This window comes from Roseofilum sp. Guam (assembly GCF_017746735.1).
Taxonomy (GTDB): domain Bacteria; phylum Cyanobacteriota; class Cyanobacteriia; order Cyanobacteriales; family Desertifilaceae; genus Roseofilum; species Roseofilum reptotaenium.
The window spans coordinates 57,672-100,494 of the sequence record NZ_JAGHZN010000014.1; the positions used below are offsets into that span (position 1 = coordinate 57,672).

The 42,823-nt window shown below is 44.1% G+C and carries 33 protein-coding genes (1 of these 33 running past the window's edge); 16 read left to right on the forward strand and 17 right to left on the reverse strand.

Going from position 1 to position 42,823, the window contains the following annotated elements; all coding sequences use genetic code 11:
• Positions 1 to 10 carry the 3' end of an ATP-dependent helicase gene (locus tag J7529_RS06900; RefSeq protein ID WP_318728376.1) on the forward strand. It extends 2,405 nt beyond the left edge of the window, so only the last 10 of its 2,415 coding nucleotides appear in the window; its start codon lies off the left edge, out of view; it ends in the stop codon at positions 8 to 10.
• Positions 11 to 40: 30 nt separating this feature from the next.
• On the opposite strand, the gene J7529_RS06905 is transcribed toward J7529_RS06900, so the two are convergent.
• Together J7529_RS06905 and J7529_RS06910 are read right to left on the reverse strand one after the other, a co-directional pair.
• Complete coding sequence (locus J7529_RS06905; RefSeq protein ID WP_318728377.1) at positions 41 to 640, reverse strand: RloB family protein; 600 nt, start codon at positions 638 to 640, stop codon at positions 41 to 43.
• Positions 633 to 1,940, reverse strand: coding sequence for an ATP-binding protein (locus J7529_RS06910; RefSeq protein ID WP_318728378.1), 1,308 nt, complete (start codon positions 1,938 to 1,940; stop codon positions 633 to 635). Before J7529_RS06910 ends, J7529_RS06905 begins: the two co-directional genes overlap by 8 nt.
• A gap of 187 nt (positions 1,941 to 2,127) precedes the next feature.
• Here J7529_RS06910 and J7529_RS06915 point away from each other — a divergent pair, with 187 nt between their 5' ends.
• The gene (locus J7529_RS06915; RefSeq protein ID WP_318728379.1) at positions 2,128 to 2,550 is read left to right on the forward strand and encodes a heavy metal-responsive transcriptional regulator; all 423 of its coding nucleotides are present in this window, start codon (positions 2,128 to 2,130) and stop codon (positions 2,548 to 2,550) included.
• Positions 2,551 to 2,851: 301 nt separating this feature from the next.
• On the opposite strand, the gene J7529_RS06920 is transcribed toward J7529_RS06915, so the two are convergent.
• The 3 genes from J7529_RS06920 to pcrA form a co-directional block, all read right to left on the reverse strand.
• Positions 2,852 to 5,557, reverse strand: coding sequence for an SMC family ATPase (locus J7529_RS06920; RefSeq protein ID WP_318728380.1), 2,706 nt, complete (start codon positions 5,555 to 5,557; stop codon positions 2,852 to 2,854).
• Positions 5,558 to 5,627: 70 nt separating this feature from the next.
• Positions 5,628 to 6,509: a hypothetical protein gene (locus J7529_RS06925; RefSeq protein ID WP_318728381.1), complete on the reverse strand. Its 882-nt coding sequence runs from the start codon at positions 6,507 to 6,509 to the stop codon at positions 5,628 to 5,630.
• A 104-nt stretch (positions 6,510 to 6,613) separates the two neighbouring features.
• Complete coding sequence (gene pcrA, locus J7529_RS06930; RefSeq protein ID WP_318728382.1) at positions 6,614 to 8,992, reverse strand: DNA helicase PcrA; 2,379 nt, start codon at positions 8,990 to 8,992, stop codon at positions 6,614 to 6,616.
• Between the two features lie 302 nt (positions 8,993 to 9,294).
• On the opposite strand from pcrA, the gene J7529_RS06935 reads away from it, so the two are divergent.
• Both J7529_RS06935 and J7529_RS06940 read left to right on the forward strand, forming a co-directional pair.
• Positions 9,295 to 10,125, forward strand: coding sequence for an ATP-grasp domain-containing protein (locus J7529_RS06935; protein ID WP_318728383.1), 831 nt, complete (start codon positions 9,295 to 9,297; stop codon positions 10,123 to 10,125).
• A 12-nt stretch (positions 10,126 to 10,137) separates the two neighbouring features.
• Positions 10,138 to 10,542: an acyl-CoA thioesterase gene (locus tag J7529_RS06940; RefSeq protein WP_413038827.1), complete on the forward strand. Its 405-nt coding sequence runs from the start codon at positions 10,138 to 10,140 to the stop codon at positions 10,540 to 10,542.
• Positions 10,543 to 10,799: 257 nt separating this feature from the next.
• Here J7529_RS06940 and opcA read toward each other — a convergent pair whose 3' ends face one another.
• From opcA to fbp, 3 genes are all read right to left on the reverse strand, one after another.
• Positions 10,800 to 12,134: a glucose-6-phosphate dehydrogenase assembly protein OpcA gene (gene opcA / locus J7529_RS06945; protein ID WP_318728385.1), complete on the reverse strand. Its 1,335-nt coding sequence runs from the start codon at positions 12,132 to 12,134 to the stop codon at positions 10,800 to 10,802.
• Positions 12,135 to 12,218: 84 nt separating this feature from the next.
• Entirely contained in the window at positions 12,219 to 13,748 is a 1,530-nt protein-coding gene (zwf, locus tag J7529_RS06950) for a glucose-6-phosphate dehydrogenase (RefSeq protein WP_271943997.1), read from the reverse strand.
• Positions 13,749 to 13,807: 59 nt separating this feature from the next.
• A complete protein-coding gene (gene fbp / locus J7529_RS06955) occupies positions 13,808 to 14,848 on the reverse strand; it encodes a class 1 fructose-bisphosphatase (protein WP_271943998.1) in 1,041 nt (346 codons plus the stop codon).
• 409 nt (positions 14,849 to 15,257) lie between these two features.
• On the opposite strand from fbp, the gene J7529_RS06960 reads away from it, so the two are divergent.
• Positions 15,258 to 16,109, forward strand: coding sequence for an Npun_R2479 family HD domain-containing metalloprotein (locus J7529_RS06960; RefSeq protein WP_318728386.1), 852 nt, complete (start codon positions 15,258 to 15,260; stop codon positions 16,107 to 16,109).
• Between the two features lie 100 nt (positions 16,110 to 16,209).
• Positions 16,210 to 16,983 carry a 1-(5-phosphoribosyl)-5-[(5-phosphoribosylamino)methylideneamino]imidazole-4-carboxamide isomerase gene (gene hisA / locus J7529_RS06965; protein ID WP_318728387.1) on the forward strand — a complete coding sequence of 258 codons (774 nt, stop codon included), beginning with the start codon at positions 16,210 to 16,212 and terminating at the stop codon, positions 16,981 to 16,983.
• Between the two features lie 237 nt (positions 16,984 to 17,220).
• Here hisA and J7529_RS06970 read toward each other — a convergent pair whose 3' ends face one another.
• Together J7529_RS06970 and gnd are read right to left on the reverse strand one after the other, a co-directional pair.
• Positions 17,221 to 22,608, reverse strand: a complete 5,388-nt coding sequence (locus tag J7529_RS06970) for an AAA family ATPase (protein ID WP_318728388.1) — start codon at positions 22,606 to 22,608, stop codon at positions 17,221 to 17,223.
• A 295-nt stretch (positions 22,609 to 22,903) separates the two neighbouring features.
• Positions 22,904 to 24,322, reverse strand: a complete 1,419-nt coding sequence (gene gnd, locus J7529_RS06975; RefSeq protein ID WP_318728389.1) for a decarboxylating NADP(+)-dependent phosphogluconate dehydrogenase — start codon at positions 24,320 to 24,322, stop codon at positions 22,904 to 22,906.
• Between the two features lie 172 nt (positions 24,323 to 24,494).
• Here gnd and J7529_RS06980 point away from each other — a divergent pair, with 172 nt between their 5' ends.
• On the forward strand, positions 24,495 to 25,952 hold the full coding sequence (locus J7529_RS06980; RefSeq protein WP_318728390.1) for a Ycf66 family protein: 1,458 nt from the start codon (positions 24,495 to 24,497) through the stop codon (positions 25,950 to 25,952).
• A gap of 118 nt (positions 25,953 to 26,070) precedes the next feature.
• Entirely contained in the window at positions 26,071 to 29,616 is a 3,546-nt protein-coding gene (gene ileS, locus J7529_RS06985; RefSeq protein WP_318728391.1) for an isoleucine--tRNA ligase, read from the forward strand.
• Positions 29,617 to 29,992: 376 nt separating this feature from the next.
• On the opposite strand, the gene J7529_RS06990 is transcribed toward ileS, so the two are convergent.
• Positions 29,993 to 30,997, reverse strand: coding sequence for a sll0787 family AIR synthase-like protein (locus J7529_RS06990; RefSeq protein WP_318728392.1), 1,005 nt, complete (start codon positions 30,995 to 30,997; stop codon positions 29,993 to 29,995).
• Positions 30,998 to 31,000: 3 nt separating this feature from the next.
• Positions 31,001 to 31,537 (reverse strand): MSMEG_0567/Sll0786 family nitrogen starvation N-acetyltransferase, encoded by a 537-nt coding sequence (locus tag J7529_RS06995; protein WP_318728393.1) that lies wholly within the window; start codon positions 31,535 to 31,537, stop codon positions 31,001 to 31,003.
• Positions 31,538 to 31,801: 264 nt separating this feature from the next.
• Between J7529_RS06995 and J7529_RS07000 the strand changes: the two genes are divergently transcribed.
• From J7529_RS07000 to J7529_RS07010, 3 genes are all read left to right on the forward strand, one after another.
• Complete coding sequence (locus J7529_RS07000; RefSeq protein WP_318728394.1) at positions 31,802 to 32,929, forward strand: actin, cytoplasmic 2; 1,128 nt, start codon at positions 31,802 to 31,804, stop codon at positions 32,927 to 32,929.
• 61 nt (positions 32,930 to 32,990) lie between these two features.
• Positions 32,991 to 33,128 (forward strand): thymosin beta, encoded by a 138-nt coding sequence (locus J7529_RS07005; RefSeq protein ID WP_271944019.1) that lies wholly within the window; start codon positions 32,991 to 32,993, stop codon positions 33,126 to 33,128.
• A 94-nt stretch (positions 33,129 to 33,222) separates the two neighbouring features.
• Entirely contained in the window at positions 33,223 to 33,348 is a 126-nt protein-coding gene (locus tag J7529_RS07010) for a hypothetical protein (protein WP_318728395.1), read from the forward strand.
• Here the strand turns inward: J7529_RS07010 and J7529_RS07015 are convergent.
• Genes J7529_RS07015 through J7529_RS07025 form a run of 3 tightly spaced genes read right to left on the reverse strand, consistent with a single transcriptional unit; the run spans position 33,345 to position 35,996 of the window.
• The gene (locus J7529_RS07015) at positions 33,345 to 34,436 is read right to left on the reverse strand and encodes an MSMEG_0568 family radical SAM protein (RefSeq protein WP_271944023.1); all 1,092 of its coding nucleotides are present in this window, start codon (positions 34,434 to 34,436) and stop codon (positions 33,345 to 33,347) included. The two genes, J7529_RS07010 and J7529_RS07015, sit on opposite strands and share 4 nt — an antisense overlap.
• A complete protein-coding gene (locus J7529_RS07020; protein ID WP_413038828.1) occupies positions 34,433 to 35,464 on the reverse strand; it encodes a Nit6803 family nitrilase in 1,032 nt (343 codons plus the stop codon). Before J7529_RS07020 ends, J7529_RS07015 begins: the two co-directional genes overlap by 4 nt.
• 49 nt (positions 35,465 to 35,513) lie before the next feature.
• The gene (locus tag J7529_RS07025) at positions 35,514 to 35,996 is read right to left on the reverse strand and encodes an MSMEG_0572/Sll0783 family nitrogen starvation response protein (RefSeq protein WP_318728397.1); all 483 of its coding nucleotides are present in this window, start codon (positions 35,994 to 35,996) and stop codon (positions 35,514 to 35,516) included.
• A gap of 304 nt (positions 35,997 to 36,300) precedes the next feature.
• Here J7529_RS07025 and J7529_RS07030 point away from each other — a divergent pair, with 304 nt between their 5' ends.
• Together J7529_RS07030 and J7529_RS07035 are read left to right on the forward strand one after the other, a co-directional pair.
• Positions 36,301 to 36,582, forward strand: coding sequence for an MSMEG_0570 family nitrogen starvation response protein (locus J7529_RS07030; protein ID WP_271944027.1), 282 nt, complete (start codon positions 36,301 to 36,303; stop codon positions 36,580 to 36,582).
• Between the two features lie 671 nt (positions 36,583 to 37,253).
• The gene (locus tag J7529_RS07035; protein ID WP_271944029.1) at positions 37,254 to 37,391 is read left to right on the forward strand and encodes a hypothetical protein; all 138 of its coding nucleotides are present in this window, start codon (positions 37,254 to 37,256) and stop codon (positions 37,389 to 37,391) included.
• 171 nt (positions 37,392 to 37,562) lie between these two features.
• On the opposite strand, the gene J7529_RS07040 is transcribed toward J7529_RS07035, so the two are convergent.
• Positions 37,563 to 38,498 (reverse strand): acyl-CoA desaturase, encoded by a 936-nt coding sequence (locus J7529_RS07040; RefSeq protein ID WP_318728398.1) that lies wholly within the window; start codon positions 38,496 to 38,498, stop codon positions 37,563 to 37,565.
• A 186-nt stretch (positions 38,499 to 38,684) separates the two neighbouring features.
• Entirely contained in the window at positions 38,685 to 40,025 is a 1,341-nt protein-coding gene (locus J7529_RS07045; protein ID WP_318728399.1) for an adenylate/guanylate cyclase domain-containing protein, read from the reverse strand.
• Between the two features lie 229 nt (positions 40,026 to 40,254).
• Between J7529_RS07045 and J7529_RS07050 the strand changes: the two genes are divergently transcribed.
• The 3 genes from J7529_RS07050 to J7529_RS07060 all read left to right on the forward strand — a co-directional run.
• Positions 40,255 to 40,563, forward strand: a complete 309-nt coding sequence (locus J7529_RS07050) for a DUF3181 family protein (protein ID WP_318728400.1) — start codon at positions 40,255 to 40,257, stop codon at positions 40,561 to 40,563.
• 585 nt (positions 40,564 to 41,148) lie between these two features.
• Positions 41,149 to 41,364 carry a hypothetical protein gene (locus J7529_RS07055; RefSeq protein WP_318728401.1) on the forward strand — a complete coding sequence of 72 codons (216 nt, stop codon included), beginning with the start codon at positions 41,149 to 41,151 and terminating at the stop codon, positions 41,362 to 41,364.
• Between the two features lie 130 nt (positions 41,365 to 41,494).
• Positions 41,495 to 42,823 (forward strand): hypothetical protein (locus tag J7529_RS07060; protein WP_318728402.1); only part of this gene is annotated, 1,329 nt, incomplete at its 3' end.

Sequence of the window (42,823 nt, forward strand, 5' to 3'; positions counted from 1 at the left end):
TAAACATTAAAATACAGCATTTCCTGACTCAACAGTATAATCAAATAAACTTATTGAGCGCTTTCACCAATTGATGTACAGTTGTTGATGGATTATCTTTAGCTGGATTTGCGGGATCGTACTGTTCCAAAAGTTGTTCAGCCCGTTCAATCGCTTTCTTCTGTCTATCACGCAAGAGTTCATACATATTCTTATTGTTTTTTTCATATGTTTTACCCATATATGAAGATAGCTTAGAATCATATTTTTCTGGAGGTATCGCACTATCGCAATAATCAAAATGCAAGAGATACCATAATTCAAACTTTGGGTTAGAGTAGGCAATTTCAAAACCTTTATTTTTAGCACTAGATAGGGCAGAATGAAAATCTTGTAATTTCCAAGAATCCCGATCGAATACACACCAAACTCGATCGTAATCCCCATCTTCATCATTTAAGTGACTTGCATAATCAACCAATTGACTCGGATTTCGTCCCAAACCTTTTACTTTAACCACATCTTTAGGCACGCGAAAGCTTCTAAAATAGTTCGGTTCGGTTTTTGTTCCTTCACAAATGATTAGAAATCTTTGTTTAAGTTTTCTGATATCCTGTTTTCTCTCATATTTAGGTCTGCGGGACTTTCTATTTTTAGTCATTAGAGTTAATGAGATAACTTAGATCGCCAAGATATGGAATTGCACCATATCTTCCTTTAATATAGTCACTTTCAAATGCAGCATCATTCCTGACTTTATATTCTGCCAGAGAATATAAATCCGTAGCGCCATACCTATTCTTCTCTGTAAACCAAATTTGGTCTCTGCGAAATTTTTTATGGTTCAACAAGTGAGTATCATGGGTAATAAATATAAGTTGAGCATTATTTGGGTTATTATCTTTTGAGTTAAACAGTTCCACAATCCCCAGGCTAATCAGAGGGTGCAACCTAGCATCAAATTCATCAATAATCAACACTTGACTCTCCTTCAGAGCCATAATTAACCTTCCAGCCAGAGCAAATAACTTCTGTGTACCTTCAGATTCATGATGGTTCAAATTAAATTCTTCGATAGATGTAATATTACCATTCTGATCAAAGATTGGGTGCTCAGTACCCACATAAACTCTTCGTGTTCCTTTCACATCATCTGTCTCTATAATACTCTCTATAAGACTTCTCAGTAGTAGCTGCTTGACACTTTTTTGTTCTTCATTTCCTAAAATATCTCTGGGTTTTATTTTGATAGCACGTATCCCCAAGTCAAGTCTTTTAATCAATCCTTCAATATTATCATTCATTTCCTTATTTTCTAAGCAGCCTAATGTATATCTCATGTCTTCTGTGTCATTCAATCCAGACACAAGATTTAGTTTTTTACTTAACCATCCTAGTATTTTTTCTGCCAAATCAACATTGAATTGAGAGCAAACAGAAAGATACAAGGCATTGCTTCGAGTTAACTTTTTTAGGCTTTGTACTTGATATTTTTTAGATTGTTCTATTTTTTCTAAATCGCGAACAAACAGTTTTGTTTCTTTAACACTAGGAACATAATACAACCATTCAGATATTACTTTATCTTGAGTGACCTTAAATCCGTATCTGTATTGTGTTTCGTCCATAATGAAAACCAACTCAAACAATGATGGCTGTGTTTTCGTTTCTGTGCTGAGTCTAAACGGCTCTACCTTTATTTTTTCAGTACTCTGAGTTTCTTTTGATGAATTGATGATAAACCACTTCATAAAACCTAACGCTTTCACCAGATTACTTTTACCACTAGCGTTAGCTCCATAGATGGCTGAACTCTTCAGTAGTTTTAGATTCTGATCTACACTAAAACTATTGTCTTCATCGATTTGTGGATTTTTAGAGACGAGATTAGCCGCAACCATACTGAACGTGACAGTCTCTTTAAAAGATCTGTAGTTGCCAACACTAAACTCAATAAGCATGGGTGATTCTCGGGACTTATATCAAAGATTGGAGAAAAAATCTCAAATCTCGTGTACTCACCATATTAGCCCATAAGTGGTATTGTCCCCAAAGGAGCAAGGAACTATCACGTTGCATCTTTTGGGTTTTACCCTATACTCTACACTATAGCTAAGGAGAAGGTAATGCCTGGAGGTTTGCTCAACAATGTTGTCATCCCAATCTAAGCTATTGTTGATTGGACAAGTCAAAGCCCAAAGCGGAGTGCCTATTAAGACCATTCGCTATTATGAGCAATTGGGATTGATTGAAGCGATCGATCGCACAGAGGGAGGATTTCGCCTATTTTCGCCCCAGGTTCTATCTCGGTTGGCATTTATCCGGAGATCGCAACATTTAGGCTTTAGTCTCCAAGAAATTAAGCAGATTTTACAGATTCACGACCAAGGTGAACTCCCCTGCGAGCAGGTACGCCACAATATTAAGGTTAAAGTTGCCGAGATTGACCGCCGCATTACCGAATTAAAGCAGTTAAAACAAGAATTACTCGATTTAGTCCAAACCTCTCCCCACGTCAATCCATCAGAAGAGCCAATTATTTGCCCCATTATCCAACAATCTAAAAAATAGGGAATAGGCCTTGCCGTAGTGAATTATTTCATCTAATTTGATGCATTAAATTGTGTTTGTAGTGAGGGATTGAGCAATCTCCAGCTAGGCTTTTAATATCAAATCTATTTATTTACGCTACAGAGATCTGTAGGGGCGGGTTATACCCAAATCTTGTAGACTGACAACTATGGCAAGTAAACCCGCCCTCCTCCACGATGTCTCTACTTGTAGCAACCATTTAAGGATTTGATATAAGCACTCTTCGTGCTTACTACAAACAAAGCCCTATTTTAGGTGAAACAGTCCACTACAATCTATTTTAAGGGCGCTCAATATGGATTAAATTGGACATATTTTCAAACGTATCATCATGGCTAATCACAAACAATTGCCGGAAAGATTTCAGATTCCCAATAGCCTCCGCCAATTGTTGACGGCGTGGGCGATCCATGTTCGTCGTCGGTTCATCAAAAAAGGCAATATCTAAATCTGATAACGTCCGCAAGATTGCCAATCTCACTGCCAGAGCAGCACACATTTGCTCCCCTCCGGATAAGCTCTTAAAGTTGCGCTTATAGCCATCTTCTTGCACCACAATATCATAATCTTCGGTCCATTCTAGTGCCACATTTTGCCGGTTCATCAGTTCCCGAAAAATCGAATCTGCTTCTTGGGAAATCTCGGCTAAATAGAACTTCGTAATTCGGGGTGAAGCTTGATTAAAGAAAAATCGAGCATCTTTAATAAATTGCCCGTTTCGTTTGGCTCTTTGTAATTCGACTACGGTTTGCTCTCGTTTCTTAGCAATTTCTCCTTTTGTGACTAAGGATTGACAAATTTTGGTTAATTCTTTGCGCTGGTATGAAAGGGTCGCTTCCAGTTGTGCCAAGCGATTATTCATATTTTTTAGCTCTTGCTCGACTTGTTGGATTTCTGCTAAACTATAGGTAGAATTAAGCCGATCCAACTCAGTTTGTTGTTTCTGTTTAGAGATTTCCAGTTCTTCCAACTTTGCCCTAGTTTCCGCCAGTTTCTGTTGTCGCTCTTCTAGGGTTTGTGCTTCTTTTTGCGATTGCAGATAGAGCAAATAGCCGGCAGAATGCTCTTGTTTGAGTTGTTCGACTTGGGCGATCTCTGCTTCAAGGTTTTCAAAATTAGCCAGTTGCGCCTTGAGTCCATCAATAGCGTGCTGAATCTCTTGTTTTTGCTCTGTCAATTTCTGCCATTGCTGTTCAAAATTGGGGGAATTTGCAAGTTGTTGTTCGAGAATATGACGTTGCGCTCTAGGGTTGGCAAGCTCTTGCAGGCGATCGCCAATTTCATTGGATTCTACATTTAACGCTTCTTCCCCGTCCATTTTACCCTCTAAGGCGATTAAGCGCGATCGCAGTTCCTGCCCTTCCTCCTTCAGTTCCTCTTCCTGTTTGCGCTTATGGGGTAAATTTTTGGCTTCAGCCCGACATTGATACGCCAGTTCTAACTGCAATCTTAACTGCTCGCACATTGCCGTTAATTCCTGCTCGTTCACCTGTTGCTTTAAGTCAGCACTCATCTGATGAAGGCGCTCTAAACTCTTATCCTGGCAATGTTTCCCCGCATCAATCAGGGTTTGCACGTCTGGATCTAGGGAGGATAAAATGGGCTGAAGTTGCTGATAATACGATTGCTGTTGTTCCCCTAAATCGATTAACGTCTCAATTTCCTGGGCAAACTGCTCGGCAGCCGCCACCCTACTGAGTTGAGCTTGATACTTTTGCAACCGTGCCTCCAACTGCGGAATTTGAGCTACAGAAGGTTCTAAGGCTTCTAGGCGATCGCCTTCTTGTTTCACCTCATTTAACCGCTCTAAACACTCATATAACTGCCGCTCCGTGCCCTCTTGCTCCCGCCTCCAATCCCGTATCGCTTGCAGTTGAGTGTTCAGGTTTTCCTGTTTCTCTTCTAATCGACTTTGCTCTTCTACCGCAGGTACTAACTCTTCAATTTTCCGTTCGGCAACCTGACAACTCTCCCGTTGCATCTCCACTTTCGTTAACTGAGTCTGGACTTTGTGCAAACCTTGTCCTTGTTTCTCTCTGTCTCGCAACAGAAACTGTTGCAGTTTCTGCGTTTTAACCCGTTCCTTTAACTGAGCTTCTGCTTGTTCATAAGCGCGATAATTGGCTTGATTTTCCTCACATTTTTGGGCGCTCTCTTGGGCTTGCTGATAAGCTTTTTCTCGATGATAGCAATCTTGATTGATCCCTTGATACTCTGCCTCTAACTGTTGGAGATTCCGTGTACAGTGTTCCACCTGTTGCTGATGTTGCTTAAACTCGCGTTGTTGTTGCTCTAGAGTTTTCAGTCGCTCAATAACCGTCTGTTTCTCTGCGTCCCCTTGTTCTAGCAATTCATTGATCTCTTGATGGCGATCTTGGAGTGCTTGCCAATCTTCCAATTGCAGATCGAATCGCTCTAAATGCTGTTCGCAGGTTGTAACTTCATCCTGTGCAAATTGTTCTAAATCCCGCGAAGCTTGATAAGCCTTTTTGTACTCTTCAACTCGTAAAATAGGATCAAATACAGTTTTTCGCTCTCCTGGATTTTTGAGAAAATCACTGGTAAACGTTCCTTGGGGAATCCCAATTGCTTCTGAAAAGAGTTTTGCTAAATCCGTATCTTTCGGAACGCCCAAATGGTCCTGTAACCAGAGCAGCACATCATTCACTTTAGTCAGATCGAGCTTACAGTCAATCTGTGGATCGTAAAGCTCATATCCGCGACGGGTACAGCGTTTCACTTGATAGGTTCTGCCATCGCGATTAGAAATGAAGTGTACCGTTGCTTGGGCACTTTTAGCTCCTTTGCGAATCAACTCTTCTCGCTGATATTGACAAGAGTTAAATAGTACCCAAGCAATCGCTTCTAAAATCGACGTTTTCCCTGCGCCATTTTCTCCACAAATGGCATTACTTCCCACTTCAAACTCTAAATAGAGATCGGCGTGGGACTTAAAGTTTTTCAGACTGACAGATAGAATTTCCATGGATAATTTATTTAACTTAAGTTGGGTTAGCAATAACCCAACCACAATCATCAGTCAAAATTGGGTATATCTAAACGTCTTCAGCCGCTTGCAGGAATAATTTACGAGCAACGGTTTGAATTCCGGTATGGCGATAATAGTCTGTCGATTGGTCAAGAAAAGCCCCGACTAAATCTAAAGCATCATCCGAGAAGTCAATAAATCCTCCGATGTGGTCAAAAACGCTTTCAGGGGTTAAGCCAACGGAACCGACTAAATTACCCATCCATCCTTCAACAGCACCAAACGTTTCGTTAATAAACCCTAATTTATCATCACCCGGAATGAAGTTAGCAATGGCTCCAAAAACCGGATTCCGGGTCAAAACACTGCCACCTTGCTCATCTAAGGTTGAGTGAACTTTTTGTAAGAAATTTGGTCCCAAAGGGAGTAAACCATCGACGGAGACTAATGCTGCCATCCGCATGAGGGATGCTCCGTGATAATGCTCCGTCAGTTCGGTAACAAATTGACCTGGATTGAGAACAGGCAGTCCATTCAGCTTGCTGTACGCAATCAATTCTGTGACTAATTTTAAGCATAAATCCACCGATTGGGTCGTATCGGCTTTGGGAGTTAATCGATTTAAAAATCCTAATAAGCCAATTTTTTCGCCCACTTTATTCGCCATGGCAGCCGCACCGAGTGCTTTGTCTGCATTATCGATGGTTTTATAAAACCAAATAGCCCCTTGATAGCCATTATTGGTATCATTGTACAGCTCGATCGCCCGATTGCGGATATCCCGGATGCGATCGCCGTCTGTTTCCCCGGTTACGACTTCAATCGTGCGATCGCATCCGACCACATTTTCCCACTCTCCAGGGACGACAAAATCCAGAGCGTTGAGCATCTTTACCGTCAGATTATCCGACGGTAATTCATCAAGTAACTCAATAATTGAATCAGCCATCTTTAGTTCCTAACTTGAAGACTTTCTCTATTCTGAAGTCTATCCCTACGATGCGTCAATATAGGACTACGGGCTAGGCAAGAGGCAATTCTAACAACAAGAACTTATAACTTTTGCAAAGGAACCACTTTAGGATTCAGAATTTTGCGCCCTAAACCTGTAAATTGAACCGCTACAGATTGCTGTTCTCCCTTGCCAAAAACATGGGTCACTTGTCCAACTCCAAAACTGCGATGAAGGACGCGATCTCCAACTTGCCAACCCTTGTTTTTTCCCTTAGCGTTTTTAGCCTTCGTTGCCGCCTTAGCTTCAGATTTCTTAACCGGCTTTTTCACCGTTTTATGGGGTGCGGGACTGGGGGAAGTCACTCTTGCTTGATATTGGGTCGTCCCCTTTAATAACTCGCGGGGTAATTCGCCTAAAAACTGAGATGCAGTTGCTGGTTCCCGGTTTCCCCATAACCGTCGTTCTTGGGCATGGGTTAAAAACAATTGTTCCTGAGCGCGGGTAATACCCACATAACATAAGCGTCGCTCTTCTTCCAAGGCTGCGGGGTCATCCATACTGCGGAAATTAGGAAATAAACCCTCTTCTAATCCCACTAAAAACACAATTGGAAATTCTAAGCCTTTCGCTGCATGAAGGGTCATCAAGGTCACGGCATTTTCTCCTTCTTCTAGGTTATCTAACTCCGATTGTAAGGGGGCATAATTGAGATAACTGGATAAATGGGTATCGCCAGTTTCTTCTTCATATTGGATAATGGCACTAAATAACTCTTGCAGGTTTTGTAAGCGGTTTTCGGATTCATCAGTTCCTTGATATTTTAAATCTTTGAGATATTCAGAGTCGGTTAAAATCCCTTGGGCAATGGTAGAAGCTTTTTCCGTTTCCAGACGTTCTTGCCAACGGGTAATCAGCTTATAAAAGCCCATCACTGCTTTAGTTGAGCGTCCGGCTAATGTACGCACGGAAGTTTCATCACTGATAATTTCCCATAGGGGAATCCCCAGTTCTGAGGATGCACCTAGCAGCCGATCTAAGGTGGATTTGCCAATACCACGACGAGGAACATTAATAATGCGTAATAAACTGACGGTATCAGCCGGATTGATCAATAATCTGAGATAACAAATGGCATCTTTGATTTCCTTGCGATCGTAAAACTTTAATCCCCCAACCATCCGATATTTAATATTTTGTCTTACCAATACTTCCTCAAAGGCACGAGACTGGGCATTGGTACGATACAAAATGGAAAAGCTGCCCCAATTGACATCCGGATACTTTTGTTCCAGTTGGCGCATCTGACGGATCACAAACTCCGCCTCGTCAATTTCATTATCAGCTTGGTAACAAGTAATTGGCACTCCAGAATCACGAGTGGGGCGTAATACCTTATCAATTCGCTCTTTATTATTTTGAATCAACTCATTCGCTGCTTGTAGAATATTTTCTCGCGAGCGATAGTTTTCTTCTAATTTAATCATGGTCTCGCTTTTCTGGTCTGATAAACCATCGCCAAAATCTTGTTGAAAATCCATCAAAATGGTAAAGTCAGCCATGCGGAAGCTATAAATCGATTGATCGGCATCTCCAACGACAAAAATGGAGCGACTTTGCCAATCTTTGTAGTCACGGCTTTGGACTCCTCCCGTGGCTAACAAACGAATTAAATCATATTGGGTGCGGTTTGTATCTTGATATTCATCGACTAAGATATGATGAAAGCGGTTATGCCAATAGGCTAATACTTGCTCGTTTTTTCGTAGCAAGTTCACCGGGACTAAAATTAAGTCATCAAAATCGAGGGCATTATTTTCAGCTAACCGCTTTTGATAGAGTTCATAAACTTCGGAAATTACCCGTCCCCGATAATTCGGTTGTTCTCGCTGAAAATCTTGGGGCGATAATCCCTGATTTTTGGCATTGCTAATGGCGTAACGAACGGACTTATGATTAAACTTTTTGTCATCTAGATTTAAGTCTTTGGTGACAATTTCTTTTACTAGTCCTTGTACATCCGATTCATCAAAGATAGAAAACTGTTTATCCCATTTTCTGCCTGCTTCATCCTGATATTTATCGATGTCGTAGCGTAAAATTCGAGCACAGGACGCGTGAAATGTTCCCACCCATAGAGGCTTAATATAATCTTGATAGATGCGCGATCGCAACCGCATCTGTTCGGCATCCCCCAAATCATCCCAATCTCGACCCGTAGAACTCGGAGCTAACTGCTGGGCAAACAAGCTCTCAATGCGCTCCTTCATTTCCCGCGCCGCCTTATTCGTAAACGTGACCGCCAGAATCTGTTCTGGATTCACCCGATGCTGTAGAATCAGATTAGCAATCCGATAGGTAAGGGCACGAGTCTTCCCGGAACCTGCACCTGCAACCACCAACATCGGGCCGCACAGATGCTCCACCGCCTTTCGTTGCGAAGGGTTGAGAACACTGAGAAAATCTGAAGTTTGGGTCATGAGTTGGAACAAGGCTGAATCTACGGTGAATTAAAGAGGACATTATAACATTACCTGTGTAGCTCAGGGCAATCAGAACTAAATTAGAGGGTGACTTATTTGCAATAAGTCAGTTGAGTTTTAATGTGTTCTCTTGAAGTAGTGTGAAGTTCGCGATCGCCTGTTTCTTCGCTGTATATTGGCAAAATCTATACCTTGTGCTATCATCAATTGCGGTATTCAGAGATGAAGGGAGATCTAGACCGTCTCAGGTTATCCATATTGTTCTCTACCGCTTCACATTCACTCTTTAAACACTCCTAATGTTTACCAATATTCGTCTTTTATTGGAAGCTTGTAACTCCTTAAACCTGGATTATGAGATCGTTCATCCTAACGAAAATGTGATCCAAATTAATCTTCACAAGCCCTATTTGTTTGTTAATGGATTTACTCCGATTTTAACTGGGGCTATCCTAAAAGTGGTCAAAGATAAAGACTATACTTATCATTTGCTCAAAGATCGGGTATTAATGCCGAAAACTGTTGCCTATGTTGATCCCTATGTTTCTACTTATGAAAACTATGCTATCCATAAGAATATTCCGGAAATAGTTGCGGCAATTGAAGAGACGTTTAGCTTACCGGTAATTATCAAGAAAAATACTGGATCGGGGGGAGAAAATGTATTTCTCTGTGATAAACCCTCTCAGATTGAAGAGTCCTTACAGACTATTTTTAATCTGCATGACAAAGATTATGACTATATGGCCTTAGCCCAAGAGGTGATTGAAATTGAGAGGGAATATCGGGCTGTTTTTCTGAATCAATCTTTGGTCTTACTCTATGAAAAAAATATCCAAAATGCAACTTTTACAGGGAATTTAAGTCCTCTCCATTGGGATGGCGCGCAAGCCATTCATGTGACAGATGAAGATACGATAAGCAAACTAGAAGAGTTTATTCAACCTATCTTTGAGCGATTACCGATTGACTATGGAGGATTTGATATTGCGGTGGATAAGTCTGGACAGTTATGGTTAATAGAAATCAACTCTAATCCGAATTATAAGATTTTCATTCGCGATAATCCGGAAAGGCTTGCCGTAGAAGTTTTTGAGAAGCTTTTGCAGTCTCTGATGAAGTCGGATTAAAGGACAAAAATGATGCTATTTCACTATACTCGAACGGTTCGCTTTTCAGAAACAGATGCTGCTGGAGTGGTGTATTTTACCAATCTGTTTCAGTTTTGTCATGAAGCCTATGAAGCCTCTTTAGCTGCGGCGGGGATTGACTTAAAAGAGTTCTTTTGTCAGCCGAAAATAGCTTTTCCCATTATTCATAGTGAAGCCGATTTTTATCGACCTCTAACTTGTGGAGATTGTTTGGATATTGAGTTAGTGCCGATACTTTTATCACCCAATAAATATGAAATAAACTATCAAATTAAACTAGGAGATCTTCTTGCGGCTAAAGCTATGACTCGTCATATCTGTATCGATGCTCACCAGCGCACGAGGCAACCTCTACCAAAAGTTTTGCTGAACTGGCTTCATCAATGGTCTAACTAATCACTGCAAAGATGATTTTAGTGGGTAGGGTGGGGAGGAGAATTAAGCCATGTTTTTCAACTTCTATAGCAGTGAAAGAGGTGATTAGGACAGTGAGGTTATGGTTTGAGGCAATAGGCAATAGGCACGAATTGCAATAGAAAATGTCCTAACTCTCCCTTTCTCTGCTATAGGACTCCAGCTCAACACTGAAACCTAGCCCCCATAACCTATTCCCTATTCCCCATTCCCTATTCCCTAGTGCGTAGCGCTATAGCTTATCGCAACTTCAGAATCTGGGCAGTTACGGCCAAACTTTCCTCGTATAAAACATCTCGTCCCCAGCGTTGCAGTTGTTGACTCATCATTTCTTCTGCCTTTTGATCGGAAACCGCAGTCACCTGTTCCGTGCGACTATTACTGGCACTTCCTCCCGCTTCCATCCGCATACATCCGATAGTTTCCGAACATAAAATCGTGCAACAATTAGCCTCGGGATTGCTCGAATTCAGTAAAACCCCGACTAAATCCCCTGGAATTTCGCCCCAGTCAGCAGTCGGAATACCAGCTAATTCAGCCTGAATTGTTTTATTTTCAGGGCCAGAAAATTCAATCCGTTTAATATCATAATCTCCCCCTTCATCCTGATAACCAACCGGTTGCCAACCGAGACGACTGGCTAACCATCCCAAAAACATAAAGGCTTGAGAATCATTGCCTTTTTCATAGTCAATCGTGACCCGATCGATATCGCCTAGGGAATCTCGACGTTCTGGGGGATCGAAGGTGGCGGCAGTTAATTCTTGCCAAGGATACAAGCGATGCCAATTAAGATCGGCAATATAGGTTTCTGACTCAATGAGATCGTGAATTTTCAGAAGTTCGGAATCCGGGTCACTAAAATAGCAGGAATCGACGACAATACAATTGGCTTGTTGAGCTAAATGTTGAAACAACAATTGTTCGGGATTGGGAGTGGCTTTCCACCAAACAAACTTGGGTAAATCGGGGATTAATAGAGAAGAAATTAGGTCTTTGACTCGCTCTAGGGCTTCCTTTGTCCCTCGCAGAGTAATGTATTCACAACAGATGAGGGTGCTGTTGCTACTGCTTTTTTGAATGGGACAATAGGCAGAAACTTGGGCGCTTACCCCTCGATCTTCGCCTAAAACAGGACAAAGGGTAATCACTCTACAAGGATTTTGGGAGGCGATCGCCTCACTGACACTCGATCCCCTCAAATCTACATTACTAATATCAGCAACTTGGGAAGGCGAGATCTTCCCATAATTCTCCCGCAAACCGTGCAGCGTCTGCCCATCAATGCGTCCCGTAATCCTCAGACCATAACTCATCTGAGCCTCACGAACCGCCTCCTTCATCATCGGACCATTAATACCATCAATGCAGCCACTATAGAAGCCCAAACCAGCCAACAACTGTTGGAATTCTTCCGGCTCATAAATCACCATACTAAACGTCGCCGCTCGCGTGGCCACTGGGCTAGCCTTGCCCGTATTTTGGCTCAACCAAATCTTATTCAGTTCCGCCTCAATCTCACCTAAAGAGATATCCTTCGGCTTTTGTAATGCAACAATAGGAGTAGTAGTCATGACGAGTAATGAGTAATAGGGAATAGGGAATAGGGAATAGGGAATAGGGAATAGGGAATTTCTCCGTGTCCCCTCCTCCCCGCGTCAAAGCCTCCGCCAGCGGCGACCATCTCGATTCAGTAACAACTCTGCCTCAACCGGTTCCCAGGTTCCCGCCTCATAGAGAGGAATCACCTCCGGAGGAGCAGGGGCATCCCAAACATCCAACACTGGGGTTAATACTTGCCAAGAGGCTTCCACCTCATCCCCACGGGTAAACAGAGTTTGGTCGCCTAACATACAATCAATCAACAACCGGCTATAGGCATCCGTATTCGCTTGACCGAAGGCGCGATCGTAGCGAAAATCCATATCAACCGATCGCGTCCGCAAAGAACTCCCCGGCGTTTTCACCTCAAACCGCATCGAAATCCCCTCATTCGGCTGAATTCGCATCGCCAGCACATTCGGGTTCGCCTGTTTCGCCGCCGACTGGAACATCAAATACGGCACTTCCTTAAACTGAATCGCAATCTCCGACACCTTTTTCGGCATCCGTTTTCCCGTCCTCAAATAGAACGGAACCCCCTTCCAGCGCCAATTATCAATATTCAACTTCAGCGCCGCATAGGTCGGCGTAACCGACTCCGGACTCGCACCCTCCTCATCTCGGTATCCCGGAACCTGCTTACCCTTACTCCAGCCCGACGTATATTGACCCCGAACCGCACATCGATCCAAATTGCTCAAATCCGCCAAATGGGTCGCCTGCACCACCTTTACCTTCTCATTACGAATACTATCAGCATCCAAAGAATTCGGCGGTTCCATCGCCGTCAACGAAAACAACTGCATCAAATGGTTCTGCACCATATCTCGGAGCGCCCCAGACGTTTCATAATAGCCCGCCCGTCCTTCCAAACCCACCATTTCCGCCACTGTAATTTGCACATGGTCGATAAACTGGCGATTCCACAAGGGTTCAAAAATAGCATTAGCAAACCGAAACACCAACAGATTTTGTACCGTTTCCTTACCCAAATAATGGTCAATACGGTACACCTGCTTTTCATCACAGACTTGAGTCACCACCCGATTCAACGTCCGAGCGCTACCCAAATCTCGGCCAAACGGTTTTTCAATGACCAACCGTTGCTTAGTGGGATCGTCTAACATCCCCGCATTGCCCAACTGTTGGGTTGCTTCTCCAAAGAACCGAGGGGCAACGGACAGATAAAAGACCCGGTTACCACGAGTTCCTCGTTTTGTATCTAATTCCGCTAGAAAGCTTTTGAGTTTTTGATAACTTTCCGGATTGTCAATATCTCCAGGGCAGTAAAATAGACCTTCAGCAAACTCTTTCCACAATTGCTCAGACTGAAGTCCCCCCCCAAATTCTTCCACGCCTTCGCGCATATGTTCCCGAAAAAAGTCATGGCTCCACTGACGACGAGCAACCCCCACAATGGTTAATTCTGGGGGTAGTCGTCTCTCCAATTTCATTTGGTAGAGCGCCGGGACTAATTTGCGTTGGGTGAGGTCTCCAGATGCACCAAAAATAATTAAAATCTGGGGTTCAGGAATGCGGTCTTGTTGCAGTCCAACGCGCAGAGGATTTTCTGTGAGTGTAACCATAGAGAATTAACTAGCAATAGTTGGGTGTAAGTCTAGATCTACAAAAGGTTAGTGTGGGGTTATTTGCTCTCTGAGGCATTCTTCAGGAAAGATTCGGCCAAAGCCACATTTTCTGGAGAGCCAATAATCAGAGGCGTTCTGGCGTGTAACTCTTTGGGGATCACTTCCAAGATATCTTGAGTACCTGTACTTGCCCGGCCTCCTGCTTGTTGGGCAAGAAAACCTAAGGGCGCTGATTCATACAGTAATCGTAGTTTACCCTCTGGTTTTTTCAGCGTGCCAGGATACAAAAAGACCCCTCCCTGGAATAAAATGCGGTGAAAATCACCCACTAAGGCTCCACCATAGCGGGCGGTGTATCCTTCGTGGCGGTGAACATAACGCACATACTCGCGGATGGATTCGTCCCATTGCCAAAAATTTCCTTCATTGACGCTGTAGATGGCTCCATGGCTGGGGATTTGGATATTTTCTCGGCTGAGGATGAATTCTCCTAAGCTGGGGTCTAGATTGAAAGAATGGACTCCGTTGCCTACAGAATAGACCAGCATAGTACTAGGGCCATAGAGGATGTAGCCAGCAGCAATTTGTTTGTGTCCATTTTGGAGCAGGTCGGAGGCGCTCAAATCTAAGTCCATGCCTTCTTGTTTGCGGATGGAGAAGATAGAGCCGACGTTGAGGTTAGTATCCACATTTGATGAGCCATCGATAGGGTCGTAAATCAGGGTTTGGCGACCGATGGGACAGTTTTCGGGGATGTAGTATGGCTCTTCCATTTCCTCAGAGGCGAGGCGACAGACGAGGCCACTTTGTTTGAAGACACTGATGAATACGTCATTGGCGTAGACATCCATTTTTTTGACTGATTCACCTTGGATGTTGGTCTCTCCAGTAAAGCCTAAAACGTTCTCCATCAGTCCAGCTCTGGACAGGCGACGGGAAATGAGTTTTCCGGCTAGGGCAATGCGATTCATAATCGCACTGAGGTCTTGAGCATCTGGGGAAAAGCTTTGCAGTTGTTGGAGAACATGACGAGATAGGGTTGTACAATCCCGGTCAAGGGCATGTTCTTGGGCAACTTCGACATGGGCATCAGCCATGGATTAGGTTCCTCCTAGAGCAACGGACAGGGGTGACCGCAAGGGTCTTAATGGATTGAGATGGGCTTGTTGATCATGTTAAGGAATGCGGTTACGCAATGGCTCTAAGCTTAAGGTGAACTATAGAAATGACGGCTCCAGAAGCTGGAGAGCTAATCAACTCTAGGGAGGGTTGTCCGAGGGAAGTCGGTGTAAACTTTGGGGTAAAGATTGGGAGAATTGAGGATTAAAAAAGACGATCAATTCTAGACTCAAAAGCTTAATCGTCTCCCGATCCCTAAGAAGGGAAGATGAGGGGGCGGGGAGTTGATGGAGTTGAAAACGCTCTTACCGGTATTTGAAGTTATCCTTTATAATTTATAATTAAGAAGATCCAACACCAGATGAAGGCACCTCCTCAAAGACTCTAATGTTAAATTTGACTTCTGTTGTCATTAATGAATTTTTGGTGAAGCTCCGGGATGGTTATCGCCGAACGTATGGTGGCTATAAACCGGATTATGCGGATATTATCGTTTGGGCTGGGAGTATGGCCCTAGAGAATATTGCCAATAGTGATGCCCTTTATCATAATGTGGAACATACGATTTTTGTGACGTTGGTGGGGCAAGAAATTCTTCGTGGAAAACATATTCGTGAGGGTGGAGTTTCGGCAGAAGATTGGCTTCATTTTATGATTTCTTTGCTCTGTCATGATATTGGGTATATTAAGGGGGTTTGTCGTGATGATAAGCATTCAGAGCGCTTATATGATTCGGGGATTGACAACAGTATGGTTGAGTTGCTGCCAGGGGCAACGGATGCGGCACTTACGCCTTATCATGTAGACCGGGGTAAGCGGTTTATTGAGGAGCGCTTTGGAGGTCATAAATTAATTGATGCAGAGGAAATTAAGCGCAATATTGAGTTAACTCGTTTTCCGGTTCCTAAGGATGATGATCATGCGGATACGATGAATTATCCGGGTTTGATTCGAGGGGCAGATTTGATTGGGCAGTTGAGCGATCCGCAGTATTTACAGAAGATTCCGGCTCTGTTTTATGAGTTTGAGGAAAATGGGGCGAATAAACAGTTAGGGTATGAAAATCCTGGGGATTTACGGAATAATTATCCGGCGTTTTTCTGGAATGTGGTTTCTCATTATATTCAGCCTTCGTTGAATCATTTGAAGTTGACTCAGGAAGGAAAGCAGGTGATTGCAAATTTGTATGCGAATGTTTTTCGAGTTGAACATGAGGCGCAAACGGATCGCTTTGTTTGAGGAAAGGCAAGAGGCAGTAGGTAGTAGGGGCAAAAAGTTTTTCGCCCCTACTTGTTGGGGTAGGATAGAGGGGATTTAAGGTGTTAGGAGAATACGGGTTATGGATGTGATTCCAGCGATTGATTTGCTCCAGGGGAATTGTGTGCGCTTGTATCAGGGAGATTATGAGCAAAGTCAGGTGTTTGATGAAGACCCGGTGGCGATCGCCCAACAATGGGTTGCTCAAGGAGCGACGCGCTTGCATGTGGTGGATCTCGATGGCGCAAAGTCAGGACAGTCGGTGAATTTAGAGGTGATTCGGGCGATCGCCCAATCCATCCCCATTCCGGTACAAGTGGGGGGAGGCTTGCGCGACTATGCAGGAGTGGCAAATTTGCTCTCTACCGGTGTCCAACAGGCGATTCTAGGGACGGTGGCAGTGGAAAATCCCGAACTTGTCCAACAGCTCTGTCAGGAGTTTCCAGGGCAAATTATGGTGGGTATTGATGCCCGCGATGGCAAGGTGGCGACGCGGGGATGGTTGGAAACCTCCAAAATTTCTGGGATTGAATTGGCCCAACAGTGCGCTCAGATGGGGGTTTATGGCATTATTTATACTGATATTTATCGGGATGGAACCCTGAAGGGCCCGAATATTCCAGCCTTGCGAGAAGTTGCCGAAGCGGTGGATGTACCGGTAATTGCCTCTGGTGGAGTCAGTAGCATTACGGATTTACTCAGTTTGTTGTCCCTAGAGCGTTTGGGGGTAACTGGAGTGATTGTGGGTAAGGCGCTCTATACGGGGGATGTGGTGTTAAAAGAAGCGCTACAGGCGATCGGACCAGGTCGTTTACAGGATGTTCCCCCTGATTTTGATTCGTCAGCGATGGCGTAGTGGATTTGTTCAGCTCTTATAGCGCTTTGCGCTAGGGAATAGGGAATAGAAAATGTCCTGACTATCCTTACCACTGCTATAGTTCCCATTTTCAAGGCATTTGATAGGAATGCTCTCAAAGGAAAAATTTAGGCGATCGTACCCCATAACAGCACAAAGTGCTGTAGTCATTGATTCATATACGAGACGGTTACACTGTACTCTAATAACAGCGCAAAGCACTGTATTCCCTATTCCCTATTCCTCTTCTACCGGACGTAAGGGGATTTCCACGATAAACTTAGCTCCCTCTCCCGGTTCAGAAACACAACTGAGATTTCCGCTATGTTTTTCCACCACAATTTGATAACTGATAGATAACCCTAAACCGGTTCCAGAGCCAACGGGTTTAGTCGTATAGAAAGGATTAAAGATTTTTTGGATCGTTTCCTCACTCATCCCTGGGCCATTATCAGCGATAATAACTTCTACAGATTGGCGATCTGTTACGTGAGTCCGGACTGTAATCGAGGGTTGTTGATCTTTGGAAAGTTCAGTACTGCGCTGATCTTGCATTGCATCACACGCATTGGTTAATAAATTCATGAACACTTGATTCAGTTGGGAGGCGTAGCAATTGACCTGGGGTAAATTGCCATACTCTTTAAGAATTTTAATTTCTTTCTCATTCCCCGACTCTTTGAAACGATTTTGCAAAATCAACAGGGTACTATCTAATCCATCATGAAGATTAACTGGTTTTTTATCCGCTTCATCCAGTCGGGAGAAGTTTCGTAGAGAAAGGATGATTTTACGGATACGTTCGGCTCCCACCTGCATAGAATTGAGGAGATTCTTCAAATCTTCACTCATAAAGTCGAGATCGATATCCTCAATCATATCTTCAATTTCTTCATCTGGTTTAGGATAATGGGTTTGATAGAGATCGATCAGATCCAGTAAAGCGTCAACATATTCCGTTGCAGGGGCTAGGTTACCATAGATAAAACTAACGGGATTATTAATTTCATGGGCTACTCCAGCCACCATTTGACCTAAACCGGACATTTTTTCGGTTTGGATCAGTTGGGTTTGAGTTCGTTTTAGCTCTTCTAGTGTTTGGGATAAATCTTGATTTTTCTGGTTTAATTCTTGGGTGCGCTCTTGTACTTTTTGCTCAACAGATGCATAGAGGAGGGCGTTATCCAGGGCGATTGCTGCTTGAGAGGATAAGACTTGCAGTACTTCAATGCGATCGGCAGTGAAGGCATCAGTCGTTAGGTTGTTTTCTAAATACAGGATACTAATCAGTTGTCCTTGGTTAACGATGGGGATACACAGGAGCGATTTAACCTGACGTTTAATAATGTAAGGGTCGTTAGTAAATTGTCCATTTCGACAGGCATGGCTTAAGACCACATCGGAGAGAGAGCGTTCCACATAGTTAATGACTGTAATGGGTAATTCCTCACTGGTTTCAACGGCTGTTGATTCCTCGTTAATAATCGCTTCCTCATCTACAAAAGCAGAGGCAGAAATCAGTAACTTACCTTCTTTAGGAAGTAATAAAAATCCCGATTGCGCTCCGGCATTTTCAATCAAGCTTTTCATTAAAGTGCCCAAGAGTTTATCGAAAACAATTTCACTAGAAATGGCTTGAGATGCTTTGAGAACTGTATTTAAATCCAGACTATTGGAAATCGAATTGGTAGAGGTATGAATTGTGGTATTCACATCCAATTTATCGGTTAGTTGGTTGAATTTAGCTTCTAATTGGGGATGGGCTAATTTCAGAGATGCAACTTTGCGCTTTATTCCCCATTTCTCATAATGATAGTAAGCCTCTCGCAAATGGACTAGAGCATAGGAGAGTTTCTGTTTTTGCAGCCAAAAATCAGCCGCCCGTTCATTGGCGATCGCCTGAACAGAAATCAAGTCATGCTCTGTGGCTACGGCGATCGCCTGATCGTAGAAATCAATCGCTAATTCCAGTTTATTTTGTACACGAGCTAATTCTGCTTCTACCAGTAAATACTTAGGCAAGAAATTGGCTACACAGTTTTCAGACCAAATCTTTAATTGACTTTGATTCGCTCTCACCTTGTCTAATAAGACTTCTCTTTGAGTCTCTTCTGTCATCCCATAAGCGGATAGACAGATCAATGAGGTGTAGAAATTATACTCAGGCACAGGTGAAGTCCCCAGTATGAACTGGAGCTTATCCGCGATCGTCTCACTTAGGGCTAATGCTGCCTCTAGATTTCCATACAAATATAACGTTTGCATTTTGAAAATCTGATAAATACACAGAGCAAAAATATTCTGATTTTGCTGACAAAGCTCAACATATTCCGCTTCAGTTAAACTTGGCCCATCAAAATTCAATGGCTCATTCGTTTGATCGTCTAAATTCAATAGAACTAACTGTAAACCCAGTAAAACATAAGTTACCAATTGATTCTCCGTTTTCTGAGCAAACGGTAAATATTTAAGAATCTCTTCTAAAATCTGTTCAATCGGTTTTCCTTGGACAAAGAAATTAACCGATTGATTATTCAGCACATAACCCGCATAGAGCAAATCTCCCGAATCCAGAGCCGATTGATACGCCTCATTTCCTAGCCATGTTGAATCTTTCATGGGATTAAACCAATAATTCAAAGTGCTAATTAAACAAATACCCGCCTTATAGGTTGGATGTCCCCACTTTTGATTAAGTTTATAAGCCACCCTTCCCAGATCATAGGCATTTTGGTACTGTCCAAAAATATTCACCAATAAAATGCCATAGGTGGGCAAAAAGAACGCCACTTCTGGAGCATATCCTTCCTCCAAAACCAACGTTGCCCCCTTCAGAATAATCAGCGTCCACAACTGGATATTCAGCATATAAGCTGGGGGCGCTAAATTATGCAATAACTTCACTTTGATTTCGCTGAGGGAATTCTCCATTTTGGGTTGATCCAGCAATGATAAAATGGGGCGATTTCCTAAAGCTTTACCCGCCTTATCTAATTCCTGGGGAATTATACTATCTAAATCTTCTGTTGGCAAACTAATCCCTAATATATCTAGGGCAGTACGCCCAATGTCCACCGCCTTTTGATACTGCCCTCTCAAGGTGTTTTGAATTAACAGAATATTATAAATCTCAGCTTTCTCAAAATCCGAATCAGTCTGAGATAAAACCTCTGCAATCAAAGTTTCTGATTCAGCAAAATTTCCATTCAAATATTCCACATCTGCCCGCTCTCTATACAAGGAAAATGCAAACTCATGATCGAGATCCCAAATATTTTCTGGTAGGTAACTCATTGCCTCTTTTAAATATTGAAGAGCTGCCACAAAAGCAGTGGCATCTTTAGCGCGTTTTCCTGCCTCCAAATTTAGGTGAGCTAATTCCAAGATTTCATTCTGTTCTGTTATCAAAGATCGACCAACATTCATGTGATCGACCAATTCAAAAATTCGTTCACTACGATATTCAATCGGTGTTCTTTCCAATAGCATCCTGCCAATTTCCAGATGAACCGCCTTTTTATTTGACTCGTCAATTAGAGCATAGGCTGCTTGCTGTACTCGGTCATGGGAAAATTTATAATTTAAGATTAATAACGGAGCCGTAACTAAATCCAGATCGACCAATTCTTTACCGGAATTGGGGCGGATCATTTTTTCTTGAATTGCAGGCAAGAGATCTTGAAAGGTTCCAGAGGATTCTTTTTCATAAATTAAAGACAGAGTATTTAAATCAAACTGATTCCCTAAACAAGCCGATAACCGTAAAACTTCTTGCGTTTCTTCTGGCAGTTTTCGCAACTTACCAATCATTAAATCCACTACATTTTCCGTAATACTCATGGACTCAATTTCTTCTAAATCCCAAGACCATCCACCCATAATATCCGGTTGAGGGGGGACAAACGTTAGCAGTTTTTCCTGATATAGGGTCTTGAGAAATTCATTTACAAAAAATGGATTTCCTGCCGTTTTATTTTGAACCAGTTCTGCCAAAGGCTTCACTAAGCCTTGCCCTTGATGCAAAGTTTCAGAAATTAATTGGCTAATTTGATTGAGCTTCAGATTTTCTAAATGGATATGATTAATAATCACAGATTGAATCCGCAGGGAATCAACCACCATCATCAGTGGATGACTAGGACTCACTTCATTATCTCGATAAGCTCCAATTAAGAAAAAATACTGAACATCTGCTTCCGTTAGCATCAGTTCAATCAATTTCAGAGTTGCAGAATCAGCCCATTGTAAATCATCTAAAAAGATCACTAACGGATGTTCTGGACGGCAGAAAATACGAATAAAATTTTGAAAAACAAAATTAAATCGATTTTGAGATTCTGTAGGTCCTAATTCTATAACGGGAGGTTGGGGTCCAACAATATATTCTACTTCCGGAATCACATCAATAATGATTTGACCATTTGGACCAAAGGCTTCTAAGAGCTTTTTTTTCCATTTTCTTAAGTTATCTTCACTTTCAGTCAGCAATAAATTGACTAACTCGGAAAACGCTTTGACAATAGCATAATAAGGAATACTCCGTTGGAACTGATCAAATTTACCTAAGATAAAATAGCCATTTCTATGGGTAATAGGATTATAGATTTCTTGAACTAAAGCAGATTTACCGATTCCGGAATATCCACTAATGAGCATAAATTCTTTATGACCATCAGCGACTCGCTCAAAAGCGGCTAACAACGTATCGACTTCCTTATCTCGTCCATAGAGTTTTTCTGGGATTTTAAATGTATCCGAAATATCTTGTTCCCCTAAGGGAAATGGATCGATCTGGTCATTATCTTTCAGATTGACTAAACATTGTTCTAAATCTGCGAGTAATCCCCAACTGCTTTGATAGCGCTCTTCTGCATTTTTGGCTAATAGCTTCAGCACTAAGTCAGAGACAACTTGGGGAATTTCAGCATTAACGATATGGGGAGCAATGGGTTGCTTGGCAATGTGACAATGGATGAGTTCCATTGTTTCCTTGCTTTCAAAGGGAAGCTTGTGGGTGAGCAACTCATAAAAGGTGGCTCCCAATGAATAGAAATCTGTGCGATAGTCTAAGCTCCGATTGAGTCTTCCGGTTTGCTCAGGAGACATATAGGCTAAGGTTCCTTCAATCGTCGGAGCATGACCGGATGATGAAGATTCTCGATTAAAGGTGACAGATATACTTAAATCGACCAGTTTGACTTCTCCTGTGGCGGGATTAAAGATAATATTGCCTGGATTGATATCTTTATGAATAATACTCGCTTGATGTAAATCGCCTAAGCTTTTGACAATCCGAATGGCTAAGTTGAGAAATCCTAAAAGCGTAAATTTCTGAGACGCTAATAACTGTTTTAAGGATTCTCCTCCAAAATCCTCTAAGACCATCACTAAAGCGTTTTGATAGCTTTCTAGAGTATAAGCCTTAACTAGACTTTCTCGATTGAGCTGATTGAGGAGTTGAAACTCTTGCTGGTATCGATTGCGCTCCTCTACTGTGGGATAATCTGCTTTGAGTACCTTCAAAATGACGGGCAGATTCGTTTTTTGTTGACAACCCCGATAGACTACTGTTTTGTCACTTTCGTAGATCTTAGCAAGAATTTGGTAGCCGCTTAGATTGATCATAATCAAACACTCTAAATCGCTTTGGGGAAGTACGGATAAGATACCCTGGGTAAAGAAGAAGCGGACGACCCGAAGCGATCGCCTCCACTCTAGATCAAGATTACCTCACCAATTTAGCAAAATATAGTCCTGCACGCTGGTAATAGGAATGAGTTACCCGTTAAGCTTGTAAAGTTGGTTGGTAAGAGGGAGGGAATAGGGAATAGGGAATGGCTGGTTTTGCTCTTTCCTTGAACCATTCATAAATTTAGACATGATGTAGGGACAAACGGCCGTTCGCCCCTACAAGAGGGTTCTAGCTCATCCACTGACTATGGAAAAACTCTCCTCTCGGACGGTCAATCCGCTCATAAGTATGAGCGCCAAAGAAATCCCGTTGTGCTTGAGTCAAATTCTGGGGTAAAGTCGCACGACGATAACTATCAAAGTAATCCAAAGACGCACTAAATGCTGGTACTGGAATCCCCAACTGACAAGCCAGACCCAACACTTCCCGCCAAGCTTGCTGACGGTCTAAAATAGTTTGCTTGAACTCAGGAGCAAGCAACAAATTGGGCAAACTAGGATTATCCTTAAATGCCACCTTAATCTTATCTAAGAAGCCCGCGCGAATAATACACCCGCCTTTCCAAATACGGGAAATTTCGCTCAGATTCAACTCATAGCCAAACTCTTGAGAAGCCTTACTCAGTAGAGCCATCCCTTGAGCATAGGAACAAATTTTAGAGCAATAGAGAGCATCTCGAATTTTAGGAATAAATGCTTTGAGATCTCCATCGTACTGACCACTTGGCCCGGTTAATTCCTGAGACGCAGCTACCCGTTCTTCCTTATAAGAAGACATAATGCGGGCATTCACGGCTGCGGTAATTGTGGGAATACTCACCCCCAACTCTAAAGAAGTGACGACAGTCCACCGTCCCGTTCCTTTTTGACCGGCTGCATCTACAATTAGATCGATCAGATGCTGGTTGGTTTCCGAGTCAATTTGTTTAAAGATATCCCGGGTAATCTCAATTAAAAAGGAATTGAGTTCCTCCGTTTCATTCCACTCCTTAAACACTTCATGGAGTTCAGGATTGGTTAAACCTACCGCATTTTTCAGCAAATCATAGGCTTCAGCGATTAATTGCATATCGCCATACTCAATGCCATTGTGAACCATTTTCACATAATGACCTGCGCCCCCTTTGCCAATAAAAGTGACACAGGGACCATCATCCACTTGAGCCGCAATTTTGGTCACAATGGGTTCCAACTCTTGGTAAGCGGTTGGAGTTCCCCCTGGCATTAAGCTAGGACCATTGAGTGCTCCTTCTTCACCGCCACTGACTCCCATGCCTACAAACCCTAATTTCGAGGCTTCGAGATCTTTGGTGCGGCGTTCGGTATCTTCATAAAGGGAGTTTCCGCCATCGATAATCATATCCCCTTCATCCAGTAAAGGCTTGAGGCTATCAATTACGGCATCAACTGGTTTACCCGCTTTCACCATAATCAAAATTTTGCGGGGGCGATCGAGTTTTTGTACAAATTCTTCCAGAGTTTGGGCAGCTAAGAAATTTTTCCCCTTGGCTCTGGTGGCCATAAACTCTTCAGTTTTGGCATAAGTTCGGTTATAAACCGTTACCGGAAACCCATTCCGTTCCACATTCAGGGCCAGGTTTTCACCCATAACCGCAAGGCCAATTAGACCAAAACTTGGCTGTGTCATAAGATTATGTACTCACGTAACCAACAATTGCTTGCCATAACAGCAAATTATCTACAAGGTTAGCCCGATCTTTAAAATTGTCCCGTAAAGAAGAGATTAAGTCTGGGCCGTCACGGTAAAATGACCCTATAGGCTGTAGACAAAGAATTTAGAAACAGAGGGTTCAGCAGACATGGCACGAATTCTGGCATTAGCCGTTGGCTTAGGAAGTTTCGCCTTTTATATGGCATTCTTCTTTTTTCCAGAGGTTTATCGGCGTAAAAGTGATTTTATCTGGAGTGGGTTAGGCTTTCTCTATGCTCTAACCCTATGGTTTTGTGCCGGACGGTTTACGGGTGCGGTGATGCTCGGCCAAATGGCTGCTGTTCCTCTGTTGTTGTATCTAGGTTGGGAAACTTTAACCTTACGTCGCCAATTAACCCCTGCTGGTCAACAAACCCCTGTGGAGGGGGAACAGTTAAAGCAGAATGGCTTAGGCGCTTTAAATCGTTTCTTGAAGAGGTCTCCTGCTCCAGAGGTTGCTGTCCCTACCCCTGAAACACCAGAACCGGAAACTCCTGTTACTGAAGAAGAAACGGTGAGTGAACCAGAACTGAGTGTGGAGGAATTGCCCGTTTCGGAGCCTGAACCTGCCGAATTACCGGTTTCGCCAGAACCTGAATCTCAGCCAGAACCAGAGGTGGCGCAAGGGGGAGCTGAATCGAAAGATGAAGAGATAGGGGAGATAGAAACAATTGAGGAAATCGAGGATCAAGGGGCGATCGCCCCAGATGCTCCGGATGAGAGTACGATAGAGTCGGAGCCTGAGCCTGATCAATTTGAGGAATCCTCTGAACCCGTTGTTCCACCAACGCCCGTTCCTTCATCATCTCCGACTCCTCCACAACCGAAATCGAAAACTCTATCGGGGTTATTCGGTTTCTTTGATAGTCTCAAAAGTCGATTCCAAAAGTCGAAGCCTTCGGAAATGTCTTCTTCAGATGCAGAAACTTGGACTGAAGAAGAGCCAGAGTTATCAACGCCAATACCAGAAGCCTCAGAAGCCGTAACTGAGGAACCCGTCGCTGAAGCGCCAGAAACGCCAGAAGCTGAAAGTGTAGAGGAACCTGTCGCTGAAGCGCCAGAAACGCCAGAAGCTGAAGCTGAAAGTGTAGAGGAACCCGTCGCTGAAGCACCAGAACCTCCCGAAGCTGAAAGTGTAGAGGAAACCGTCGCTGAAGCGCCAGAACCTCCCGAAGCCGAAAGTGTAGAGGAACCTGTCGCTGAAGCACCGGAAACCCCAGAACCTCCCAGCCCAGAAGAAGCGCAAGCACCAGAAAAACAGCCCACAGAAGAGACTGACGCATCCGTTGCACCTGCTGAACCGGAGACCGTGCCAGACGAGGAAATTCCCTCAGAAGAGCTTTCTGAACCGGAAAATGACGAAATGCCACCTCCTTCAGGTTCAGACTTGCCAGAGACTGTTTCAGAATCTTCTGAGGAGACGAAAGAAGAGGGAGTGGAGTCCTCTATAGAAGCGGAAACTGAAGCAGCGTCAGAAACCCATGAAGAAACCGAACCCGAATCGACAGACTCTCAGGAGAGCAAACCCTCTCGTTCTCGGTCTTCAAGACGTAAAAAACGCAGATAACGGCTGATAAACTTTTAATTCGGGGAACACTATTGTCGTGCAAACTCGATAAACTTCCCTGTTAAAATCTGACTACAGACTCAGAACCCTTTTGTCCCTAACCCTTCCCAATAGCACCGTGACAGCAGCAAAAGACTATAAAACTACCGTCCATTTGCCCCAAACTGGCTTTGATATGCGGGCAAATGCACCGAAAAAAGAACCTGAACTGCAAAAATTTTGGGCAGAACATCAGATTTATGAAAAGCTTTCCCAGGAGAATCCAGGGGATGTGTTTATTCTCCATGATGGGCCGCCCTACGCTAATGGTTCTCTGCATATGGGCCATGCTTTGAATAAAATCCTGAAGGATATTATTAATAAATACAAGTTGCTACAAGGCCATAAAGTCCGGTATGTACCGGGGTGGGACTGTCATGGGCTGCCCATTGAACTGAAGGTGCTTCAAGCGATGAAAGGGGAGGAGCGCAAGCAGTTGACTCCTATTACATTACGGCAAAAAGCGGCTGAGTTTGCCCAAAAAACGGTTGATGAACAACGGGAAAGTTTTAAACGCTACGGGGTTTGGGGGAATTGGGAGAATCCTTATTTAACGTTGACTCCCAAATATGAGGCGGCCCAAATTGAGGTGTTTGGGCAAATGGTACTCAAGGGCTATATTTATCGAGGACTTAAACCAGTACATTGGAGTCCGAGTTCTCGCACGGCTCTAGCAGAGGCAGAGTTGGAGTATCCAGAAGGGCATACGTCTGATAGTATCTATGGGGCGTTCCGGATGGTGCATCTGAATGATGGGGTGTTTTCGGAACTCAATCCGTTTATGCCGGATCTGGGGGTGGCGATTTGGACAACGACACCTTGGACAATTCCCGGAAATCTGGCAGTAGCGGTGAATCCAGGGTTGACCTATGCGGTAGTAGAAACGCCTTGGGGTGAAGCTCCAACGAGCAAGACTCGGAGTAAGGGGTTGGGGAAAGGGAGTGATGCAGAACCGGAATCTACGGGTAAGGGGATGCTGCCGAAGTATATTTTGGTGGCAGAAGGGGCGATCGCCCGCCTCTGTGAAGAACTAGAGATTAAACTGACGCTGAAGGCAACGGTGAAAGGGAAAGATTTGGAGCATTGCACCTATCAACATCCTTTGTTTAATCGCGAGTCACCGGTTGTGATTGGTGGCGATTATGTGACTACGGAGTCTGGAACAGGCTTAGTTCATACAGCTCCCGGCCATGGTCAAGATGACTTTATTGTCGGTCAGCGCTATGGTTTGCCAGTGTTGTCGCCAGTGAATGACGCGGGTGATTTGACCCAATTGGCGGGTAAGTTTGCGGGATTAAATGTGCTAAAGGATGCGAATCCAGCGATTATTGAAGCGCTGACTGAAGCGGGTGCATTAATCAAACAATCGCCCTATGTACATAAGTATCCTTACGATTGGCGCACCAAAAAACCAACGATTTTCCGGGCAACTGAGCAATGGTTTGCGTCGGTGGATAAGTTCCGGGAGGAGGCTTTAGAGGCGATCTCGTCGGTGAAATGGATTCCGTCTTCTGGCGAAAACCGGATTACATCCATGGTGCAAGAGAGATCGGACTGGTGTATTTCCAGACAGCGGAGTTGGGGATTGCCCATTCCCGTGTTCTACCATCAGGAAACCAGAGAAGCTCTGTTAACAGAAGAAACGATCGCTCATGTGAAGGATATTATCCGCGAGCAGGGTTCCGATGCCTGGTGGACTCTTTCCGTAGAAGAGTTATTACCGCCCAAATACCAGAAAGAGGCGAAGAACTATCGCAAAGGCATGGATACCATGGATGTGTGGTTTGACTCTGGCTGTTCCTGGGCAGGTGTGGCAGCAGCACGGCAAGAGTTGAAGTATCCCGTGGATTTGTATTTGGAAGGCTCCGATCAACACCGGGGCTGGTTCCAGTCCAGTTTGCTCACCAGTGTGGCAACTCAGGGAATGGCTCCCTATAAAAGTGTTCTCACCCATGGGTTTGCTTTGGATGAACAGGGACGGAAAATGAGTAAGTCTCTGGGGAATGTGGTCGATCCGTTCGACATTATTAACGGCGGTAAGAATAAGAAGGAGGCTCCTCCCTATGGAGCAGATGTGCTGCGTCTCTGGGTGTCTTCGGTGGATTATTCTTCCGATGTCCCCATTGGTAAAACAATTCTGAAACAGTTGGCGGATGTCTATCGCAAGATTCGCAATACCTCCCGGTTTCTGTTGGGGAATTTATATGATTTCGATCCAGAGCGCGATCGCGTTCCCTATGAGGAAATGCCAGAATTAGACCAGTATATGTTGCATCGCATGGGGGAAGTGTTCGCCCAAGTGACAGAAGCGTTTGAAAGTTATCAGTTTTTCCGCTTCTTCCAAACGGTGCAGAATTTCTGCGTAGTGGACTTGTCCAACTTCTATCTGGATATTGCTAAAGATCGGCTCTATATCAGTGCCGAAAATGGCAAACGTCGCCGCAGTTGCCAGACGGTATTGGCGATCGCTATCGAAAATCTAGCACGGGCGATCGCTCCGGTACTCTCCCACATGGCAGAAGACATCTGGCAAAATCTACCCTACAAAACGTCCCATGAGTCCGTATTCCAGTCTGGATGGTTGGTGACGGAACCCTATTGGCACAATCCTCCATTAGCCGAAAAATGGACAAAACTGCGTCAAATTCGTACAGAAGTTAATAAGGTGTTAGAAGGGGCACGGAATGCCAAGGCGATCGGCTCGGCTCTAGAAGCTAAAGTCTTGCTCTATGTGTCGGATGCCAAGATCAAGGAAGACTTAGAAGCCTTTAATCCTCAATTATCCGTCGCCCTCAAACCCCAACCGCAACCGGTGGCAAAAATCCCAGAGAGCGCGCTAGGGGAAGGTTCACCAAGATCTAGCTTGGAAGACCAAACCTTTCATCAACCTGCCCCTACAGAACCTGTCGGATCGGATGCTTCCTCTGCCACCCCTCCAGCAGAGGGATCGTTGGCCGAATTCCTGCAACTTGCTATCCAATGGTGGAATCAATGGCGGCAATGGGTAAAAGATTACCCCCGCGCCTTTTTAACCCTATTCACTTTACTCGGTGGCGCAGCAACTTTAAATGTGGGCTGGACAACGGCTCACACCATGCTTAAATTACCTATTGTCTCCTTACTGCTCGAATTGGTCGGTATTATCTATACCATCTGGTTTGTACGTCAACGGTTGTTCTATGCACAAGAGCGCTCTGCTCTCTTGAGTCAGGTGAATACCGCAGTACAAGAGTTTATAGGAACTCAAACACCTCCGAAACCGATGGATGAGGGTTCACCCGTTGCAGAACAAGTTACTTCGACTCCGGTCAGTGACCCCACAACTTCGCTCTGTAAGGACACTGTAGAAAAACCATCCAAGACTCCAGAAGATGTCACCATTGGTAATGGAGTGGATGAATTGCGCTATCTGTTCATCACTTCTCAGGTGGAACTGGTGGACAATATCAAGGCTGTAGAAGGGCTAGAGCATAAAGCAGTCGTCGATAATCTGGGCATTGGAGTCGTGAAAGCAGAGGGCAAAAAATGCGATCGCTGCTGGAACTATTCCACCCATGTCGGCGAAAGTGCCGAGCATCCTACTTTATGCGAACGGTGTGTTTCTGCCCTAGATGGTGAATTTTAAGTCACGCCTAAATCTAGGAGATGAGGGAGAATCGATTGTACTCTCCCTCTTTTATGGGTTAGATATATAGCCGTGAAAGAGTTGATTAGGACAGTGAGGTTATGGTTTGAGGCAAGAGACAATAGAAAATGAAAATGTCCTAACTCTCCCTTTCTCAGCTATAGGTCTTACAGCGCTTTGCGTTGTAGTGGTGGAATGGGTGGAATGGAAATGGGGAATAGGGGTGGAAAAGCATTGTACATAGTTAAACTGATTACTCGGATATGATATTACTGCTGAAAATGTCCAAGAAATCATTTCTCAAGGACAGGACATGCTAGATTTTGCCAAGAATTACAGTAATTGCCTTTGCTATAGCGTGAAAAATGGTTTTCCATTACCCATTACCTATTACCCTTCTGCCACACGAAGCGCTGTAACTTGTCCAACCCATCAACGGTTCTTCTCCTAAATTCCAGAATCTAGCACGTTCTGTTCCTAGTTTTAGAGTCAGTTCCTGACTTTGATTAATAGAACCAATTGCCTCACAAGATAATCCCCGCTCGTGAAAGGCTTTCTGGATGAAAGGCACATATTGCGATCGCGCGCTTAATAAAAACCCGTAACTGGGAAAACTCTGTAACCAAGCCATGCGATCGCAGTTTATCGGTTGGACAATTGCGTCTAAGTCAATCACTGCACCACATCCAGAGGTTTCTAATAACATCAGCGCTGTTCCCAATACGCCCCCCATACTAATATCTTTGCCAGCATCGCACCAGCCAGAATGGGCAATTTGCGGCAGAATAGCCAGATCGTCGCGAAGGCGTTGGCGATCGCTTTTTGTGGCAGCATTCCAGAAGAGATAATCTTGATAAAATTCGCCTCGTAAGTCAATTACCATCAACAAGACATCTCCTTCTTGGGCATTAAAACTCGTTATTAGATGTTGAGCTTGTCCTAAAATAGCCACAGAGAGCGCGCTATAAGGACTATTTCCATTCGTATGTCCTCCCACGATAGGCACATGATACGCCTCTGCTGCGGCTTGCATCCCTTCCCAAAGTTGACGACTCTCGCTGGTTGAAGGCAACCACAACGTATCGACAACAGCAAGGGGTTCGCCTCCCATGGCATAGATATCGCTCACATTCACCATCACAGCACACCAGCCCGCAAACCAAGGCTCTTGTGTGACTAAAGAAGGGAGCATTCCCTCAGTAGCCAATAACAGATAGCGATCGCCTTGCCAAATTGCCGCACAGTCATCTCCGAGTAAAATAGATTGCGGATCTTTATCCGGATTTCCACTAAGATATCGGGCGGCAAGCTGGATATCTTGCTTCTGTCGAATACCCACAGAACGACGCAACTGGGCGACGAAGTCTGACAATGCCACCATAACTTAAGCAACCTCTAACCACTGAGGGATTCCCTGGGGGCGCAGTTCGCCATTGGGAGGATAATAAGCAAGATTTGCTTGCATCAGATGGTGAGGGCGATCGCAAATCGTCAACTCTTGCAATGAATCCCAATGCAGCCGTTGAAAGAAGCGCACATTTTGTAATTGTACGGTTGCCAAAAACTGCGAGCAGCCCCAAGTCTGAGCCGTTTGCACAGCCTTTTCGATTAAACCTTTGCCAATGCGCCAACCGCGCCGGTGCTGCCGATGTACACCCAAGCGTCCCCCATACCAAACACCCGGCTGAGACTCATAAATCCGTACCACTCCCACCACTCGTTCCCAAGCCGCAATATCCGGTTGATAGATACTCTGGGGAGCGGTGAGCGCAACAATTGGATAAGCGATATCATCAATAGCATCGCGATCGCTCCAGCGAAATAAATCCTGTTCCTGGCAAAAAATCTCATAGCGCAGCCCATAGTATTCTCTCACCTCTGTTGCTGTTTGTGCTAATTCAAATCGATAGGAATGTCGCATAATTTTATGATTCTCATGATATTTTTTATTGGGATTAAGATAGCAAATACTTGCCTCTTGAATTTGACGATTTCGATACCAATTTCATTTTTTCTAGTTGTTCTCCTTAAATTCTGTCTTCTCTTCCTTGCTCCCCACACTGAAGCACTCCATATCACCTACCCAGATCGACTCTTCATATTCTTTTTATAAAGCGACTCCGATCGCGAACAACAATGGTGGTAGGCTATCCTTGACAAGACCTAACCAATGGAATCAAACACTATGTCAGATGATGTGGCAGCAATAGTCATTGACAATGGCTCAGGAATGGTCAAAGCTGGCTTTGCTGGAGACAATGCCCCAAGAGCCATCTTTCCCAGTATTGTGGGGAGACCTCGCCATCAAGGAGTGAACATAGGAACGGGGCAACCAGACTCTTATATTGGGGACGAAGCCCAGAGCAAACGAGGAATTCTGACCCTCAAAAATCCCATCGAACATGGAATTGTTACCAACTGGGATGATATGGAGAAGATATGGCATCATACCTTCTATAACGAACTGAAAATCGATCCGTCTCAACACCCGGTTTTACTCACTGAAGCGCCATTAAATCCCAAGGCAAACCGCGAGAAAATGACGCAAATTATGTTCGAGACATTTAAAGTCCCGGCCATGTATGTTGCCATTCAAGCCGTTCTCTCACTCTACGCCAGCGGGCGCACCACTGGAATTGTTTTAGACTCTGGCGATGGAGTCAGTCATACAGTTCCAATTTATGAAGGATATGCCCTCCCTCATGCCATTATTCGCCTCGATTTAGCCGGCCGAGATTTAACCGACTATCTAGTGAAAATCTTGGCCGAGCGGGGATATAGTTTAAACACGACCGCAGAACGGGAAATTGTCCGCGATATTAAAGAAAAATTATGCTATGTTGCTCTCGATTTCGAGCAGGAGATGCAAACAGCAGCCAGTAGCCGTTCTTTAGAAAAATCTTATGAGCTACCGGATGGTCAAGTCATCACCCTGGGCAACGAGCGATTCCGGTGTCCGGAAACCTTGTTCCAACCTGCCTTTATTGGCATGGAATCGGCGGGAATTCACGAAACCACATACAATTCGATTATGAAATGCGATGTGGATATTCGTAAAGATCTGTATGCCAACACGGTTCTGAGTGGGGGAACAACGATGTTCCCAGGAATTGCCGATCGGATGCAGAAAGAAATTTCGGCTCTGGCTCCTCCCACCATGAAGATTAAGATTATTGCACCTCCGGAACGCAAATATAGTGTTTGGATTGGTGGCTCTATTCTGGCTTCTTTGTCTACCTTCCAACAGATGTGGATTAGCCAGCAAGAATACGAGGAAAGCGGCCCATCAATTGTCCATCGTAAGTGTTTCTAAAGCTGGTGGCATTGTTCACTTCTTTATCGTTCCTATCATTTTAACCAGGAGGTCTATTCCTATGACAGATAAACCCGATATCTCGGAAGTGGCTAAGTTTGATAAATCGAAACTGAAGAACACTGAAACTCAAGAAAAAAATACGCTTCCGACTAAAGAACAGATCGAGCAAGAAAAAGCTGAAGCCAAACCGGAATAGGGTATCTTTAGTCTTCTAAGAAACCTCAGTTTTGGATAAGTCAGGTATTTAAACGCAAAGAGGTAGGGCCATTTCAAGTGGTCGGCAAGTTACGATGATTCCAAAATGGCGATCGCCCTTCCTCTCTTGTGCCTTTGCCCGTATTGTTTATCCAAAACTGATTTTAGAAAACAGCTCGGTGACTGAGGAGAAAGACCGACACGCGATCACGCAACATTAGGATTCAAAGGTTGATAGCGCCGAACATGCACCGCATTTGGCACAACCGGCTTGCATGTTTTGAGATGACATTCCCGCTTTTCGTAACAAATCCCCGATCGCTTGGTACAAACGGTACATAAATTCGCTATCCGGTGCGGGAGTATGCTCCAAAGGCGTTCCCGTAATCGGGACAAAAGGGACAACAAAGGGATAAACGCCGGTTTGGATCAGGCGATCGCTCGCTGCTATCAATGCCTCTAAACTGTCACCTAAACCAGCTAGCAAATAGGTACTCACCTGCCCCCAACCAAACACCTCGACTGCTGCGGCAAACGCCTCAAAGTAGTATTCTAAGGAAACTTCTGCCTTACCCGGCATGATTTTGGCGCGCACTTCTGGGGTGACGGCTTCCAGATGCATCCCCAAATTTTCAATCCCCGCATCCCGCATTCGCTGGAACCAGATAAAATCTGCGGGAGGTTCGCATTGAGCTTGAATAGGAATCTTCACCCGTTGTTTAATCGCCCGCGCGCACTCTGCCAAATAAGCCGCCCCGCGATCGCTCGTATTCGGCGTTCCCGTCGTCATGACTATCTGCTTGACTCCATCCAAACGGACGGCTGCTTCTGCCACCTCTGCTAATTGGGCGGGCGTTTTGCGAGCAATAGTTTGCCCCGCTGCTAACGACTGCCCGATCGCACAAAATTGACAGGCGCTCTCGCGATCGCCATAACGCATACAGGTTTGCAAAACCGTTGTCGCCAAAACATCATGACTGTGCAGCAATGCAATCTGTTTGTAAGGAATCCCCTCCGCCGTTTTCAGGTCATAAAACCGAGGTTGTCGGGGAAACGAAATCGAAGCAACGGTTTCCCCGCGATGGGCTAGGGTACTCTCGATTGCCTCCGTATGAGATGAGGCCAGGCTGTAAGGAGAATCAGCGGCCGTCCCCGTATAGACTGGAACCATAACCGTCGTCCCATTAACGGCGATCGCCTTATGATCCGAGGGACCCGCACCGCCTTGACGACCCGATGCTCCTCCATTTTGCCCGGTCAGTTGCAATCCTTGCGATTGCAGTTCGACAATTAACCGTTGTTTATTCATAATTTCATATCTAAAGATTCCGGGACAGATTCCGCACCCCCACCATTCGACGAACCAGCGATCGACTCAAACGATAGAGGGTTGCGATCGCGCATGATTTCGCGCATCATCGCTTTCGGTTCGCGATCGATCTGCAACTGCAACAACTCCGGGCGAGCGTAATGTCCGACAGAATCCATCATGCGCTTGCGCTTCGTCAACAGCGAAAAATCTAAATCGGCAATCACCAACCCTTCGCCTTCTGTTAAAGGCGTAGCTAAATGATTCCCTTCCGGCCCGATAATGGCGGTATTGCATCCCCCTTGCAACACCTTTTGCAAGCGCTCATCTGTCGTAATTTGTTGCACTTGTTCCGGAGATAACCAACTGGTGGCATTGACCACAAAACAACCAGACTCGAGAGCATGATGGCGAATGGTCACCTCAATTTGCTCTGTGAAGATATCGCCAACGAGAGAACCGGGAAATTGAGAACAATGAATCTGCTCGTGCTGCGCCATCAACGCATAGCGGGCGAGAGGATTGTAATGTTCCCAACAGGCGAGTGCGCCCACTTTACCAATGGCTGTATCGACCACTTGTAAGCCCGATCCATCTCCTTGACCCCAAACCATGCGTTCGTGATAAGTGGGGGTAATTTTCCGCCGTTTGAGAGCCAAAGTGCCATCGGCATCAAAGATCAGTTGCGTGTTATAGAGTGACCCCGCATCTCGTTCGTTGATCCCTAAAACCACCACCATGCCATACTGACTAGCAGCTTGAGCCACAGCCTCTACCGCCGGCCCCGGAATGGTTACGGCCTCCTCATAAAGGCGCATATGTTCCTTTCCCATCAGAACTGGAGGTTGAATGAAGGAAAAATAGGGATAGTAGGGAACGAAAGTCTCTGGAAAAACGATTAAGCGCGCATCCTGTTGGGCGGCTTGTGCGATCGCCTCAAGGACTTTGTTTAATGTTCCTTCCCGACTGAATAAAACGGGAGAAATTTGAGCGGCAGCCGCACGAATTGTGCCAGTATAGTCGAGCATCATAGAACGCTTTAGATGAGGGAATAAGGAACAAGCGATGGGGAATGGATTACATAGTCCAAGAATCCAAGATCAAGGCCCCTGCTTGGCGATGAACTAAAACAATATCGAGGACATCGAGAGGATTAATGGGAATAATTCCAGGGATTAAAGAGGGTTCACCGTGACCGTAAAGGGCTTGTAGAGCAAAGCGACAAGCGTAAACTTTACCGCCTTCTTCCATGATTTTGACCAACTGATTATTCATGGCCATATGTCCGGGAAAAGCTTCATCCCCAAGTTTGGGAAAACCGCGTTGAATACCTAGGGTAACACCTGGGCCATAAAGAAGAACTGAGGTTTCAAATCCTTTACGAATCAGGCGCGTCGCTTGCAATAGATTTACTAAACCAATGGAACCTTCAAAGGCAACCGTGTGGAAGGTAACCAGGGCTTTTTCACCAGGTTCGGCTTTAACATCTGGAAAAACTTTCTCTTCGTAATCAACAAAAAAGTCACCGGCTTGGTGTTTGGGGGTAGTTACTTCTGGCACGACAATTCCTCAATTTTTTTTGTAGATTCAGCATGATTTGGCATAACGTGATGCCTTACTCTCGAAGGTAGATTAATGCCCTCCACAATTTGATTTTTGTATGTCTAGCTACATAAAATCTAAGTCTAGTGAGATGGATAGGAACAACCGGATAAATTGATTGCCAGTCAGGAAAATTGCGATCACACCCTAGCGAAATCGATAGTGGTCAGATAAATTGATTCTTTTTCAGATAGGCTTGGCGATCTTCCTGTTACAATCCAAGGCGATGGTTGTCCTTGTTATTTCAAATCGCAATTGATCCATGCCAGAAATACGCTTTGAGATTGAGTGGCCCGATGGAATCCGAGAAGTTTGCTATTCTCCTTCTTTAGTGGTACAAAAGCATTTAACTGCCCAAACCGAGTACGAGGTGGCCAATTTTATGCTGCGATCGCGCACGGCTCTGCAAGAAGGCAGCGATCGCGTGAAAGCCAAATATGGGTTTGCCTGTAGTTTGGCGTTGGGACAGTTAAAGAAGTTAGAAACCGCTTCAACTCGCTATTCCTCTGATGCTAAGGTGAAGGTCTTACAGTTTATTGAATAATAGATTAAGCGTTCAGAACTAAAAAATACAGCAGTTCCCGCTCTTATGAAGTACAGTTGACGCTCAAATAACGATAAGCCATCTCTTTTTGAGCGATCTATGGGCAGGAAAAATCGATGTGCAACAAAGCTTTGCTAATCATATCGGCTTAAATCAAATTTAAACCTTCTAGCTACCTTGGTAAGGATATTTTCTGCTCGATTGTAATCATCATTAATTAACCAACCAGTATCTGATTGATATAGACCTCGCTTAATTCGTTTTCCAGATGGCTTCCAGTTGTTTAATTCTATTTTTAAGTCTAGATGTAGGGCTTAAGACAAACTCCTGATTCACCTTATTCCCTAATTTAATTTATTGTTTTTGTCCCTCATTCTAACCCAATACTATTCTCCCGATTTTATATTTTAGACAATAATCAATGGTTATCTTTGCTGCTTTATTAATGGTATAGCAGTGAAAGAGTTGATTAGGACAGTGAGGTTATGGTTTGAGGTAAGAGGCAAGAGGCAAGAGGCAATAGAATTGGTTTATCGATTGAATCATAGTGGAATCGACGTAGATATATCCACATTTTCCAAGGCATGTAAATCGAGACAAGACCATCATTTATATCGAATATATTATCAGTTAACTCAGAAGTTGAAAAAAAGAATAAGGTAGAGTTACTGATGTTATTGACCATAGATTCGACTGTGATCACTCTCACCAGTAAACTCTTCTGGAAACAAAATTACCGTCAAGTAAAGTTACTCAACGGTATCAAAATAAGTCAGGGTAATCCCACAGAGTTTGTCATCGCCGCTTAGTAGCCCCATAACTTTAGTTACGGGGCTACTAAGCTCCCGTGCTATTCGTGTGTGTGATCGCAAGTTCCCAACTAGGTCAGAGTGCTGCGATCGCTAACATATGATCAATAATTAGAATTTCATCCCCCTTTGTCCCAAAGTGACAGAAGAGAGTGAAGCAAGAACGAGGAGCTAATTAGCCAGAACAGCATTTTCCTGTTGCTTGCGCTCAACATCTTGATCCGAAGGGAATTTAACATCCCAGACTAAACCTAGGCGTTGCAGCAGGGCAATCACCCACCAAGAAAAATCGACTTGCCACCAATTCATGCTAAACCGGGCAGAGTAAGGAAAAGCATGATGGTTATTGTGCCAACCTTCCCCTAAAGTAATAATGGCAATCAGGGGATTATTGCGGCTGAAATCTCCAGTCTTGAAGGGTTGAGTCCCCCACAAATGGCAAATCGAGTTAACGGAGAGGGTTCCTTGGAAACTGAGCATAATTCGTAAAGCTCCGCCCCAGATCAGGCCTCGCAGAGCGCCTTCCCAAGATCCACAAATGGCTCCTTCAATAGCAGCCGGGAGCGCTAAACCCAGTACAATCCAGAGTAAACACCAGCGATCGACGAATTCTACAGTGCGATCGCTCTTTAAGTCATTGATATAGGGTAAGGGTTCCACCCAAGTTGCACCAACCATCCAACCAAAATGGCCGTGCCAAAATCCTTGCAGTTGTCCCCAGAAGCTTTTTCCATGTAGGTGGGGCGAATGAACATCTCCAGGTTGATCGCTGTATAGGTGATGCTGGCGATGGTGGCTGACCCAACTGGCGATCGTTCCTTGAGTCGATATACAAGCAGCAATACCGATCAGGGCTTTTAGAATGGGCCCAGTCTTAAACGCTTTATGGGAGAATAAGCGATGATATCCTACACTCACCCCTAGAATGGTGAGGATGTAAAAACCGACGAGTAAGGCGATATCAAGGGGAGTCACCCCTTTTTCCCACCAGATTACTGCGGCGATCGCCACAATGAACCCTATTCTAGGCAGGGTTAAGGTGATCGTATTAATCACTCTTCGGCGATTAAGATCGGCTATGGCTTCAGAACTACTGTAGTTGGTCATCCAGGAACCTTTTATCAAATTACTTAAGCACTTTGAAGGATTGTATCAGCTTTTTGACCTTTGCAGGGCAATCTTAGGCTCTTTTAAGGATCTATTAATGCCTCAAAGCCTGACTGAGCAAGAGTTTATTGTCTGAAGTCAATGGCGATTCTATAGAGTGGCGATCGCTCAGGAAGATTCATCGCCCTATGGAGTTATTCGCCCTTCCAGAAAATAGGTAGTCATTTTTCCTTTACCTTTGACCTCAATCTCACCTCGTTTTTCTAACTGATAGTCATCCCTCAATGCATTATAGGTTTCTTTTGTTACCTGTATTTTTCCAGGTAGACAATGGGATTCCATTCGGCTGGCAATATTCACCGCATCGCCCCAAAGGTCATAAATAAATTTTTTCTTACCAATTACCCCAGCCACAACCGGCCCGGTATTGATCCCAATGCGGATAGTAAGCAGGGTTTGGTGTTTAAGGTTAAACTTAAACACCTCTTCTTGGATTTTCAGCGCCATTTCCGCCACAGCGATCGCCGCATTTGGTCGATTGGTAGGCACACCTCCCACAACCATATAATTATCCCCAATGGTTTTAATTTTTTCCAACTGATACTCATCTGCCCAATAATCAAAGGACGAAAAAATTTCATTGAGATAATTGACTAATGTGGGTGCAGAAATCGACGAGGCTAACTTCGTAAATCCCACAATATCTGCAAATAAAATGGTAACCTCAGGAAACCATTCAGCGATCGGATTATGGCCCTGCTTCAATTGGTCAGCGATCGGTTTGGGAAGTATATTGAGCAAGAGGCGATCGGATTTTTGTTGTTCACTTTCGAGTTCTTGATTCGCTTCTTGTAGTTGAGCGGTTCGTTCAACCACTCGCCGTTCCAGCTCTTGCGATGTTTGGCGTAACCGATTAATCACGACAACAATCGCTGAAAGAGCCAAAATCGAGTGAAAAAACAGCATCATCAATGTTTCCTTTAAATGCTTATGAGTTTCTTCAATAAACTCATCTAAAGGTAAAATAATCTCTAAAATCCCACGTACATCTCCTATTTCCCAATCTGTTTTTGGGCTATCTGGATGGGTATTATGACAAGCAACACAAGTCGGCTCCATGATGTCTGCTTGGGCATATCGTAAAGATGAATATCCTGCTCTCTTTTCAAATCGGTAATAGGGTTCATTCGGACTCTTTCTTAGGGCGGATAAAGCATCTTGCTCAAATTGATCGCTAATGGTTTGTTTGATCATCGCTTGGCCACCTCGAAAAGGATAGTCACTATAGAGCTTAACCATCATCCCTGTATTTTGTTCGCGAATCTTCCATCCTAACTTCATCAAGAATGTTGCGGGTAAAGGAATTGCGCCTGTAATATTGAGATAATTATGAGAAACAGAAATACCATCAACCTCTTGGGCGCGATCGATCACTTCAGAGCTATACAGATTTCTCGCTTCTTGGATTAAATTAGAATAGAAAATTGCTGTTGATATTGCTTGATCTTTAATTAAATTTGATGACATTTGATAGGTGTTCGCTAAACCGATACCAATACTCAAACAAAATAATATAATCAGGAAAAAAATAGTATGTTTATAAGAAAATGAGTTTAATTTATGAATGAAGTTATCCATCCTGTTATCGAGCAACTCTAGTAGGTCTGTTTTAACATATAATTAAGTTTCGTCAATGAGTATTTGTTGTATAATCGACTATTACCCAATCTCCAACACTGAACGAGGAGGAAGATTCATGAGTCGTAGCTATCCCACAGAGTCCATTGAAAACTTAGCGGCAGAAATCGGTGAAAATGTTTATATGGATATTACCAAATGGCATCTTTATCTTAATGATGCCCATCTTCATACCCCTTTAGCCGAGCGTCTCTATCCTTTATTAGCAGAAAATGGCCTCGAAGAAAACAAGGTGTTGGAAATTTTGCAAGAAATAACTGTAAAATTAGGGGGAGGACGCAGTCAAATCACCCTGTTAGATTTAATGCCCATGCAGGCACAGCTAAATTTAATGGATTTACTTGAAGAATTTCAAAGTAACCTTTAATGCCTATGTTATACAGCGATTGTTCTCGATCGCTCTTCTGTCATTTTTGGAGATCGCGATCGCCCTGGTGAAAATCGGATGTTTGGGTTCCAGGATTAGCACACCAGTGGTGCAAGGGCTTTGGGAAAAAGCTGAAACCGAATGGAGCTAAGCGGACTCGAACCGCTGACCCCCTCAATGCCATGGAGTGTAATAGACTCCCTTTCTTGGCCAAACCATGAAACGTCTTTCAACGATAAAAGCTTGCTCCGGGAAGTTCGATCTTCGGCTATGTCAAGGAAGTCGGGCAGGGCAAGGCGTTGGTGGAGCTAGTATGCCCCCTGCATAAAGATGAGAGGGTTGACCTATCCGCACTGACCCCCGTATTTGTTCGGGACAAGTCAGACCTAAAAGAGCTTTCAATTCCACTCGATGAACTCAAGGAACTGCCTCCACTCTTTGAGGCAATCCCCCCAGACCACCCAAAACTCCCCCGAAAAGGAGAGGTGATTCAGGCAAAAACCAGCGAGGGATGGCGGATCGTGAGAGTGTAGAAGGTCAACAAACGAGGTTTTTCAGCAATAGAGCCACGCGACCCAGAGACCGGTGAAATCCGAGAATGGGGGCAAGCGTTACTCATTGACCATCCCAGGGGGAATTACCCAAGCGGCGATCGCCTCAGCTTACGCTAGAGCCAATGCGATCGCCGCCGATATCGCCCTCGGTAAGTTCGACTCAAGCCTAATGGCCTATGACCCAAACCGATTTGGTACAGGGGTATTTTTAGAGAAAAATCTCAAACGGCTGAAACCCTTGCTGTGACTGGGATGGACGTAACGGGACTCGAACCTGTGAACCTTTGAGGGGTTGATGTCATTCCAATGGCTAAAAGCCTTTCCCTGCATACATTCAACGCACTAAACCCTAGAAATGTGTTGAAAGTGTGTTGAAGATGGACGCTTACACGGGAGAGGCGTGGAGCCTAGTCAATGAGTATCTTTACTCTAATCAGATTGACATCTCCAAGCAGGTAGACCACGAATTGGTCAGGACTTACCTGAAGGCTTGCCAGAAAAGCACCCCCAAGGGCATTCGGATTGTTCGTGGTGGTAATCGTTTGTATCTCCGGTTCAAAACAGCCACCAAACCAGCAACGGTGAATAATTCCTGTAATGAGGACTTCACTCGTGATGGCTGTATTAATGCTCTAGCTAAAGCCTTAGCTGTCTTCAACAAACTCAAGGAGACTGAAGCAGAGTCTGAATTCTGGTCGTGGTATGAGTCAGAAATTAAAGGTATTGTACTCCTCAAGAATGACATTATTACCATTGGTCAAGCCATTGAGACTGTCAAATCAAACTACCTACTAGGTCGCGACAAGTGTGACCGAAATAGGAATGACGAAAAGCTGACGACTAACAGCTTGAGTGTATATAATAAGACTTATGGCGGACATTACAAAAAACTCAATCCATGTCTCAGGCTTACCGGGGAAAACATAATCTCTGAAATCATGAGGAACTGGGGTCAATTAATTATTTCTACGACTGGCTCTCAGACATTGTGTTCTAAGGGCTTCAAGAATGCTTATACCGGTGTTATAAAACTTCTTCGAGATACTAGACTTTTTTTTGATTTAGACAAAGTAACTAAGCACTTTGGTACTTTAAAGATTGTTAGCAAAACCAAAATGCAAGCTATTGACATTGAGTCTTTTCTTGACTTCAGGGATAGAGTCCTTGGCTTTGGTGGATATAGCTTAACTAAAGTTCAATTGCGTAACATAGAGTCACGTAAATCATGGATGAAAGCTATCTGCATTAATTTAATTTACGGCTTTCGTGCCTCTGAGTTCAAAGCAATTTTGAATTTTGATAAAGCAATTACTTTAGATGGTTACACCTTTTATGCACTTCATGACCCCAGTAACAACGAAAATATTGTAGTTATTGACGAAGGCTTTTGGATAATTGATACTAGCGGAGAGCGTCATTACATCACAATTAAAACAGGCAAACGTATTGCACGTCCGATGATTCACCCCGATTACCCTAACTTGGTTGAATTACTGGGAATAAAAGACCCAAGAGTTAAGATACCTGAATGTATCCCTAAAGCCAGTAGTAATCCGGACACGATTAAAGATATTTATACCCGTCAAATGGGGCAGAGATTGGCTGATTACATTTCCCAAGTAGGAACAGGCTTCACCCAAACCCACGCTCTACGTCACCTGGCAAATTACCATGGCAAGCTTGCCGGTTTAACGCGCGACCAACGT

Bases quoted from the DNA above. Each gene is read 5' to 3' on its own strand.
- J7529_RS06905 (WP_318728377.1), bottom strand. From the start codon at position 640: ATGACTAAAAATAGAAAGTCCCGCAGACCTAAATATGAGAGAAAACAG.
- J7529_RS06910 (WP_318728378.1), bottom strand. From the start codon at position 1,940: ATGCTTATTGAGTTTAGTGTTGGCAACTACAGATCTTTTAAAGAGACT.
- J7529_RS06915 (WP_318728379.1), top strand. From the start codon at position 2,128: ATGTTGTCATCCCAATCTAAGCTATTGTTGATTGGACAAGTCAAAGCC.
- J7529_RS06920 (WP_318728380.1), bottom strand. From the start codon at position 5,557: ATGGAAATTCTATCTGTCAGTCTGAAAAACTTTAAGTCCCACGCCGAT.
- J7529_RS06925 (WP_318728381.1), bottom strand. From the start codon at position 6,509: ATGGCTGATTCAATTATTGAGTTACTTGATGAATTACCGTCGGATAAT.
- pcrA (WP_318728382.1), bottom strand. From the start codon at position 8,992: ATGACCCAAACTTCAGATTTTCTCAGTGTTCTCAACCCTTCGCAACGA.
- J7529_RS06935 (WP_318728383.1), top strand. From the start codon at position 9,295: ATGTTTACCAATATTCGTCTTTTATTGGAAGCTTGTAACTCCTTAAAC.
- J7529_RS06940 (WP_413038827.1), top strand. From the start codon at position 10,138: ATGCTATTTCACTATACTCGAACGGTTCGCTTTTCAGAAACAGATGCT.
- opcA (WP_318728385.1), bottom strand. From the start codon at position 12,134: ATGACTACTACTCCTATTGTTGCATTACAAAAGCCGAAGGATATCTCT.
- zwf (WP_271943997.1), bottom strand. From the start codon at position 13,748: ATGGTTACACTCACAGAAAATCCTCTGCGCGTTGGACTGCAACAAGAC.
- fbp (WP_271943998.1), bottom strand. From the start codon at position 14,848: ATGGCTGATGCCCATGTCGAAGTTGCCCAAGAACATGCCCTTGACCGG.
- J7529_RS06960 (WP_318728386.1), top strand. From the start codon at position 15,258: ATGTTAAATTTGACTTCTGTTGTCATTAATGAATTTTTGGTGAAGCTC.
- hisA (WP_318728387.1), top strand. From the start codon at position 16,210: ATGGATGTGATTCCAGCGATTGATTTGCTCCAGGGGAATTGTGTGCGC.
- J7529_RS06970 (WP_318728388.1), bottom strand. From the start codon at position 22,608: ATGATCAATCTAAGCGGCTACCAAATTCTTGCTAAGATCTACGAAAGT.
- gnd (WP_318728389.1), bottom strand. From the start codon at position 24,322: ATGACACAGCCAAGTTTTGGTCTAATTGGCCTTGCGGTTATGGGTGAA.
- J7529_RS06980 (WP_318728390.1), top strand. From the start codon at position 24,495: ATGGCACGAATTCTGGCATTAGCCGTTGGCTTAGGAAGTTTCGCCTTT.
- J7529_RS06990 (WP_318728392.1), bottom strand. From the start codon at position 30,997: ATGGTGGCATTGTCAGACTTCGTCGCCCAGTTGCGTCGTTCTGTGGGT.
- J7529_RS06995 (WP_318728393.1), bottom strand. From the start codon at position 31,537: ATGCGACATTCCTATCGATTTGAATTAGCACAAACAGCAACAGAGGTG.
- J7529_RS07000 (WP_318728394.1), top strand. From the start codon at position 31,802: ATGTCAGATGATGTGGCAGCAATAGTCATTGACAATGGCTCAGGAATG.
- J7529_RS07005 (WP_271944019.1), top strand. From the start codon at position 32,991: ATGACAGATAAACCCGATATCTCGGAAGTGGCTAAGTTTGATAAATCG.
- J7529_RS07010 (WP_318728395.1), top strand. From the start codon at position 33,223: ATGATTCCAAAATGGCGATCGCCCTTCCTCTCTTGTGCCTTTGCCCGT.
- J7529_RS07015 (WP_271944023.1), bottom strand. From the start codon at position 34,436: ATGAATAAACAACGGTTAATTGTCGAACTGCAATCGCAAGGATTGCAA.
- J7529_RS07020 (WP_413038828.1), bottom strand. From the start codon at position 35,464: ATGCTCGACTATACTGGCACAATTCGTGCGGCTGCCGCTCAAATTTCT.
- J7529_RS07030 (WP_271944027.1), top strand. From the start codon at position 36,301: ATGCCAGAAATACGCTTTGAGATTGAGTGGCCCGATGGAATCCGAGAA.
- J7529_RS07035 (WP_271944029.1), top strand. From the start codon at position 37,254: ATGTTATTGACCATAGATTCGACTGTGATCACTCTCACCAGTAAACTC.
- J7529_RS07040 (WP_318728398.1), bottom strand. From the start codon at position 38,498: ATGACCAACTACAGTAGTTCTGAAGCCATAGCCGATCTTAATCGCCGA.
- J7529_RS07045 (WP_318728399.1), bottom strand. From the start codon at position 40,025: ATGTCATCAAATTTAATTAAAGATCAAGCAATATCAACAGCAATTTTC.
- J7529_RS07050 (WP_318728400.1), top strand. From the start codon at position 40,255: ATGAGTCGTAGCTATCCCACAGAGTCCATTGAAAACTTAGCGGCAGAA.